Origin of the sequence: Staphylococcus saprophyticus subsp. saprophyticus ATCC 15305 = NCTC 7292 (genome assembly GCF_000010125.1) — a bacterium.
Taxonomy (GTDB): domain Bacteria; phylum Bacillota; class Bacilli; order Staphylococcales; family Staphylococcaceae; genus Staphylococcus; species Staphylococcus saprophyticus.
This window is the reverse complement of record NC_007350.1, coordinates 1,268,775-1,326,445: the sequence shown is the minus strand read 5'-3', so window position 1 is coordinate 1,326,445 and position 57,671 is coordinate 1,268,775. Positions and strand designations below refer to the sequence as shown.

At 32.3% G+C, this 57,671-nt stretch carries 57 protein-coding genes, 1 pseudogene and 1 riboswitch (2 of these 59 cut by a window edge); of the genes and pseudogenes, 9 read left to right on the top strand and 49 right to left on the bottom strand.

Going from position 1 to position 57,671, the window contains the following annotated elements; genetic code table 11:
* The 15 genes from SSP_RS06530 to cmk form a co-directional block, all read right to left on the bottom strand.
* Positions 1 to 43, bottom strand: partial view of a DUF1405 domain-containing protein gene (locus SSP_RS06530; RefSeq protein ID WP_011303073.1) — the beginning only. It extends 557 nt beyond the left edge of the window; only the first 43 of its 600 coding nucleotides appear in the window; the start codon lies at positions 41 to 43; its stop codon lies off the left edge, out of view.
* Between the two features lie 4 nt (positions 44 to 47).
* Positions 48 to 608: a YpiB family protein gene (locus SSP_RS06525; protein WP_011303072.1), complete on the bottom strand. Its 561-nt coding sequence runs from the start codon at positions 606 to 608 to the stop codon at positions 48 to 50.
* A gap of 20 nt (positions 609 to 628) precedes the next feature.
* Positions 629 to 1,876 (bottom strand): tetratricopeptide repeat protein, encoded by a 1,248-nt coding sequence (locus tag SSP_RS06520; RefSeq protein ID WP_011303071.1) that lies wholly within the window; start codon positions 1,874 to 1,876, stop codon positions 629 to 631.
* A 4-nt stretch (positions 1,877 to 1,880) separates the two neighbouring features.
* Entirely contained in the window at positions 1,881 to 3,179 is a 1,299-nt protein-coding gene (aroA, locus tag SSP_RS06515) for a 3-phosphoshikimate 1-carboxyvinyltransferase (protein ID WP_011303070.1), read from the bottom strand.
* Positions 3,180 to 3,190: 11 nt separating this feature from the next.
* Positions 3,191 to 4,258, bottom strand: coding sequence for a 3-dehydroquinate synthase (gene aroB, locus SSP_RS06510; RefSeq protein WP_002483254.1), 1,068 nt, complete (start codon positions 4,256 to 4,258; stop codon positions 3,191 to 3,193).
* Between the two features lie 39 nt (positions 4,259 to 4,297).
* The gene (gene aroC / locus SSP_RS06505; protein ID WP_011303069.1) at positions 4,298 to 5,464 is read right to left on the bottom strand and encodes a chorismate synthase; all 1,167 of its coding nucleotides are present in this window, start codon (positions 5,462 to 5,464) and stop codon (positions 4,298 to 4,300) included.
* Positions 5,465 to 5,756: 292 nt separating this feature from the next.
* Complete coding sequence (ndk, locus tag SSP_RS06500) at positions 5,757 to 6,206, bottom strand: nucleoside-diphosphate kinase (protein WP_002483252.1); 450 nt, start codon at positions 6,204 to 6,206, stop codon at positions 5,757 to 5,759.
* Positions 6,207 to 6,352: 146 nt separating this feature from the next.
* A complete protein-coding gene (locus SSP_RS06495) occupies positions 6,353 to 7,306 on the bottom strand; it encodes a polyprenyl synthetase family protein (RefSeq protein ID WP_011303068.1) in 954 nt (317 codons plus the stop codon).
* A gap of 26 nt (positions 7,307 to 7,332) precedes the next feature.
* Positions 7,333 to 8,034 (bottom strand): demethylmenaquinone methyltransferase, encoded by a 702-nt coding sequence (locus SSP_RS06490; RefSeq protein WP_011303067.1) that lies wholly within the window; start codon positions 8,032 to 8,034, stop codon positions 7,333 to 7,335.
* Position 8,035: 1 nt separating this feature from the next.
* Positions 8,036 to 8,608, bottom strand: a complete 573-nt coding sequence (locus SSP_RS06485) for a hypothetical protein (RefSeq protein ID WP_002483249.1) — start codon at positions 8,606 to 8,608, stop codon at positions 8,036 to 8,038.
* 453 nt (positions 8,609 to 9,061) lie between these two features.
* On the bottom strand, positions 9,062 to 9,334 hold the full coding sequence (locus SSP_RS06480; protein ID WP_002483248.1) for an HU family DNA-binding protein: 273 nt from the start codon (positions 9,332 to 9,334) through the stop codon (positions 9,062 to 9,064).
* 168 nt (positions 9,335 to 9,502) lie between these two features.
* Positions 9,503 to 10,501, bottom strand: coding sequence for an NAD(P)H-dependent glycerol-3-phosphate dehydrogenase (locus SSP_RS06475; protein WP_011303066.1), 999 nt, complete (start codon positions 10,499 to 10,501; stop codon positions 9,503 to 9,505).
* A gap of 17 nt (positions 10,502 to 10,518) precedes the next feature.
* Entirely contained in the window at positions 10,519 to 11,829 is a 1,311-nt protein-coding gene (der, locus tag SSP_RS06470; RefSeq protein ID WP_002483246.1) for a ribosome biogenesis GTPase Der, read from the bottom strand.
* Positions 11,830 to 12,006: 177 nt separating this feature from the next.
* Positions 12,007 to 13,188: a 30S ribosomal protein S1 gene (gene rpsA / locus SSP_RS06465; protein WP_002483245.1), complete on the bottom strand. Its 1,182-nt coding sequence runs from the start codon at positions 13,186 to 13,188 to the stop codon at positions 12,007 to 12,009.
* Between the two features lie 295 nt (positions 13,189 to 13,483).
* Positions 13,484 to 14,143, bottom strand: coding sequence for a (d)CMP kinase (gene cmk, locus SSP_RS06460; protein WP_002483244.1), 660 nt, complete (start codon positions 14,141 to 14,143; stop codon positions 13,484 to 13,486).
* 78 nt (positions 14,144 to 14,221) lie between these two features.
* On the opposite strand from cmk, the gene SSP_RS06455 reads away from it, so the two are divergent.
* A complete protein-coding gene (locus SSP_RS06455) occupies positions 14,222 to 15,196 on the top strand; it encodes an asparaginase (protein ID WP_011303065.1) in 975 nt (324 codons plus the stop codon).
* A gap of 77 nt (positions 15,197 to 15,273) precedes the next feature.
* Here SSP_RS06455 and ypdA read toward each other — a convergent pair whose 3' ends face one another.
* From ypdA to SSP_RS06435, 4 genes are all read right to left on the bottom strand, one after another.
* Positions 15,274 to 16,260, bottom strand: a complete 987-nt coding sequence (gene ypdA / locus SSP_RS06450; protein ID WP_002483242.1) for a bacillithiol disulfide reductase YpdA — start codon at positions 16,258 to 16,260, stop codon at positions 15,274 to 15,276.
* A 253-nt stretch (positions 16,261 to 16,513) separates the two neighbouring features.
* A complete protein-coding gene (gene ebpS / locus SSP_RS06445; RefSeq protein WP_051488177.1) occupies positions 16,514 to 18,145 on the bottom strand; it encodes an elastin-binding protein EbpS in 1,632 nt (543 codons plus the stop codon).
* A 146-nt stretch (positions 18,146 to 18,291) separates the two neighbouring features.
* Complete coding sequence (locus SSP_RS06440) at positions 18,292 to 19,671, bottom strand: RecQ family ATP-dependent DNA helicase (RefSeq protein ID WP_011303063.1); 1,380 nt, start codon at positions 19,669 to 19,671, stop codon at positions 18,292 to 18,294.
* On the bottom strand, positions 19,664 to 20,623 hold the full coding sequence (locus SSP_RS06435) for a helix-turn-helix domain-containing protein (protein WP_011303062.1): 960 nt from the start codon (positions 20,621 to 20,623) through the stop codon (positions 19,664 to 19,666). The genes SSP_RS06440 and SSP_RS06435 overlap by 8 nt, the downstream gene beginning before the upstream one ends.
* A gap of 109 nt (positions 20,624 to 20,732) precedes the next feature.
* On the opposite strand from SSP_RS06435, the gene SSP_RS06430 reads away from it, so the two are divergent.
* Positions 20,733 to 20,981 carry a ferredoxin gene (locus SSP_RS06430; RefSeq protein ID WP_002483238.1) on the top strand — a complete coding sequence of 83 codons (249 nt, stop codon included), beginning with the start codon at positions 20,733 to 20,735 and terminating at the stop codon, positions 20,979 to 20,981.
* A 155-nt stretch (positions 20,982 to 21,136) separates the two neighbouring features.
* Here SSP_RS06430 and SSP_RS06425 read toward each other — a convergent pair whose 3' ends face one another.
* From SSP_RS06425 to SSP_RS06400, 6 genes are all read right to left on the bottom strand, one after another.
* Positions 21,137 to 21,682 carry an ECF transporter S component gene (locus tag SSP_RS06425; RefSeq protein ID WP_037538408.1) on the bottom strand — a complete coding sequence of 182 codons (546 nt, stop codon included), beginning with the start codon at positions 21,680 to 21,682 and terminating at the stop codon, positions 21,137 to 21,139.
* A 67-nt stretch (positions 21,683 to 21,749) separates the two neighbouring features.
* Positions 21,750 to 21,885: riboswitch (FMN riboswitch) on the bottom strand.
* A 224-nt stretch (positions 21,886 to 22,109) separates the two neighbouring features.
* Positions 22,110 to 23,873 (bottom strand): ATP-binding protein, encoded by a 1,764-nt coding sequence (locus SSP_RS06420; RefSeq protein WP_041784899.1) that lies wholly within the window; start codon positions 23,871 to 23,873, stop codon positions 22,110 to 22,112.
* The gene (locus SSP_RS06415; RefSeq protein ID WP_011303060.1) at positions 23,857 to 24,582 is read right to left on the bottom strand and encodes a response regulator; all 726 of its coding nucleotides are present in this window, start codon (positions 24,580 to 24,582) and stop codon (positions 23,857 to 23,859) included. Before SSP_RS06415 ends, SSP_RS06420 begins: the two co-directional genes overlap by 17 nt.
* A 126-nt stretch (positions 24,583 to 24,708) precedes the next feature.
* Positions 24,709 to 25,446, bottom strand: coding sequence for a pseudouridine synthase (locus tag SSP_RS06410; protein WP_002483234.1), 738 nt, complete (start codon positions 25,444 to 25,446; stop codon positions 24,709 to 24,711).
* Positions 25,439 to 25,987 carry an SMC-Scp complex subunit ScpB gene (scpB, locus tag SSP_RS06405; RefSeq protein ID WP_002483233.1) on the bottom strand — a complete coding sequence of 183 codons (549 nt, stop codon included), beginning with the start codon at positions 25,985 to 25,987 and terminating at the stop codon, positions 25,439 to 25,441. Before scpB ends, SSP_RS06410 begins: the two co-directional genes overlap by 8 nt.
* Positions 25,971 to 26,705 (bottom strand): segregation and condensation protein A, encoded by a 735-nt coding sequence (locus SSP_RS06400; RefSeq protein WP_011303059.1) that lies wholly within the window; start codon positions 26,703 to 26,705, stop codon positions 25,971 to 25,973. Before SSP_RS06400 ends, scpB begins: the two co-directional genes overlap by 17 nt.
* Before the next feature lie 91 nt (positions 26,706 to 26,796).
* On the opposite strand from SSP_RS06400, the gene SSP_RS06395 reads away from it, so the two are divergent.
* A complete protein-coding gene (locus SSP_RS06395) occupies positions 26,797 to 27,303 on the top strand; it encodes a DUF309 domain-containing protein (RefSeq protein ID WP_011303058.1) in 507 nt (168 codons plus the stop codon).
* Between the two features lie 68 nt (positions 27,304 to 27,371).
* Here the strand turns inward: SSP_RS06395 and xerD are convergent, their stop codons facing one another.
* From xerD to SSP_RS06380, 3 genes are all read right to left on the bottom strand, one after another.
* Positions 27,372 to 28,259, bottom strand: coding sequence for a site-specific tyrosine recombinase XerD (gene xerD, locus SSP_RS06390; RefSeq protein WP_002483230.1), 888 nt, complete (start codon positions 28,257 to 28,259; stop codon positions 27,372 to 27,374).
* 39 nt (positions 28,260 to 28,298) lie between these two features.
* Complete coding sequence (locus tag SSP_RS06385) at positions 28,299 to 28,745, bottom strand: Fur family transcriptional regulator (protein WP_002483229.1); 447 nt, start codon at positions 28,743 to 28,745, stop codon at positions 28,299 to 28,301.
* 103 nt (positions 28,746 to 28,848) lie between these two features.
* Positions 28,849 to 29,391: an NUDIX hydrolase gene (locus tag SSP_RS06380; RefSeq protein WP_011303057.1), complete on the bottom strand. Its 543-nt coding sequence runs from the start codon at positions 29,389 to 29,391 to the stop codon at positions 28,849 to 28,851.
* Between the two features lie 159 nt (positions 29,392 to 29,550).
* On the opposite strand from SSP_RS06380, the gene SSP_RS06375 reads away from it, so the two are divergent.
* Positions 29,551 to 30,465, top strand: a complete 915-nt coding sequence (locus SSP_RS06375) for an aldo/keto reductase (protein WP_011303056.1) — start codon at positions 29,551 to 29,553, stop codon at positions 30,463 to 30,465.
* Between the two features lie 108 nt (positions 30,466 to 30,573).
* Here the strand turns inward: SSP_RS06375 and SSP_RS06370 are convergent, their stop codons facing one another.
* Complete coding sequence (locus SSP_RS06370; protein ID WP_011303055.1) at positions 30,574 to 31,332, bottom strand: SDR family NAD(P)-dependent oxidoreductase; 759 nt, start codon at positions 31,330 to 31,332, stop codon at positions 30,574 to 30,576.
* A 151-nt stretch (positions 31,333 to 31,483) separates the two neighbouring features.
* Here SSP_RS06370 and proC point away from each other — a divergent pair, with 151 nt between their 5' ends.
* Positions 31,484 to 32,299, top strand: a complete 816-nt coding sequence (gene proC, locus SSP_RS06365; protein ID WP_011303054.1) for a pyrroline-5-carboxylate reductase — start codon at positions 31,484 to 31,486, stop codon at positions 32,297 to 32,299.
* A 152-nt stretch (positions 32,300 to 32,451) separates the two neighbouring features.
* On the opposite strand, the gene rnz is transcribed toward proC, so the two are convergent.
* On the bottom strand, positions 32,452 to 33,372 hold the full coding sequence (rnz, locus tag SSP_RS06360) for a ribonuclease Z (RefSeq protein ID WP_002483224.1): 921 nt from the start codon (positions 33,370 to 33,372) through the stop codon (positions 32,452 to 32,454).
* Between the two features lie 150 nt (positions 33,373 to 33,522).
* On the opposite strand from rnz, the gene zwf reads away from it, so the two are divergent.
* Positions 33,523 to 35,007 carry a glucose-6-phosphate dehydrogenase gene (zwf, locus tag SSP_RS06355; RefSeq protein WP_011303053.1) on the top strand — a complete coding sequence of 495 codons (1,485 nt, stop codon included), beginning with the start codon at positions 33,523 to 33,525 and terminating at the stop codon, positions 35,005 to 35,007.
* A gap of 410 nt (positions 35,008 to 35,417) precedes the next feature.
* Positions 35,418 to 36,299: an AraC family transcriptional regulator gene (locus SSP_RS06350; protein WP_011303052.1), complete on the top strand. Its 882-nt coding sequence runs from the start codon at positions 35,418 to 35,420 to the stop codon at positions 36,297 to 36,299.
* An 85-nt stretch (positions 36,300 to 36,384) separates the two neighbouring features.
* Here SSP_RS06350 and SSP_RS06345 read toward each other — a convergent pair whose 3' ends face one another.
* The 4 genes from SSP_RS06345 to SSP_RS06330 form a co-directional block, all read right to left on the bottom strand.
* Entirely contained in the window at positions 36,385 to 38,049 is a 1,665-nt protein-coding gene (locus tag SSP_RS06345; protein ID WP_011303051.1) for a glycoside hydrolase family 13 protein, read from the bottom strand.
* A gap of 11 nt (positions 38,050 to 38,060) precedes the next feature.
* On the bottom strand, positions 38,061 to 39,065 hold the full coding sequence (locus tag SSP_RS06340; protein WP_011303050.1) for a LacI family DNA-binding transcriptional regulator: 1,005 nt from the start codon (positions 39,063 to 39,065) through the stop codon (positions 38,061 to 38,063).
* A gap of 228 nt (positions 39,066 to 39,293) precedes the next feature.
* Positions 39,294 to 40,703: an NADP-dependent phosphogluconate dehydrogenase gene (gene gndA, locus SSP_RS06335; protein WP_011303049.1), complete on the bottom strand. Its 1,410-nt coding sequence runs from the start codon at positions 40,701 to 40,703 to the stop codon at positions 39,294 to 39,296.
* A 68-nt stretch (positions 40,704 to 40,771) separates the two neighbouring features.
* Entirely contained in the window at positions 40,772 to 41,908 is a 1,137-nt protein-coding gene (locus SSP_RS06330; RefSeq protein WP_011303048.1) for a M20/M25/M40 family metallo-hydrolase, read from the bottom strand.
* A 187-nt stretch (positions 41,909 to 42,095) separates the two neighbouring features.
* Here SSP_RS06330 and prli42 point away from each other — a divergent pair, with 187 nt between their 5' ends.
* Positions 42,096 to 42,194: a stressosome-associated protein Prli42 gene (prli42, locus tag SSP_RS12990; protein WP_150873476.1), complete on the top strand. Its 99-nt coding sequence runs from the start codon at positions 42,096 to 42,098 to the stop codon at positions 42,192 to 42,194.
* A 227-nt stretch (positions 42,195 to 42,421) separates the two neighbouring features.
* On the opposite strand, the gene SSP_RS06325 is transcribed toward prli42, so the two are convergent.
* The 9 genes from SSP_RS06325 to ahrC all read right to left on the bottom strand — a co-directional run bounded on the left by SSP_RS06325 (position 42,422) and on the right by ahrC (position 52,962).
* Positions 42,422 to 43,411, bottom strand: a complete 990-nt coding sequence (locus tag SSP_RS06325) for an aromatic acid exporter family protein (RefSeq protein ID WP_011303047.1) — start codon at positions 43,409 to 43,411, stop codon at positions 42,422 to 42,424.
* A gap of 11 nt (positions 43,412 to 43,422) precedes the next feature.
* Positions 43,423 to 43,860, bottom strand: a complete 438-nt coding sequence (brxB, locus tag SSP_RS06320) for a bacilliredoxin BrxB (RefSeq protein WP_011303046.1) — start codon at positions 43,858 to 43,860, stop codon at positions 43,423 to 43,425.
* Positions 43,861 to 44,094: 234 nt separating this feature from the next.
* Complete coding sequence (locus SSP_RS06315) at positions 44,095 to 45,378, bottom strand: dihydrolipoamide acetyltransferase family protein (protein WP_011303045.1); 1,284 nt, start codon at positions 45,376 to 45,378, stop codon at positions 44,095 to 44,097.
* A gap of 12 nt (positions 45,379 to 45,390) precedes the next feature.
* Positions 45,391 to 46,374, bottom strand: a complete 984-nt coding sequence (locus tag SSP_RS06310) for an alpha-ketoacid dehydrogenase subunit beta (protein WP_002483214.1) — start codon at positions 46,372 to 46,374, stop codon at positions 45,391 to 45,393.
* Positions 46,367 to 47,365 carry a thiamine pyrophosphate-dependent dehydrogenase E1 component subunit alpha gene (locus SSP_RS06305; RefSeq protein WP_011303044.1) on the bottom strand — a complete coding sequence of 333 codons (999 nt, stop codon included), beginning with the start codon at positions 47,363 to 47,365 and terminating at the stop codon, positions 46,367 to 46,369. Before SSP_RS06305 ends, SSP_RS06310 begins: the two co-directional genes overlap by 8 nt.
* A 16-nt stretch (positions 47,366 to 47,381) precedes the next feature.
* Entirely contained in the window at positions 47,382 to 48,803 is a 1,422-nt protein-coding gene (lpdA, locus tag SSP_RS06300; RefSeq protein WP_011303043.1) for a dihydrolipoyl dehydrogenase, read from the bottom strand.
* A gap of 1,040 nt (positions 48,804 to 49,843) precedes the next feature.
* Entirely contained in the window at positions 49,844 to 50,662 is an 819-nt protein-coding gene (locus SSP_RS06295) for a phosphate acyltransferase (protein WP_011303042.1), read from the bottom strand.
* A gap of 143 nt (positions 50,663 to 50,805) precedes the next feature.
* Positions 50,806 to 52,488 (bottom strand): DNA repair protein RecN, encoded by a 1,683-nt coding sequence (recN, locus tag SSP_RS06290; protein ID WP_011303041.1) that lies wholly within the window; start codon positions 52,486 to 52,488, stop codon positions 50,806 to 50,808.
* Between the two features lie 21 nt (positions 52,489 to 52,509).
* Entirely contained in the window at positions 52,510 to 52,962 is a 453-nt protein-coding gene (gene ahrC / locus SSP_RS06285; protein WP_011303040.1) for a transcriptional regulator AhrC/ArgR, read from the bottom strand.
* Between the two features lie 225 nt (positions 52,963 to 53,187).
* Between ahrC and SSP_RS12780 the strand changes: the two are divergent.
* A pseudogene (locus tag SSP_RS12780) lies at positions 53,188 to 53,418 on the top strand (IS110 family transposase); the annotation flags it as partial.
* A 162-nt stretch (positions 53,419 to 53,580) separates the two neighbouring features.
* On the opposite strand, the gene SSP_RS06280 reads toward SSP_RS12780, so the two are convergent.
* The 6 genes from SSP_RS06280 to accC form a co-directional block, all read right to left on the bottom strand.
* Positions 53,581 to 54,468 carry a polyprenyl synthetase family protein gene (locus SSP_RS06280; protein WP_011303039.1) on the bottom strand — a complete coding sequence of 296 codons (888 nt, stop codon included), beginning with the start codon at positions 54,466 to 54,468 and terminating at the stop codon, positions 53,581 to 53,583.
* Positions 54,458 to 54,703 (bottom strand): exodeoxyribonuclease VII small subunit, encoded by a 246-nt coding sequence (locus tag SSP_RS06275; protein ID WP_011303038.1) that lies wholly within the window; start codon positions 54,701 to 54,703, stop codon positions 54,458 to 54,460. The genes SSP_RS06280 and SSP_RS06275 overlap by 11 nt, the downstream gene beginning before the upstream one ends.
* Positions 54,696 to 56,033, bottom strand: coding sequence for an exodeoxyribonuclease VII large subunit (gene xseA / locus SSP_RS06270; RefSeq protein ID WP_011303037.1), 1,338 nt, complete (start codon positions 56,031 to 56,033; stop codon positions 54,696 to 54,698). Before xseA ends, SSP_RS06275 begins: the two co-directional genes overlap by 8 nt.
* Positions 56,034 to 56,047: 14 nt before the next feature.
* Positions 56,048 to 56,434 (bottom strand): transcription antitermination factor NusB, encoded by a 387-nt coding sequence (gene nusB / locus SSP_RS06265; RefSeq protein ID WP_011303036.1) that lies wholly within the window; start codon positions 56,432 to 56,434, stop codon positions 56,048 to 56,050.
* 113 nt (positions 56,435 to 56,547) lie between these two features.
* Positions 56,548 to 56,910: an Asp23/Gls24 family envelope stress response protein gene (locus tag SSP_RS06260; RefSeq protein ID WP_002483204.1), complete on the bottom strand. Its 363-nt coding sequence runs from the start codon at positions 56,908 to 56,910 to the stop codon at positions 56,548 to 56,550.
* A gap of 12 nt (positions 56,911 to 56,922) precedes the next feature.
* Positions 56,923 to 57,671, bottom strand: partial view of an acetyl-CoA carboxylase biotin carboxylase subunit gene (accC, locus tag SSP_RS06255; RefSeq protein ID WP_002483203.1) — the 3' portion only. 610 nt of this gene lie beyond the right edge of the window; only the last 749 of its 1,359 coding nucleotides appear in the window; its start codon lies beyond the right edge, outside the window — the gene reads right to left on this strand; it ends in the stop codon at positions 56,923 to 56,925.

Here is a 57,671-nt window from a genome sequence, read left to right as displayed (position 1 = left end):
CCTTATGATATATCATTGCATGCCATAACGTTTTTATATTCATAGCGTCAGTCCCTCGTTGATGTATTTACATTTCTTAATTTAAACGTATTAAGGATTTGTGATAATTGATAAAACAACGCTTTATCATGTAATTGTAAACTTAAATCAATATTATCTTGTAAATGAGAAATAATAGAAGTCTCACTTTGCTTCGATAAAGGAATGCTGTATATATCTTGCATATATACAGCATAATAAGGTGAATTGAGTAATTGTGTTAACAATAAATTATCTAATTTATAATCTCTTTTTTGCGTGTCGCTAAAATATACTTTTATATCAAAAGACAAAGCATCATTTGCTATAAATTCAAAGATTTCATTGCTATTGATTAATTGTTGATTGTCTAGTGTAAATCTTATTGCAGGCTCTACCGTATTTTCTGTAGCTATTTCTAGTGTGTTATGATTTGGAATACGTGCATCTACAAAGTGTATTTGTTGCAATAAATTCGGTGATGACTTGATTAAATTCAATACCCATACACTAATTCTAGATTTAAACTGATAATGAAATAGAAGGTATTCAATAAAAGCTGCTTTAGATTGTTGTAGGGTATAAGTCATTCGAACCCACCTTTCCTAATTTAGAAAGATTGTAATCTTTCAGCTTCGTCGTGCCAAGTTTCATTACTAGGCTCTAATTCTAATAATTGGTCTAAAATCATTTTGGCTTGTTTAATTTGGCCAATTTCAATCAAATAATAATAGTAATCACTTAAAAATGCTGATTGTGTTTGTAACGTCGTATACGCTAATTCGAAAAAGTGTTGCGCTTCTTTATCTCGTTCTTCTTGGCCAAGTGCATAGGCAAGATGCCACATAAAGACAGGATCCAAGTCTTCTTCGTCAACATATTGTAGTAATCCTATGAGTGATTCGTAATCTTCTTCTTGTCTATATAAATCACTTAATATTAGTAAAGGTTCTTGGTATGCATTATCTACTTCTAATGCTTGAATAAGCAATTGGACACCTTCATTTGCATCGCCATGCTCTATTTGAATTGTTCCTGTAGAGACCATTAATTCTTTATAAAATTGTGTTAAGCGCAAACCTTCTTTACCAATTTCAATTGCATCTGCATGGTTGTGTTCATTTTCATATAATTGTTGTAAATAAAAATAAGCTTGTAAGAAATCAGGATCTTTAGATAATAAAGTCTGTACTAAATTAATTGCCTCTTGCGTAAGATCATTTTTTTCATAAGCAATTGCTTTTTTAAAATAGTCTTCAGAGTCCATCTCGTCTTCACTAATTTCATCAAACATTTTGATAGCATCGCTATAATTCCCACTTTGCAAACTACAGTCAGCTAGACGTGAAAATAAATTCACGCCATTTACTTCATATTCGCCTGTTTCAAGGACAGTTTCGTATTCAGACGTAGCTCTTAAATACTGTCCGTCATAGTATAATAATTCTGCTAATGCATAATGAATAATTGGATCATTTGGTTCAATGTCAATTGCTTCATCAAGTTTACTAATTGCAACTTCAAGCATATTTAATTGTTGATATAAATCAGCTTCTAACATTAATCTTTCAGTGGACATTTCCACTTCACTTAAATACTCTAAGGCTTCATCAGTATGGTTCTCAGACATTAACCCTTCGATGAAATAGATTAATAGTTCACTTTCATCAGGATATTTGTGGTAAAGCGTACGGAACACTTCTAAGCCCTGAGGCATTAAACCATAATTATATAACGTTTCACCAAGAATAAATAATGCATCGTCTTTAGGGGAACTTAATGCATCATTTACCCGTGTATCTAGGTTATCTAATTTTTGTAAGTTGATATCGTCTATGAGTTTGTAGATATCTTCCATACTATTATCCCTCTTTTTCTAATTGTTTTAACTTTGGTAAGAAACCTGGGAAAGAAACATTGACAGCATCAAATTGCTCGATTGGTAGTGCTTCATTTGATAACAATGACGCGATGGCTAACATCATTCCAATACGATGATCAGTGAAACTGTTAACTGTCGCCGTTTGTTCAAATGCAGATGGGTGGATGATTAAACCATCATTCGTTGGTTGCAATGTAAACCCTAACAAATTAAGCATATTTGCGGTCGTATCAATGCGGTTTGTTTCTTTAACTTTAAGTTCTTCCGCTTCTTTTACAATACTTGTACCATTCGCTTGCGTACAAAGTAAGGCTACAATTGGAATCTCATCAATCGCTCTAGGTACAAGGTCACCATCAATATGAATAGGTTTCATATTAGGTGAATATTGCACGCGAATTGATGCTGTTGGTTCTGGATTATCTGTTTGATTAAACAATGTGATATTCCCTTCCATTTGTGTCACGATATCTATGATACCTGAACGTGTAGGGTTAATGCCAACATTGTGAATTGTAATATCACTGCCCGGCGTAATCAAGCCAGCAACAATAAAGTATGCTGCGGACGATATGTCACCTGGTACGTGAAAATCAGCAGGTTTAATATGTTCGATACCAAGACTTGGCATTTCAATAATGTCATTATTTACAGCAACAGGTATATTGAAATGTTCAAACATCGTTTCTGTATGATTTCGTGTTGTATCAAATTCTTTAATTTTCGTTGGTTCATTAGCAAAAAGACTTGCAAAAAGAATTGCACTTTTAACTTGTGCGCTGGCTACTTCCATTTCATAAGTAATACCGCTGATAGAAGCAGGTTTAATAATCAGTGGCGTATAATTATCATTAATTCCAGTAATATTTGCATTCATGTATCTTAATGGTTTCATAATTCTATCCATTGGGCGTTTACCAATAGATTCGTCCCCAGATAAGACTGTTTCTATGCCGAGTCCGCATAATAATCCGGCGACTAAACGCGTCGTTGTACCAGAATTCCCAGTATATAACACTTGGTGTGGTGTTTTGAAATACTTATAGCCAGGTGAATCAATTTCGATTTTATCTTCATTGACTTCAATTTGAACGCCTAGAAGTTTAAATATTTCGACTGTACGAAGACAATCTTCACCTAGAAGCGGCTTATAAATGGTTGATTTTCCAGTTGCAAGCGAACCTAACATAATCGCTCTATGTGTCATTGATTTATCGCCAGGTACTTCGATTTCCCCAACAAGTGGTCCGTTAATTTTTACTAATTTACTATTTGACAATTTTTAGGCACCTACTTTTCAAAATGTGTTGTGAATATTTCAAAAGCTTGTGAAAGTGTGGCTTTATCTACGTGTTTGACTTGAGGATCCCCAATAGCATTTAAAAGCACCATTTGCACACCTTGTTGATCATTTTTTTTATCTTTTAACATTAATCCATACAATGAATTAAATTCAAATGATTGAATGACTTCTAACGGATAGTTTAGTGATTTTAAATACTGAATATAATGTGAAATATCATAATGTGTATTTAATATGATATTAGAAACTATAAATTGATAAATTATACCTATCATGACGGCGTGACCATGTGGGATTTTAAATTGATACTCAACAGCATGTCCAAAAGTATGCCCCAAATTTAGATATTTACGTACATTAGATTCTTTTTCATCTTGAACAATAATATTTAGCTTTGTTTCTATACCTTTATATAGAAAATATTCAATATCCTTTAACGAAGCAAGTGCTTGTTCATTTGGATACTGTGCTTCAATATTATTTACAGACGTTATATCGTTTAGTAAGGCATGTTTATAAACTTCTGCATAACCACTTAATATCTCAGTGTAAGGTAATGTTTCTAAAAAATTCAGGTCATAAATAACAGCTTTAGGTCTATAAAAAGCGCCTATTAGATTTTTACCATGTTTAGAATTAATCCCTACCTTGCCACCCACACTTGAATCATGTGCCAAAATAGTTGTTGGAACTTGAATGAAATCAACACCTCTTAATAAAGTCGCAGCAAGAAAACCTGTGAAATCACCAGTAGCACCACCACCGATCGCAATGAGACATGTATCACGCGTTAATTGTTTAGCTAATAATGATTCGATGGTCTTTTCATAAAATGATAAGGTTTTTGTCGTTTCTCCTGAAGGAATGATCAATTTATGCGCATTATTTTCAGAAGTGATAAAATCTAACAATTCGTGCCAATCATGGTTTACATGTTCATCGACAACAAGTACGACATCTTCATAGTCTTTGATAAACTGATGTAAATGGTCTATTGCTTGGTGTTCTACAATGATAGGATAATTATTAGATTTATAAGTTGTTTCTAGTTTCATGTAATCACCTCAATAATCTGTTAATTTTTTAGTTACATTTTAGTATTCTATATTTAATAAACGACGTTCTTTGATTTGTGATTGAAGCTGTTCAATATGATTACATTGAAATTCTTCGAGCAATGCTTTTGCTAATTCAAATGCGACTACGTTTTCAACAACAACACTGGCTGCAGGTACAGCACAACTATCAGAACGCTCAATAGATGCTTTAAATGATTCTTTAGTATTAATATCTACTGAATTTAATGGTTTGTATAGTGTCGGAATAGGTTTCATTACACCATTAACAACGATTGGCATTCCATTAGACATGCCGCCTTCAAAGCCGCCTAAATGGTTTGAGCCTCTATAATACCCATTTGTTGTATCGTATAATATCTCATCTTGAATTTCACTTCCAGGTTTTTCAGCTGCTTTAAACCCTTCACCAAAACTAACGCCTTTAAACGCATTGATGCTTACAACACCCTGTGCAATTCGACCGTCTAGTTTACGATCATAATGTACATAGCTACCAATTCCAACCGGTACACCTTCAATGATTGTTTGTACAACGCCACCGATTGTATCACCAGCTTTTTTAGCAGCATCGATTTTATCTCGCATCGTTTGCGCGATTTCATCATTAACGACACGCACATCATTTTTATCGATATTTGATTTGATTGTATCTAAGTCATATTCTAAATCATCTTTAACTCCACCAATTTCTACTACTCTACTATAAAAGTTAATATCTAATTGTTTTAAAAGTATTTTTGAAACGGCACCTACAGCAACACGTGCTGCTGTTTCACGTGCAGATGAGCGTTCTAATACATTTCTTAAATCTCTGTGATTGTATTTCATCCCACCGATTAAATCTGCATGACCAGGACGAGGTTTAGTGATAACACGTTTCATATTATCTTGATCTTCCTCGCTAATTGGGTCTGCGCCCATTATTTTTTTCCAATGTGTGAAGTCATCATTTGTAACAATCAGTGTAATTGGGCTTCCAAGTGTATAACCATTTCTCACACCTGAAACAATCTCAATAGCATCTTTTTCAATTTGCATACGGCGACCACGCCCATATCCACCTTGTCTTTTAAACATTTCTTCATTTATATCAGCTACATTAATTTCTAAATTAGCTGGCACACCTTCAATAATCACCGTTAGTTGAGGTCCATGTGACTCACCAGAAGTTAAATATCTCATACTTTGCCCACTCCGTTCTTTAGTACTTTAAATTAATATATGTTCTATATCTTATCATATTCAATAGTTCAAATTAATAGGAAAATTAATAATTGCTGAATATTCATAAAAATGACTTCTAATATTATTATTTTACAAGTGTAACACTTGAGTTATTTAAATTATATTAAATCCTGTACTTGATTACTATAGTCATGTAAAACGAGTGGAAAATTTGTTTTGTACATATAAAAAACTGATTAGATACAATGATCTAATCAGTTTAATTATTGGTATTTACAATTTTTAATGATTATTCGTATAACCAAGATTCTCTAGACTCTGAGTACTCACTTAACTCATCAGCCTTAAACCAAAGATTAATCTCTTTATTTGCTGACTCAACTGAATCTGAGCCATGTATAATATTTCTTCCTACTGTTAAACCAAGGTCTCCTCTAATTGTACCTGGCGTAGCTTCTGATGGGTTTGTTTTACCTATAATATGACGAGCTACATGTACTGCATCTTCACCTTCAACAACCATCGCAAATACTGGTGCAGATGTTATAAAACTAATTAAATGTTTATAGAACGGTTTGTCAGTATGTTCAGCATAATGCTCTTCAGCTAGTGATTGTGGTACAGTCATAAATTTACCACCAACTAATTTGAGACCTTTCCTTTCAATGCGAGAAATAATTTCCCCTATCAAATTTCTTTGTACTGCATCTGGTTTAATCATTAAAAATGTTCTTTCCATTGTGTGTGCTGCCCCCTGTTTGTTATGTATCAGTGTACGATTAATAAATTAATGTACACAAATATGTATTAAAAATAAAAATATGTTTTGAATCACATTCATATATTAACAGGTTATTAAAGCGCCTTCAATGTTTTTCACATAAGTTACACATTTCTTTTACCAACTTTTTTAATTAACTTTTTAAATAATGATTTTGAATCTTCGTTATCTAATTCATCAATTAAATGTAAAGCCTTATTAAGATATTTGTCGCTTACAGCTTGAGATTGCGCAATGACATCAGAGTTTCTAATTTGATCAATTAGTTTAACGAATGTTTCATGATCCGTTTCTGAATTTAATTGCTGGATTTGTTGTTTAAATGTTTCATTTTTTCTCATTTCGAAAAGCACAGGCAAAGTTAAATGACCATTCATCAAGTCACTTCCAACTGGTTTGCCTAGTTTTTTCTCAGTACTAGTAAAATCTAATATATCATCTACAATTTGGAAACTCATACCTATATAGTGGCCAATCATTTTTAGATTATGTACAGTTTTTGCGTCAGCTCCAGAGGTGATTGCACCTACTTCTGTAGACAATTGAATGAGCAATGCTGTTTTACGATTAATTCGACGTAAGTAGTTTGTTATTGTCTGATGTCCATTGAATTGATCCTGAAACTGATATAGTTCTCCCATGCATACTTCTACAATGGCGCGAGAAATAACAGCGTGTACACGATTAGCTTCAATATTGGATATATGTTCAAGTCCACGAGCGAGTAAGAAATTACCAGTGAGTATGGCTGTGTTTTGATCCCATTTTTTTGAAATCGTCAAACTGCCTCTACGTTTGTCGCTTTTATCTATAACATCATCATGGACTAAAGTAGCCATGTGAATTAATTCAAGCGTAACTGCGACACGATAAACATCTTCATTCATTTCTTTGCCGAATTGGCTACTTAAAATTACAAAAGCTGGTCTAACGCGTTTACCACCAGAAGAAAATAAATGATGTGAAGCAGCCTCGAGTACTTTATCGTGACTTTTAATTGACTGTTCTAATCGTTTTTCTATTTTTTTAATTTCACTATTTATATTTAACTTTGACACGCTAATCACCTTTGGTTGATTCATTTTTATTTATAGCCAAGGTGCATTGCTGCAACGCCACCTGTAAAGCTACGGACTTTAACATTACTAAAACCTGCTTGATTAAATAGTCTTTTCAGTTTTTCTTTATCTGGAAAATTAAATGTTGATTGTTGTAACCATTCATATTCATCTTTAGATTTTGCAAAAATTTTACCAAAAATTGGCATCACAAATTTAAAATAAAGTTTGTAACATTGTTTAAATACTGGCGTTGTAGGTTGACTTGTTTCAAGACAAACAATCATACCACCTGGTTTAAGTACACGATTTAATTCTTTCAATGTTGCTAAATAATCAGGCACATTTCTTAAACCAAAACCGATTGTTACATAATCAAATTCGTTATCTTCAAATGGCAAATTCATTGCGTCACCATGAACAAGTTGAATATTATGCATATCTTTGGTCTTGCGTTTTCCAACTTCTAACATGTTTTCACTGAAATCTACACCGATGACCTCTCCAGTGTGACCTACAGCTTTACTTAAAGAGATTGTCCAATCTGCTGTTCCACAACAAACATCTAATGCTTTAGATCCAGACTTCACATTCATTTCTTTCATTACGCGCTTTCTCCATGTTTTATGTTGCTCGAAACTTATGATGTTATTCAGTCGATCGTATTTACCAGAAATATTTTGGAAAACATCATGTACTTGTTCTTTTTTTGCTTTATTATCTGCCATATTAATTACCTCTTTTTGGATGAATTTCAGTTTTTAGTTGGTCTAAAAATGATTCTAACGTTTCTTTAGAATAATTACTTAAATATGAAGGATGATTTTCACTTAAATTTGCTATTAATTTATCGTTGATAAAAGAAGTATCAGCATTTGGAATAAATCGTTTTATTGTAATTAGTGGAAATGTATTTTCTATTTTTAATATATATGCTCCAATAGCGTTAATATCTATTGCTTCGTGGTGAATAGAAGATTTCATTTCATTTACTTCTACAATGGCTGTACTAATTTCTTTTTGATAAGTTGGATCATTTAAATTTGCTAATAATGTATAAAAATGTGCACTTAACAAGTCACCTATTAAAATAGATTTTTTAGACGATAAAGTTGTAGAAACTTCGTCTAAGTGACGCATTGCTGTATCTATTGTGAGGCAAGCTAATTTAGCTTCTTGTGGTATATCATAAGAATCAAGAATTTGTGCCAACGTTTTATTTATATAGATTGATTCATAATGATTTACACCGCGAAGTCGCTGTGTAATTTGTGTTTCTAATATGTTTAATGTCGTTTCCATGTTCACACCTCACGTTATTATCCATATACATATTAACATTATATAGAGAAAAATAAAATCAACGAAAACCATAGTTAACAATAATCGTGCATTATATATAAAAAAAGCGTAAGAACTACTTATATCATTTTGCTAAAAAAGTTTCGTCTTCTCAATTTGGAAAGAATGGCTAGTGCTTGAAATGACTGATTTAAAGCTGTTTTAATCCAATCACCAGTTGTTCACATTATAATTCAGACTAAAACGAATGTGCTTGTCTTAGTCTGAACTGTGATTTATTTCATCGTATGTATTAATTTTAGTTTCATTGTATCTTAAATCATTGTGAATATATAGTTTGTAGTTAACACAAATGATATCATAAAGTTTTTGTTTATATTGATAAGTATTTAATTAAAAGATTAATAAAAAAAGAAAAAGCCCCTTAAAAAGGGCTTCACTTTTAGTAAAGAATTATTTTACTGCGTCTTTTAAAGCTTTACCAGCTTTGAATGCTGGAACTTTGCTTGCAGGGATATCAATTTCTTTACCAGTTTGAGGGTTACGGCCTTTACGAGCAGCGCGTTCGCGTACTTCAAAGTTACCGAATCCAATTAATTGTACTTTTTCACCTTTAGAAAGTGATGATTGAATTGATTCGAATACTGCATCTACAGCTAAACCAGCTTCTTTTTTAGTTAAATCAGCTTGCTCTGCTACAGCATTGATTAAATCTGTCTTGTTCATTATGAATTCACCTCCCCTAGGGTTTATAATGATACTTAATATCATTATGGTATGACTTTAACACAACGATTACTGCTACTGCAATGATTTATGCGCAAAAAACGTTGAAATAATAGGATTTTGATAGCAAATTGTTATATATTTTATGAAAAGTGTAATTATACTCTGTTATTCTGCTTTCTTTCCTCGTCCCATCAAATCTTTAACGCTTTCATCTACGGGTCTATTTTCGAATAATACTTTGTATAGAGCGGTTGTTATTGGCATATCAACATTGACTTCTTTTGATAAATGGTAAACTGATTTTGTAGTATATACACCTTCCACAACCATATTCATTTCATTTAAAGCAGTATCAAGTGATTTTCCTTCACCTAATTTATAGCCTAATGTATAGTTTCTGGAATGTGTTGAAGTACATGTCACAATTAAATCGCCAATACCACCTAAACCAAGAAAAGTAATAGGATTTGCACCTAATTTTTCGCCTAAACGACTAATTTCAGCCAAACCTCTAGTCATCAATGCCGCTTTAGCATTATCTCCGAAGCCCATTCCTGAAATTACACCGCTTGCAACAGCGATGATATTTTTTAGAGCGCCTCCGAGTTCAACACCTACGAGATCTTCATTTGTGTAAACACGTAAATAATCATTCATAAATAAATCTTGTGTTAGTTGTCGTACAGATTCTGATTTTGAAGAAGCTGCTACTGTTGTAGGTTGTTTAATGACTACCTCTTCGGCATGACTTGGTCCTGATAGTACGCCAATTCCTGCATTATGTTTAGGTGAAATAGAATCTTCTAACATTTCAGATACGCGTTTATAAGTATCATTTTCAATACCTTTAGCAACGTGTATAAACGTTTTCTTACTAGATAATAACGAATCAATTGTTTGAGCTACTTCTCTCATCGCTTTGGTAGGTAGTGCCATTAAATAAATATCAGCAAAAGCAACAGCGGTTTCAATATCAAGTGTTGCTTCAATATCTTCATTTAACTCAGCGGTTTTTAAATATTTACTATTAATGTGTTGTTCATTAATTTCATTTATTGTGGTTTCGTTTTTCCCCCACATCAATACTTGATGTCCATTTTCGGCTAAGACATTTGCTAATGCTGTACCGAAACTTCCAGTACCAAAAACGGTAACTTTAGACATGCTATCCCCTCCGATGATTAATTTCTCTTTCTTGCTATAATATGCACTGGTGTACCTTCAAATCCAAATGCAGCCCTGATTTGATTCTCTAAATAACGTTTATAAGAAAAATGCATCAATTCTACATCGTTGACAAAAACGATAAATGTTGGTGGTTCAATTGCAACTTGTGTAGCATAAAATACGTTTAAACGACGTCCTTTGTCTGTAGGTGTCGGGTTCATTGATATAGCATCAGTAACAACTTCATTAAGTGTAGAACTTTGAACACGTTTTTTATGATTCTCACTGGCTTCTTTAATATATGGGAATAACGTTCTAAGACGTTGTTTTTCTTTAGCTGAAACAAATGCTATTTCTGCATAGTCCAAGAATTGAAACTCTTTACGTACTTCATCCTTGAATTTTTTCATTGTATTTGTTTCCTTATCTACCGTGTCCCATTTATTAACTACGATAACGATGGCTTTTCCTTCTTCATGCGCATATCCTGCAACACGTTTGTCTTGTTCTATGATACCTTGTTCAGCATCTATGACAATAAGTATGACGTTCGATCTTTCTATTGCTTTTAGTGCACGTAAAACGGAGTATTTTTCAGTATTTTCATATACTTTACCCTTTTTACGCATGCCGGCAGTATCAATTAATACATAGTCTTGATCATCATAGCTATATTCAGTATCTACAGCATCACGTGTTGTGCCTGCTACATTGGAAACAATGACGCGGTCTTCACCTAAGATAGCATTCACTAAACTTGATTTGCCCACATTTGGACGCCCTATAATTGATAATCTAATTGTATCGTCATCATATGGATCAGGTTCTTCTTCTTTAAAATGTTTAACAACTGCATCTAATAAATCACCTAGACCAAGTCCATGTGAACCGGATATTGGGTATGGATCTCCAAAGCCAAGAGAATAAAAATCATAAATTTCATTTCTCATTTCTGGATTATCGACTTTATTAACGGCTAACACGACAGGTTTTTTTGATTTATATAACATTTGTGCAACCATTTCATCACTTTGAGTTAAGCCTTCTCTTACATTAACCATGAAAATGATAACATCAGCTTCATCAATTGCAACTTCTGCTTGAGCTCTTATTTGAGTTTGAAATGGTGCATCTCCAATTTCAATACCACCCGTGTCAATGATATTAAAATCGTGCGTTAACCATTCACCTGATGAATAAATTCTATCACGAGTCACTCCTGGCGTATCTTCTACAATCGATACACGCTCGCCTACGACTCTATTAAAAATTGTCGATTTACCAACGTTTGGCCTACCAACAATTGCTACTATAGGTTTAGTCATAACTAACTTCCTCTCTTTTTTAATCTCTATAATTCTATCATACGGGTTAGATAAATAAAAAGAAATATTAAAACAATATGACTGTTATAGTTATTACATTGTAATTTTATGGCAAAAAAAGAAATCTTGCCCTAGTTATCATTAGGACAAGATTTAAAATTGGCATCATACTTTGTATTAAAACTTAAAGTCTTTTAATTTATCACCGAATACATCACCCAATGTTGGATTATCTTCGTCATCAGAACCATTATCTAAATAGGATTGTGTTGTTTCACTATCACTTTCGATAACATTTTCATTTGGTAAGGTAGCTTTTATAGATAACGAAATACGCTCATTCTCTACATCTACACCAAGCACTTTGACACTTACGACTTGGCCAGGTTCTAACGCTTCACTTGGAGAACCAATATGTGAATGACTAATTTCAGAAATATGCACTAAACCTTGTACACCAGGTTTAATTTCTACAAATGCACCAAAGTTAGCTAATCTTACGACAGTGCCTTCGATTACATCGCCTTCGTTGAATTCACCTTTAATTGATTCAAATGGGCTAGGTAACGTATCTTTAATAGATAAAGAAATGCGTTCAGAATCTTTGTCTACAGATTTAATTTTCACATTTACCGTTTCACCAATTGAAACCACATCTTCAGGAGATTTTACATGTTCATGTGATAATTCAGAAACGTGAACAAGTCCATCAACGCCACCTATATCTACGAATGCACCAAAGTTTGTAAGTCGAGCGACTTTACCTTCTATAACGTCACCTTCATTAAGTGATTCCAATAATTCATCTTTTTTCTCTGCATTTTCCAATGCCTCTACTGCTTTACGACTAAGAATGACACGATTATTTGCAGGGTCTAATTCTTCTACTTTTAATTTAAGAACTTGACCTTCAAAATCAGAGAAATCTTCAATGAAATCTGTAGAAATTAATGAAGCCGGAACAAATCCTCTTTGACCAACATCAACCACTAAACCACCTTTAACAACTTCAGTGACTTTAGCTTCAATTGTTTGGTTATTGTCTAGTTGTTCTTGTAAAAATTCATATGATTTTTCAGTTTCAAGTTGACGTTTCGAAAGGATGTAAGCACCCGTTTCATTCTCTTCGTCATATTCTACTTTAGTAACATATGCACCAATTTCATCACCAACTTTGACAGCATCACTAGGATTATCAATATGATGTGTTGAAAGTTGACTTATTGGGATAATACCGTTAAATTTTGCACCATTAACAGCAACAATTACTTGCTTTTCTTCAATTTCTTGAACTTCGCCTGTAACTTTATCCCCTTCTTTAATGTCATTAATCATTGATTCGTTAAACTCTTCAGTCATCTTGTCTGCCTCCTTATTACACTACATATTTATAACATCTTATAATCTGACAAAATTGTCAAGAAATTCCACTTTAATTAAGGAATTCAAATATTAATTGTTAAAATGCTGTAAAATAGGGCCATTTAGCTAACTAAATTTTAAATAACTTTACCTATTTTTTACAATTTCACTTTATATGCAGCTCGTATTAGTATAAAAATTCATGTAAGTTTTATACCCGATAATTGTATTATATAACCTTTTTACACAATTTGGAAAGAAAGGGCTTTATATATCTAGCTATTATTTGAGATTAACTAATTTTATGAACAAGTGCTAATATTTCTTGTGTAACAATTTCTATGCTCTTTCCTGTTGTATCAACTGTAATCGCATCATCTGCTTTTTTCAAAGGTGATATGTCACGGTTCATATCATATTGATCTCGATCAGCAATTTCTTGCTTAAGTTGTTCAACATTGGAAACAATACCGCGTTCTTCATTATCTTTTTGTCTTCGAACTGCACGTTCTTCAACTGAAGCAATCATATATACTTTCAAATCTGCATCTGGTAATACAACGGTACCAATATCTCTTCCATCCATTACGATGCCTTTTTTAGCTGCTAATTCTTGTTGTTTGTTTACAGAAAATGTTCTAACCGCTTCTTTAGATGCAACATAAGAAACATGATTGGTTACATCGTTTTCTCTTAAATAGTCAGTGACATCTTGATTATCTAAAATAACTCTTTGACCTTTGTCTTTATCATAAGTTAAAGACAATTCAGTAGTTTCTATAAGTTGATCAAAATCTTCAGGTTTGTTTTGTTGTAAGTATTTGTAAGTTATTGCGCGGTACATTGCGCCTGTATCTACATAAATCATAGATAATTTAGCTGCTAATAATTTAGCGATGGTACTTTTTCCAGCCGCAGCAGGTCCATCTAGTGCGATATTTAATAATTTCATTTTTGTAACCCTTCCTTGTTGTTTTATGAATAATATTTTATCATAAATATGTATATTATAAATAGGAGGAATGCTAGCATGAAAAATGTTCTTGTTATACATACCGGTGGAACGATAAGCATGTCACAAGATGAAGCTAACAAAGTGGTGACAAATAAAGATAATCCTATATCTAATCATCAAGATGTGATTGCGCAATATGCAAATGTGACAGAAATAACACCGTTCAATGTACCTTCACCGCATATGAATATTGAATATGTGGAAAAGTTGAAAGAAATTATTGAGGAAGCAGCTAAAAATGAATCTTATGATGGATTTGTTATTACTCACGGTACAGATACGCTAGAAGAAACAGCTTATTTACTGGATTTAACAACAGATATTTCAAAACCTATTACGATTACTGGTGCTATGCGTTCTTCAAATGAAATAGGTTCAGATGGTTTATATAATTTCATATCTGCGATTCGTGTTGCAACAAGTGACGAGTCTTCAGATATGGGTGTCATGGTAGTGTTTAATGATGAAATTCATACTGCGCGTAACGTTACGAAAACACATACATCAAATACAAATACTTTTCAAAGCCCTAATCATGGCCCACTAGGTGTTGTCACTAAAAATAGCGTTCAATTTCACCATAAACCATATGAGCATCTTATCTTAAATGAAATAGACCATACTTTAAATATTCCATTAGTTAAGGCATATATGGGAATGAATAGTGATGTGTTAACGTTTCATAGTGATAATAATGTTGATGGCATCATCATTGAAGCGCTTGGACAAGGTAATTTACCACCAACAAGTTTGGAAGGACTAGACAAATGTTTAGATAAAAACATACCTATAATTTTAGTATCTAGATCATTTAACGGTATTGTAGGACCAATTTATGCTTATGAAGGTGGCGGTGCAACCTTAACAGATAAAGGTGTTATTTTCTCAAATGGTTTAAATGGTCCTAAAGCTAGGTTAAAACTTCTAGTTGGATTAAGTAATGATTTAACATTTAAACAATTAAAACGATACTTTGAATCACAACTTTAAAATGATTAAGTATACTATTTGAATTATAAAAAGCTGAGGCAATTTTTAGTTGTCTCAGCTTTTTATATCTTAGGAATTTAAGATTCTAAAGGTGTTTGTTTTTTTGATAAGATACTTTGTGTAATAATACCGCCATGGTATTTGCCATTTTCAATAAAAATTGTATTTGCATCATTACCAGCAGCTATGACACCAGCTATATAGCAATTTTCAACATTAGTTTCATATGTTTCTTTATTATATACAGGTGCAGTACCATATTCATTTTGATTAATTTCAATGCCGATAGATTGTAAGAATTCGTAATCTGGGTGATAACCAATCATGGCAAACACATAGTCATTGGCTATCTCAAATGTTTGGCCACCCTGTTCATAGAAAACACTATCCTCAGTAATTTTAGTGACATTTGCATTAAATGCCATATCGATTTTTTCATGGCGTACAAGCGATTCGAAATTAGGAAGTATCCATGGTTTGATCGCTTTTGGATATTCATTGCCACGATAAATAACTGTGACATTTGCGCCTGCTTTTTCAAGTTCTAAAGCAGCATCGACTGCTGAGTTTTTACCACCTATGATGACAACATTTTGATCGAAGTAAGGATGCGCCTCTTTAAAATAATGCATTACTTTTGAAAGTTCTGCACCTTCGACTTCAAGTTGATTGTGATGTCCATAGTATCCTGTTGCTACAGTGAGAAATCTACATTGATAAACATCTTTCGTAGTTGTAATTGTGAAACGGTTATTGATTTTTTTTACAGTGAGGACTTCTTCGAAAGCATTGATTCGTAACTGATGGTGTTTAACTACAGCTCTATAATAAACCAGTGCTTGATTTCTATGCGGCTTGCTTTCTTCAACTATAAAAGGTATGTCCCCAATACTTAATTTGTCACTAGAAGAAAAGAATGTTTGGTGTGTAGGATAATTATAAATCGCGTCTACAACATTACCTTTTTCAATAACTAATGTATCTATTCCTTTTTTCTTTTGCTCAATGGCAGCACTTAATCCACAAGGACCGCCACCTATTATGATACTTTCAACTGTTTGCATACTTTATTCGTCCTCCTTTTACCACCCATATATTATACCAATAGTTTTAAAAATTCCAAATGAAAGAATTTGAAAACTTTATAACAATTGAATTCATAAGGTTTATGCTTGAAAGAAAATTATATTATTTAATATTTAACTCGATAAATAAACATAGATAAACCCTACGCAAATATGTGCGCAGGGTTTATCTATAATTTGATAGCTACTCTATTTAATAGTTATCCATAAAAATTATCAGTAGTAAAGAAAATTATTGTGGTATCACAAGACGTTGACCATTATGAATATCGTTGCCTTGAATATTATTTGCTTCTCTGATTTTTTCTACATTTTCTGGAGTACCTTCACCATAGTATTGGATCGCAATTCTATATAAATTTTGTCCATTTACAACGTGAGTGCGTTGTCCAGAATTACTATTTGAAGATTGATTATTTTGTTGGTTGCTATCGTTTGATGCATTTTGTGACTGGTCTGATGAACCATTTTGATTGCTATTAGCTTGACCATTTTGTTGTGATTGATCGCTTTGTTGATCTTGATTGTTTTGACTATTTTGTTCATCTTGTGTGCCTTGGTTTTGATCGCTGTTAGCTTGATCTTGTGAATCGTTGTTACCTTGGTCAGAATCAGAATTGGCATTATCAGAGCTATCACTACTATCAGAATCTGTTGTAGCTTGATTATTGTCATCATCTTTAGCTTTGTCTTTATCTTTATCTGATTTACTGTCTTTATCAGAATCAGCATCTTTAGCTTTATCAGAATCTTTATCTTTGTTGTCAGCTACTTTTTTGTCATCGTCGCTGCCTTTATCATCGTTGTTACCTGTTAACGCCATACCACCAAAGATACCTATAGCGGCTAAGATTAAAATAGCTGCTATAATTGGGAGGAGTTTACCAAGTAAACCACCTTTTTTCTTGTTGTTATCTTCAGAATCATGGTTATTGTCACCATTATTACCATTTCCGCCGTTGCCGCCGTTACCATTACCACCATTGCCAGTACTTGATTTAGAATGTGAAGCAGCGGCAGCGCCAGTACCAGCAGCTGCTGCACCGCCTGCTACAGCAGCACCTTTTTTCTTAGAACCATGTTTTTCTTCGTTTTTAACGTCAGATTTGGATTCATTTTGTTCTGGTTCATTATCATTTTTATCTTTTTTGCCTTTATGCTTGCCAGCTGCATAAGCACCAGCTCCAGCAGCGGCAGCGCCACCTGCTACAGCAGCACCTTTTTTCTTAGAATCATGATTGTTTGTATTTTCATCTTGCGTTTCTGTCGAATCATTCGTTTGATTGGATTGTTCCCAATCTTGATTTTGTTGATGCGCTTTATCGTTATGGTCTTTAGAACTTGAAGCTGCATCGTTATGTTTACTAGCAGCATAAGCACCAACGCCTGCAGCACCACTACTGGCGATAACAGCACCTTTTTTATTATTGCTATCTTTGTCAGATTGATCTTTTTCATTGTTTATATCATGACGATTTTCAGATTGCTGATTGTTTGATGATTCGTGAATCAAATTGTTATTTTGTGAAGGATCATTAGATTCTTTGTCTGCATTTGAATCTCTTGAAGAATTGTCTTCGTGTTGTAAACCATTATCACGATCACCAACTTCATTATTTTCGTTGTGATGTTCTTGGTTAGACTGCTCATCTTCTCTTTGATTTGTTGCTGTGTCTCTTCGACGTTGTCTGCGTTGAGCATTTCTAGGAGGGAATTGTTCATCTGATTTATCAGACACTTCCTCTTTTATATTGTCAACTGAATCGTTAACCGAGTCTTGAGTATTTTCTTGGTGTTCTTTTGGATCAATGGATTGACGATTTTTTTCAAAATCATCTTTAAAATTGTTGTTAGACAAATTCATCATCCTTCCTTTTTTTATTTAAGTATATACTGTTTTACCCTAAAAGATTGTAAATATGTATGACTTTTTGAAGAAAAATTACTATTAAACAAGTGTATACACCGTATTATAGCTTGATTGAAAATATGAAGTAAAGTAATTGTCTATTATTTAAATAAATTTTGTATTTTTTCATTAAAATCCATTTTTCTTTTAACTTTTTTTCTATTTAATATATTTATTGCATTAATTTCAGAATCATTATCACAGCACTGATTTGGTTTTTCGCTCAATTGTTCATTAAAAAATTCTATCATATAAGCACGTCGACATTGATCAAGATGCTTATAGCCTAACATGCGCATATATCCTAAATGTTTACGTTTGTATGAAATCTCGAATATATTACGTAATTGTTGATATGTATAATAGCTATAAAGTATTTGTAGAACTTCTGATTTTTCAGGAGGCAAAAATTGACCGAGTTCGAATATTTCAACATCCTCCATCGTTATCATATCGGTAAATAATAGTGTTTCTAATAAAAAGCGATCATCTGGTTGATAAAGACTAATGGCTTGACTTTGTCCCCCGTCACGACCAGCACGACCTATTTCTTGCATATAATTAGAAGGACTTGTAGATAAATGAAAATGGATAATTGTTCGGATGTCTTTTTTATTAATGCCCATACCAAATGCACTTGTAGCAACAATGATTGGGATTTCATTATTTAAAAATTGATGTTGTACCGTATGACGCTCTTGATAAGATAAGTCGCCATGATAAATACCAGTTAAAAAGCCATAGTTGTATATTTGTTGCGCTAATAATAGACACATTTTTTTAGATGATACATAGATAATTGTTGGACCAGCGTGTTCTAATGAAGGTAGTAGCCATTTCAACTTCTCATCATCATCAGCAAAGTTTTTATGCGATAACGAAATATTATCTCTATTCATGGTTGTCTTTACGATATGAAAAGATTTATTTAATATTTGCTCTAAATCAAATGTTAAATAGGATGGTGCTGTTGCTGTTAAAGCTAATACAGTAGCGTTATGAAAATGGTTGACGATTTTGCCAACTAAGGCGTAATGCGGTCGGAAATCATAACCCCATTCTGAGAGACAGTGTGCCTCATCTAATACGATGATTCCTAGATTTATATGTTTTATTAATTTAAAGTTATGAGGTTGTAGTAGAAATTCAGGACTTAAGAAAATAAAGCGACTTTTCGTCAATTGTTTAATGTTTTGAGCCCTTTCATGTTCATCCATTCCTGAGTGAATGCAAGCTACATGATGCTCACCATGTAGTTTAAGTTGCATGACTTGATCATCCATTAATGAGATTAATGGAGAGATGATTAGTGTTGGTTGTTGATTTATATATGTTGGCAATTGATAGCATAGGCTTTTGCCACTTCCAGTTGGTAAAATACCTAATGTATCTTTCTTTTCAAGTACATGCGTTATGATTTCTTTTTGTCCAGGTTTAAAAGTATCAAAACCAAAATGTTTTTTTAACGCTTCATTAAGCATGCAAATCACCTCTTTCAATGCCAACAATGATTAATTTAATTTCAAAATAACTAAGATCTGGAAATATAGTTTTATAATTTCTTAAACGTTCACTACGGTTTGACAAGTAATGTGGAATAAATTGTTCATAAGTTTTATGTATTAAAAATGAATGATAATCTGTTAAATAACCTTTGATAAATAATTCTAAGATATGATCTTGTATCGTATTTTGTTTAACATTTTGTTGAGCTGCTAATTTATCAAAATGCATGCCTTGTTTTATACCTTCATAAGTTAATGTTGTCTTATGTAATAAAGCAGGTAATATAATAAGCTGATTTAATAAAGGATATTGTGAATCATCTTCTATTTCATACATTAAAGTAACTAAATCTCTTATTTCCAATTCATATAAGTGTTCTTGAGATACAGATTCAATTAAACTTACTTGTTGTCTAGTGTACATGCTTTCTTCAAAACCTTGTAAATAGTAATGGAGATAAACATGATTGTTTTTTTCTGATAACGTATGAAATAAGTTTGTAAGTTCTTCGATGAATTGAGATTTTAAATCTTCATCTGTTATTTTTTTATATAGTTGTTTAACTTGTTTTTGCACAGTACGATGTTGTGTGATCGGTACAAATTCATAAATAGCATGGCCAGTATTCGAAAGTGTCTGAGTTAACAATTGAATTGCATTAAACGTGTTCACAAGACTGTCGTATGTGTGTCGAGGATGATTAATGATACTTTGATATTGCGCTGTTTCAATGTTAAAATTATTAGAATATCGCTCAAACGACGGATATTTTAAATTAGGTAAGCTATGATACAATGACAATAGTTGTTGACTACAGGCGTCAAAAAAGGTTTGATGAGACTTTTTCCCTGTGATAATATTAAATATACTTTTTTCGGTTTTGTAATTATGTGCATTTGTGTATGCAAAATGAATTATATTATACATAGACGCTCCCTCATCTTATAAATCGAAAACATTTGAAAAAACGATAAACTGTGATTACAATAATATTTGTGTAATTATTGTAGCATTTTTGTCAAAGGAGGCGAAGAAATTGGCTAAATATACAATTGTAGATATGGATACATGCATTGCATGTGGTGCTTGTGGTGCCGCTGCCCCTGATATTTATGACTATGATGACGAAGGTATTGCATATGTTATTCTAGATGATAATCAAGGTACTGCGGAAGTGCCAGAAGAACTATATGAAGATATGGAAGATGCATTAGATGGTTGTCCTACGGATTCAATTAAAATTGAAGAGGAATCATTTGATGGCGATGCATTAAAATTTGAATAATGCTATTATTGCAAAATAGTATTTATATACAACCATGTTAGTAACGTCATCACTGTGACATTTGCTAACTTTTTATTTTTTTAAAGCGATAGATAAAACGAGCCGTGATATTAATATATCATGGCTCGTTTTGTCTATGTTTCTTTTATTTAATTTTATTTAGGTAAGACATTTTTTAGTCTGTTGTATAACAAAATAAATATGATAGAGATGACAATACCTTTAATGATGTTAAAGGGAATCACACCAGATACGATGACGATTTTTACATTTTCAACAACGTCAGATAGATTCATAATCATGCCATACAGTGGGAGTAAAACGAAATAGTTCAGTATACTTAATACAATTGTCATAACTACTGTCGCAATACTTAGTCCAACAATTTGTGACTTAATTTTATCTTTATATTTCGTTACAAAATAAGCTGTTAATAAAAAGCTAGATGCTGCTAAAAAATTTGCAACTGGTCCAACTGGATCACCTATGTTAAATAAAAAGTTGAGTAAATTTTTTATGAATTCTACAATAAGACCTGCTACAGGCCCTAAAATAAATGTTGCTAATAATGCGGGAACATCACCAAAATCTAACGTTAAATAAGGTGGCAAAAATGGTATTGGAAATTTTATAAACATTAAAATGAAAGCCACCGCACTCAACATACTTATGGTAATGAGTCTTTTTGTTTGTTGATGCATATTTAATTGTCTCCTTCCATTCATCTTACATAGAATAGGAGGAATAAATTGCACAACAAATCATGTCCTCCATCTTCTCCCATCCAGACTTTACTGTCGGCTCTAGATTTTCACTAGATCAGCCATTTTATTATATATAATAAAATGGGTCGCAGGCTTTATTTACTGCCGGTTGGGAATTGCACCCTACCCCGAAGATGAATTTCTTAAATTTTATAAATTTATCATAGCTTATTAGTCAGATAAAAACAATAGAATTGCTTAAAATAACTCATTGCCGAGCCATTGTGTGTATTGCGCATGGGATAAAATGATTAAAAATTAAATTAAATTAAATTCAAGATACCAACGAAAATAATCCGCCACAAGCCATAGTAGTACCATGCTTGTGACGGATTTGTAATAGATTAGAATTATTAAAGATAAATTAGTTTGTTTTAGGTTTTGGTAGAGTGATGATAAATGTAGTCCCTTTACCAAGTGTACTTTTAACATCTATAGTACCACCATGCTCGTGTATAATCATGCGACATATGAACAACCCTAATCCTGTTCCTTGTTTACCTCTTTTACGAGCAGTGTCTACTTTATAGAATCTATCAAATACTTGTTGTAAATGTTCAGGTGCTATGCCTGATCCAGTGTCACTAATATAAAGGATGTTTTCAGTTTGCGTTTCTCCAAACTCAATCTTTATTTCGTCACCTGGTTCAGTATATCTTGAAGCATTGTCTATAAGATTGGTTAATACTTGTTCAATTCTATCAGAATCATAATACCACATCTGATTGTGAGTATTTGGACTTAAATTCATATTTAAACCTAAATCTTTAGCATGTTTTTGATACTTTTGTTGCACCTTATCAAGCAAATGATCAATGGGTTGAACAACTTTTTTTACAGTTAATCCTTCTGCGTCCATACGAGCAACATTTAATAACTCATTCACTAATCTGTTCAAGCGTTTTGTTTCATCTAACACAATTGATAGTGACTCATGAATTTCTGCAGGTTCGGTGACGATACCATCAACGATGGATTCTGTATACCCTTGCAGTAAAGATATAGGCGTGCGTAATTCATGTGATACATTTGCAATAAAGTCTTTTTTCATTTGGTCCATATTATGTTCATTAGTCATATCACGAATGATAGCTACAATACCACTGCGACCATCAGGTTGAATTTGTTCGATATAGCTTGTAATAATTACAAAATAGCGCGTGTTAATTTCATAAACTTCAAATTGCGTTTTTTTATTTTTAAATGTAAGTTCATTTTGTTCATCAAGTTTTTCTAAAGCAAAATCATCTAACATTTGCAATGTAGTATTAGCCATTTTGTTTGAAATGATAATTTCTTTTTTATCATTAAAACCTAATACGCCTTCTACCATTGAATTGATTAGACTATCGCGGATATTTTTAGATGAAGATAATGCGTCAATGTGTTGCTGTATTTCGGAACTCATTGTATTAAATGCGCGTGATAATTCCCCTATTTCATCTCGCGAATTGACTGGGACAACTTGCGCATAATCACCTTTAGATACTTTTAACGCTTGTGTTCTTAAATTTCTTAAAGGCTTTGTAATTCTAGAAGATAAGAAGAAGGCAAAGATAGTTGTTATCGCTAAAAAGATAATCGCAATAATTAAAATGATAACGGTAATGACATTGTTTGTGTCTTCAATCGTTTTTAGGTCTTGATAAATGAATACACCACTAAACTTATTTGTGTGATTATCCGCTGATGAAATGGCTTTTGTAGGATAACCGATTAATACATAAGTTCGTTGATTTCCATTCATATTTAAGGTGACATGTTCAGAAACTTGTTTACCATTATTAAATACTTGATTGTAATCATTGCTTTTTTTAATTTCTTTGACCATTTTGTTTTTCGTTTTATCTTTATCCTGTCTATCTATATGCTTATCATTCATTATGATAAGTCCAACTGGTCCTTCGATTAATTTTCTACTATGTTGAATTGCAGTTTCTCTATTATCTGCGTTTTCTAAAAGTTGACTAATTCGTTTTGCATCTTTTAATAATGAGTCTTCTGTTTCTTGCGTGAAATAAGATTGTATAAACGTTATAAGCGCTGCACTTAATAAAATTAAAACTGTAGTCACTATAAAAATAATAGTTAACCACAGTTTAATGACGACGCTATTGAGTTGATTCATTATTTGATTTGATTTCAAATTTATAACCAACACCCCATACAGTTTGTATCATATGTGCAGCGTCCTCTGATACACGATTTAATTTCTCTCTTAAACGTTTAACGTGAGTATCTACAGTTCGCAAGTCACCATAGAACTCATAATGCCATACTTCTTTTAGTAATTGTTCTCTATCAAATACTTTATTAGGTGTTTTTGCTAGGAAGATCAATAATTCATATTCTTTAGGTGTTAAATTCACTTGACTACCATCTGCCAACACTCTGTGTGCATCGTTATCAATCACTAAGTGATCAAATTCTATTAAATCACGTGCATGTGGTTCGCTTTGTTCGGCAGTTGCCACTTGTGTACGTCTTAATAATGCTTTAACACGTAGGACCACTTCTCTTGGAGAGAATGGTTTTACGATGTAGTCATCCGCACCAGATTCAAATCCTTCTACACGATTTGTTTCCTCACCTTTAGCAGTTAACATGATAATGGGTGTTTCCTTATGCTCTCTTAATTTAGACGCAACGGTAATGCCATCCATTTCAGGTAGCATCAAATCTAATAAAATGCAAGCATAGTCATGTTCCATTGCCATTCTATATGCTTCATTTCCATCATTTGCTTCATGTATTTCAAAAGATTCTCTTTCGAGATATAGTTTCAATAATCTTCTAATACGATCTTCATCGTCTACAATTAGTATTTCGTTTGACATACGTATATACCTCCCACACGACTAACTTTCTAATTCAACCATATTATATCATAGCTTTAAGGTTAAAAGTGGTTATGAAGAAAAAGTTTGTGAAAAAATTATCATAGTTGATAATTTAAATTCAGATTAATTACCGTGTTCTGCAATTTGGCGTATCATTTTAACTTCGTGTGGCGTAAGTACTCTACCTTCACCAGCATTTAAACCTTTCAAGTTTAATGGTCCAAATTCAATGCGTTGCAATTTGGTTACTTGATGTCCAAAATGTTCAAACATGCGACGCACTTGTCGATTACGTCCTTCAGTAATAGTGATTTCAACTAATGTTGTGTTTTTATCTTTATCTTGATTTTTCACTTTAATTATAGCAGGTTGAGTAACACCATCTTCTAGTTGGACACCTTGTTCAAGCGATTTCACTTCTTCACGCATGAGATAACCTTTTAATTTTACTACATATTTTTTCTTTATTTTATAACGTGGATGTGTCATAAGATTAGTGAATTCGCCGTCATTTGTCAGTAATAATAAACCAGATGTATCATAATCTAAACGGCCAACTGGATAAATTCTTGTTTTAATTTGTTTAAAGTAGTCAGTTACAACTTTACGCCCTCTGTCATCTGAAACACTGGTGATGACTTGTGCAGGTTTATAAAATAGTATATATAATTTGTCTTCTTGTTCTAATTTGATACCCTCTACTTCGATGCTATCAGAAGGTTTAACTTTAGTGCCTAATTCAGTTTCAACTGTGCCATTCACTTTTACTTTGCCTTCAGTAATTAAAGTTTCTGCTTTTCTACGTGAAGTATAGCCACTGTTGGCAATACGTTTTTGAAGTCTTTCTGTATCTTTATTCATGATTATCTCCTTTTTGATTAACTAAGTTACTAAAGAACGCTTCGATTTCTTCATCTTCTTCGTCTGTAGTAGGTAAATCGTCTAAATGTTCAATACCAAATACGTTTAAAAATAGTTCAGTGGTATAAAGTTGATGACTTCTAGAATCGGCTTCCTCTTTAGCTTCTACTAAACCGCGAGCGATTAATGTTTTAACAGCGCCGTCTGAATTAATACCTCTAATTAGTTCAATATCACTGCGTGATAAGGGCTGATTATATGCAATGATGGATAAAGATTCCATTGCAGCTTGTGATAATTTCATTTTTGATTTTTGTTCAATTAATTGTTCGATATAATCAGATGCTTCTTTCTTGGTAGTTAATACATAAGTATTACCGTAGTGTTGAATCGTTAAACCGGGTGAATCATACGCTTCAATTAATTCTGTTAATGTTGTTGGTTCAATTTCTAAAATTTCTAGTAGTTGCTGTTGATCCAAACCTTCGTCTCCGGCTGTGTATAGTAGTGCTTCTAATATGCCTTTATCTTGCAACGCCATAGTTTACTCCTCTTAAAATATTAATATCATCAAAACTTTTTGCTTGTTCAATATTTACTATACCGGATTTTGACATTTCAAGTATAGCTAAGAAATGTGTCACTACCATTTCTATCGGTTCTGTAAAATTAAATAAGCTAAAGAAGTTAAAGGACTCATGCTGCTTTAATTTATCAGTGACTTGTGAAGTTGCTTGTTGTATTGTGAATGTTTCTTTACGTATATCTACTGTTTTAGGTGTATGGAACTCAACTCTGTTTTTTACTTTTTGATAGGCAATGATTAATTCTGTTAAATCAATTGTATTATCTGGGCTCCATGTTTCATTGGATTCTAAATGGGATAAATCCGTTGGATGTTTAGAAAAATATAAAGCACGTTCGACTTTACGTTCATTTAAAAATTCAGTGTAGGCTTTATAATTTTGATATTCGATTAAACGATCCACCAATTCGTCTCGTGGATCATCATCTAAATCTTCCACTTCATTCGTTTGAGGTAGAAGCATTTTACTTTTTATCATCAATAATTCTGAAGCCATGACTAAGTATTCACTAGCAATATTAATTTCTAATTGATTCATCGTATGTATATATTGCATATACTGCTCAGTTAATGCTTTCATAGGAATATCATAAATATCAATTTCAATTTTTTGTATAAGATGCAATAATAAATCTAATGGTCCATTAAAGGCATCTAGTTTTACTTCGTACATTTTATCTACCTCATATCGCAAGTTAAGTGCGTAATTCACTAAAGTATTATAGCATGTTTAATGAAAACATTTAAATTTGGAGCGGTTTTTTATGGAAAATGCATTAAAGGAATTTTATTTTCAATTTCATACGAATCAACATTACTTTTTATGTCACGACATTTTAGAGGAAGCTTGGAAGGAAAATAAATCTTTCAGTAAGGATGACGCTGTCGTCAGTTTAATTTTATTTGCAACTGGATGTTATCACTTTCGTAGAGAAAATGATAAAGGTGCTATCAAATCTTTTAGAAAAGCATTAAAAGTTATTGAACCTTACAAAGAAGAAATCAATCTAGGTATTGATATCAAAGCATACCAAAAAGTGATTGCTGAATTAGTACATGCTATTGAAAATGGTCAAAAATTTGCACCAGTACAGTTACCAATCACTTCACAAATGCAACAAAAAATTTTAACAACGTATCCAAACTATATCATGACGGAATATGTTATTAGAGATAGTTACATTGTTAATCATCATTTAGAAAGAGATAGAACAGAAGTGAATGAGGCTCGTTTAAACGCATTATATCAAAAACAACAAGAAAGAAAATAAAAGTACTAAACCAATTGTTTGCATATAAAAACACAGGCGAGTTATTCAACGAGTCAACTTGTCTGTGTTTATGCACGTGGATGAAATTCATTATACATTTTTCTAATTTGTGATTTGGATACATGTGTATACAATTGTGTGGTAGATATATCAGAATGTCCTAACATTTCTTGAACTGCACGTAAATCTGCCCCATTTTCTAGTAAATGCGTGGCAAATGAATGTCTCAATGTATGTGGTGTTAATGATTTTGTGATATTAGCTTTGATAGCGTTTTGTTTAATCATTTTCCATATAGCTTGTCTTGATAAAGGTTTGCCATGCATATTTAGAAATAAGGTATTCGTCACTGTTTTCTTCAACAATTGAGGACGAATGGTTTCTATGTATGTCTTTAAATATTCTATTACTGTGTCACCTAAAGGTACAATACGCTCTTTATTACCTTTTCCAAATACTTTGACAAAGCCCATAATTAAATTTACATCTTCTAACTCAATTTGGATGAGCTCAGAAACACGCATGCCTGTCGCATATAATAACTCTAGCATTGTGCGATCTCGATACCCATTTATTTTAGCCAAATTGGGCGTTTCCAATAGTGCTAACACTTCATTTATTTCTAATACATCAGGTAATTTGCGATCATATTTGGGTGTCTCGATAAGTACAGTTGGATCTTTTGCAGCATACTTTTCTCTCAACGCAAATTGATGAAAACTTCTAATTGTTGAAATAAACCGTGCTAACGATTTAGCAGAAGCGCCATTATCATGTAAATACCCCAGACATTGTTGAATGGATGCTCTATCAATAAAATCAATATGACTAATCTTTTGTAACTCTAAAAAAGTATTATATTTTTTTAAATCTCTCCGATAAGCTCCTATTGTATTCGAGCTTAATCCTTTTTCTAATTGAATGAATTTCAAATATTCTTCAATAATCGTATCCAAGATACCACCTCTATCTTTAAAATGGTGTACGTAGCTGAGTTATTTACCCAATGCCTGGCAATCAGAACATACACCATGGAATGTCAAACGATGATCAGAAATTCTAAAATTAAAATCATTTTCGACACGTTCTTCAACTTGTGGCAATAAGTCTTCTTCAATTTCTTCTACTTTGCCACATTCCATACAAACAAGGTGGTGGTGAAAATGTTTTGCGCCTTCTTTACGTAAATCAAAACGAGCGACGCCATCTCCGAAATTAATTTTATCAACAACTTTTAATTCTGATAATAGCTCTAACGTACGATATACTGTTGCTAGACCTATTTCAGGTGCTTTGTCCTTCACTTTTAAATAAACATCTTCAGCACTTAAATGATCTTTTTCATTTTCAATTAAAACACGCAACGTAGCTTCTCGTTGAGGTGTCAATTTATATGAAGATTGTTGTAATTGTTGCTTCACGCGATTTAAACGTTCTTCCACGGAAGCCTCACTCCCCTACTAATAATTATAATCATTTTAATTTACATAATGATTTATATATAAAATACCAGTAATTGATAAAATACGCAAGTCAACTCGCTTCTTATTTATAATCATTATAATTAAGGAGTAAATGTTGTAATGCAATAATCGTTTTAGCATCTTCGAAATACTTATTTTTTAACATATCTTTAATGTCGTCTACATCGTAATATACTAATTCAATAAATTCATCATCATCGAGATGCATTTCTCCAACTTTTAAACTATTAGCCATATATATGGAAATTTTCTCATTTGAAAAACCCGGAGAACCGTACATTTCTGTAATTAGTTCTAACTCTTCAGCTATATAACCTGTTTCTTCTTCTAATTCACGCTTAGCTGCAGAAAGCCGTGCTTCGCCTTTTTCTAATTTGCCTGCTGGAATTTCTAATAATGGCTTTTCAGCTGGTTTACGAAATTGTTTTACTAAGATGACTTTGTTTTCAGGTGTCACCGGACAAACTGCGACTGCCCCATTATGATAAACTAATTCACGTTTAGATGTGTTGCCATCGGGTAATTCAACATCGTGGACTTCTAAATCAATAATTGCGCCTTTATAAATGGATTCTTTATGTATTGTTTTCTCATATAAATTCATTTTAATCACGTTCCTTTAATTTGATTTAAGTTACTGTTAAGATAAATACGTTAGTATATAGGGAGCAATTAAAATAAGTATTTCAAATGACTAATAAGTCGTATTTAGTAAAATTATTTTTAATCCCTATGATTTGAGTGTATCGAAAGGAGAAACGACATGCAAAAAAATGTTTTAAAAAGTGGTATTGAACTCTCAGAATTAGGATTAGGTTGTATGAGTTTAGGCACAGATATTAACCAAGCTGAACCAATTATAGAACGTGCAATAGAACATGGTATTACTTACTTTGATACAGCAGATATATATGATAAAGGTGTAAATGAAGATATTGTAGGAAAAACACTTAAAAAATATCAAGATAGAAGTGACATCGTCATTGGTACTAAAGTAGGAAATCATTTAGCTGATGATGGTTCTACGTTTTGGGACCCTTCGAAAGCTTACATTAAAGAAGCAGTAAAAGGTTCATTAAGTCGCTTAGGACTTGACCATTTAGACTTGTATCAATTACATGGTGGAACGATAGATGATCCTCTAGATGAAACGATTGCTGCATTCGATGAATTGAAACAAGAAGGCATCGTCCGAGCATATGGTATTTCTTCAATTAGACCCAATGTTATCGATTATTATTTAAAACATAGTGATATTGAAACACTCATGTCTCAATTTAATTTAATAGATAATAGACCGGAAGCGTTATTAGATGATGTACATGCTAAAAAAGTGAAAGTTTTAGCTCGTGGTCCAGTTTTTAAAGGATTGTTAACTTCTAACAGTAATCAAGCCTTAGATCGTAAGTTTTCAGAAGGTATTTTTGATTACACATATCCTGAATTAGGCGAAACTGTTGCATCTATTAAAGAAATCGAAAGCAATCTATCCAGTTTAACATTTAATTACTTAACCTCTCATGATGCGTTAGGTTCAATCATTGTAGGGGCAAGTAGTGTGAATCAACTGGATGAAAATGTTGAAAATTATAAACTGTCTAAAGATATCAGCTTAGAAAAATTGAAAGCAGCACGTGATCGCGTTAAAAATTTAGAATACACGCAACATTTAAAATAAGTTAACCAATTAAAGCGTATGAGTTATTTTAGATAGGAAAGTGAACTAAACTGTATCCTATTTAATCTTACTCATACGCTTTTAATATTATATAACCACTCATATTGATTAAGATTTGTTATTAAATAAAAAAGTGAAGTGCTTTTCAATAAATCGAGGTGCTAACTGATAGATACGTAAGAGATGATGCAACCAACTTGGTGCATTAATTTCTTCTTTTTGAGTGATTATCGCATTAACAATACGTTGTGCTAATTTATCGGAGTTTAGCATGATTTTTTTATATTTTTTTGAATATGTTAATGAAGGATCTGCTTTTTCATGGAATGGTGTTGCTATTGGTCCTGTATTAACTGTTAGTACATGGTAATTGGGTTTTTCAATACGGAGTGCATTTAGTACTTGATTAAATGCAGCTTTACTAGCACCGTAATGGGCAGCAGAAGCTTGTGTCAAAAATGCAGACTGACTTCCAATGCCTACGATTGTAGGCATGCGACTGAAATGTGGTTGTAATGTAGTTAATAATGAATTAAAGCTAATTACATTTAACATATATGTTTCTTGCATTTCTTCTATTGTGTGTTGATTAATTGATTTGAAATAACCTAACCCAGAACTATAGATGATACCATCGATGGATTGTCCTTTAAAATGGTTGCTAAGTTGGACGATTTGCGATGTGGACTGTAAATCACATTGGATAATCTTTAAATGTGAGGAGCCATATTTTAATTGAAGCGGCTTTAGCTTATTAACGTCACGTACCAGTGCAGTCACATAGACCTGTTTTTGTAATAGAATGTGTAAGATAGATTTACCTAATCCACTTGATGCGCCTGTTAAGACATAATGTCTACCTATCATATGTATCCCTACCCTTTGTTAATATATGGATAGTATATATGAAGTCATTACGTTATGCCATTTATTATGGAAATATTAGGCATATTGTGAAACTATGTTACTATAGATACATAAATGAAACATAAAAACTCAGAGGAAGTGAAATGTTCACATGAAACTAGTATTTTATGGTGCTGGTAATATGGCACATGCAATTTTTACAGGTATCGTTAATTCTAAAGTTATAGATTCCAATGATATTTATTTAACAAATCGTTCTAATGAAGTTGCACTTAAAGAATATGCTGAAAAGTTAGGTGTCAATTATAGTTATGATGATGAAGCGTTATTAAAAGCGGCAGATTATGTATTTTTAGGAACTAAACCTTATGATTTCGAATCATTAGCAGAAAGAATTAAACCATTTATAACAGACAAAAATAAATTTATCTCTATCATGGCTGGTTTACCCATTAGTTATATAAGAGAAAAATTGGAAGCGGACAATCCAATTGCACGTATTATGCCAAATACCAATGCACATGTAGGTCATTCAGTTACTGGAATTAGTTTTTCAAGTAATTTTGGTCCAAATTCTAAAGACGAAGTCGATGAATTAATTAATGCCTTTGGTTCAGCAATAGAGGTTCCAGAGGATAATTTACATCAAGTGACAGCCATTACAGGAAGTGGTCCAGCATTTTTATACCATGTATTCGAGCAATATGTTACAGCTGGTACACGCTTAGGTTTGGAAAAAGCACAAGTCGAAGAATCGATTCGAAACTTAATTATTGGAACAAGTAAAATGATTGAACGTTCTGAATTAAGCATGGAACAACTTAGAAAAAACATCACATCTAAAGGTGGCACTACTCAAGCAGGATTAAATGCCCTTTCACAACATGACTTAGAAAGTGTTTTTGAGGATTGTTTGAGAGCTGCAGTGGATCGTAGCGTTGAACTTTCAAGCCAGGATGAAGATTAAGGACTGACATTTTACAACAATAATAAATAGAAACATGTTTTTTCATAAAATTATAAACACCCTTTAAAGTAGAAGTTCTAAAAATTTCACTTTAAAGGGTATTTTATATATGGGATTTTAATTTCCACTATATTCATTATTATAAGCAAGTTTTAAAAAGACCACGAATCAAAATCTTTCACAAATTTAAATGGAGGTGTAGTGGGAAGTGATTTGAGTGATTTACTAATCGTTTCAACTTCTTCAATTGTGTAACGATTACTCATGTGTGTAATCAAGCTATAATCTACGTGGGCATTTTCTATTAGTGTAAATACATCCTCAATATGGCTATGATGATAATTGTTTGCTAATGATTTATCACCTTCTATATAAGTACTTTCATGAACCATAACATTAGCATGATCGGCGATGATTTCTTCATTTTGACACGGCATTGTATCACCAAATATAGCGATAACAGGTCCTTTCACAGCATCCCCTTTAAAATCTTTGGAATTATAAATAATGCCATTATATTCAAATGTTTCATTATTTTTTACATCTTGATATTTAGGCCCAGGCTCTAACCCAATTTCTTTAAGCGCCGATACATCTATTTTTCCAGATGTATAAGGTGCTTCGATACGATATCCGAAAGAAGGTATACCGTGATTTAACATATGCGCTTCTACATTAAAACCATTATTTTGATAGGATAAGTGGTTTTCGATTTCTATATATGTAATTGGATAATTTAATTTAGATTCAGATAAACGTAAAGTCGTTTCTATATATGCTTTAATTCCTTTAGGTCCAATGAGTGTTAGTGGCTTACCTTCACCACCTTGAAACGACCTACTCGTTAATAATCCTGGTAACCCAAAAATATGGTCTCCATGCATATGCGTTATAAAAATGTGATCTACCTTTCCTAATTTAATAGAATGATGCAATATTTGGTGTTGTGTACCTTCACCGACATCAAATAGCCAGATATTATTAGAATATGGTTCCAAGTTTAATGCAATTGCTTGTGTATTTCGTTCTTTTGTTGGTAGACCAGCACTCGTACCAAAAAATGTGATTTCCATGCATATGCCTCCTCTTCTTGTTCACATTTTATCATAGAAAAGAATAAAAAATATATTAAAATTTTCTTCTCTCAAGCAAAAAGGTATGAACTAAACAGATTATTGTTCTATAATATAAAGAGATTTATAAAAAGAATTGAGGTTTTGATCTTGAATACTAAAAATAAAGACATTCCATGCTTAATAACAATATTCGGAGCAACGGGTGATTTAAGTCACAGAAAATTATTCCCATCATTGTTCCATCTATATCAACAAGAAAATTTAAATGAACAAGTTGCTATAATTGGTATAGGTCGAAGAGAGTTAACAAATGATGATTTTCGTAGTCAAGTGAAATCATCTATTCAAGAACATGTTAAAGACACGAAGCATCTTGATAAATTTATGGAACATGTATTTTATCATAAACACGATGTAAGTGACGAAGCAAGCTATCAATCATTACTAGAAGTTAGTAATAAACTAGACACTGAATTTAATTTAAATGGTAATAGATTGTTCTATTTAGCTATGGCGCCAAAATTCTTTGGTGTAATTTCTGATTATTTAAAATCATCTGGATTAACAGAAACGACTGGTTTCAAACGTTTAGTCATCGAAAAACCATTTGGCTCTGATTTAGCCTCTGCTGAAGATTTAAATGAACAATTACGTCGTTCATTTAAAGAAGAAGAAATTTATCGTATTGATCATTACTTAGGTAAAGATATGGTACAAAATATCGAAGTGCTACGTTTTGCTAACGCAATGTTCGAACCACTATGGAATAACAAATATATTTCCAATATCCAAGTAACATCTTCTGAAGTATTAGGTGTAGAAGATAGAGGTGGTTATTATGAATCAAGTGGTGCATTAAAAGATATGGTACAAAACCATATGCTACAAATGGTTGCCCTACTTGCTATGGAAGCGCCTATCAGTTTACACAGTGAAGATATTAGAGCAGAAAAAGTAAAAGCGCTTAAATCATTACGAAAATTAGAACCAGAAGAAGTGAGACAGAACTTTGTCCGTGGTCAATATGATGAAGGTGTAATCCAAGGTCAAAAAGTACCAAAATATAGAGGTGAAGATCGTGTTGCTGAAAATTCTACTACCCCTACTTTCGTAGCAGGTAAATTAACGATCGATAACTTTAGATGGGCAGGCGTACCTTTTTATATTAGAACTGGTAAACGTATGAAGAGTAAAACAATACAAGTTGTTGTTGAATTTAAAGAAGTGCCAATGAACTTGTATTATGAAACTGATAAAAAATTAGACTCAAACTTACTTGTAATCAATATTCAGCCTAATGAAGGTGTGTCATTACACTTAAATGCTAAGAAAAATGTACAAGGCATAGAGACAGAACCTGTTCAATTATCATATGCAATGAGTGCACAAGATAAAATGAACACAGTCGATGCATATGAAAACTTATTGTTTGATTGCTTAAATGGTGATGCTACAAACTTTACACATTGGGAAGAATTAAAATCGACATGGAAGTTTGTAGATGCAATTCAAGAAGAATGGAATCAAAATGAACCAGAGTTTCCTAATTATGAGTCAGGTTCTAATGGTCCGCTTGATAGTGATTTATTATTAAGTAGAGATGGTTTCAAATGGTGGGACGATATTCATTAAATAATATATTGCTAATCATACGAGCATCAACATTTGTAACTTTACAATGTTGATGCTTTTTTGTTAACTATTTTTTATGTTATGATTTAAGCTATTGAGTAAAAAAAGTGAATGCCAAATAACTTATTTACATTTTACCCTATTTAATATTTTTAAGATGTAAGCGGAATGAAAATGATGTAGAATATACTTAATCAGTTAAAAACATATTATATTATGTAGTCATTTTTTAAGAGTAGTAAAACACGGGATCATATGTTTTTTGTGTTATTCAGTTGATACATCGGCTGATAAATATAGAGGGTTACTTCGTGAGAAAAGTGATTCGTTGTGAATTTGATTCGTGCTCTATCAGTAGATAGTTTATGTTTTTTTATTTGAATGGAAAATCTAGTTTAGGAGTGAAAGTTTTGGACGTTATCAAGCAAATACAACAGGCAATTGTTTATATAGAAGATCATTTATTAGTGCCTTTTCATTTGCAAGCACTCAGTGATTACGTTGGTCTTTCACCATATCACCTCGATCAATCGTTTAAAATGATTGTTGGTCAATCTCCGACAGAATATGCTAGGTCTCGTAGAATGACATTAGCAGCGAATGAAATTATAAGTGGATCTAGTCGATTAATGGATATTGCTAAAAAATATCATTACAGTGACACAAATGCTTTTGCAAATGATTTTAGTGACTTTCACGGGGTTTCACCTATTCAAGTCAACACAAAACGTGAAGAGCTAAAGATGCAACCACGTTTATATATTAAATTAACAACAACAGAAAAACCGCCCAATGCATATCGTTTAGAGGATGCAGCGGGCATAGCTTTAGTTGGTTATGCACAATTTATCGATTCAGAACATTTAGAGAATCCTTTTAAGGTACCAGATTTTCTTGAGGACTTAATGGAAGATGGAAAAATCAAGGAGCTACAACGTTACAATGATATTAGCCCACATGAATTGTTTGTAGTAAATTGTCCGCTAGATGAAGGTATGGAAATATTTGTTGGTGTGCCTAGTGAAAGGTATCCGTCTCATTTAGAAAGTAGATATCTTCCAGAAAGGCAATATGCAAAATTTAATCTACAAGGTGAGTTAGACTATGTTGTGAATGAGGCATGGTATTATATAGAAACAAGCTTACAAATGACTTTACCTTATGAACACAATAGTCTTTACGTTGAAGTATATCCATTTGATATCTCATTTGATGATCCATTTTGTAAAATTCAATTATGGATGCCTGTAGATCAAGAACAATACTTAGATTATGATGAAACAAACCGATAAAATATAAATAGATAGACCCACCACTCATTATTGTGGTGGGTCTATCTATTGGCTAAGCTGAGACGTTTGTAGGCTCAGTTTATTTTTATTTGTTTGTTAAATCAAGGACAAATGCTTCAAAAGGTCGTAATGCATTCATGTTAATAGCGCGGTCTTTATAGTTATGAAGTAAAATATGATTGCTATGATTGGACATATAATCAGGCATATTTAAAGATGTTATTTGATCAGTAAGATTACCGACAATTAAGATCTGCTTATCATCTAATGTTCTTGTATATGCGAATACTTGTTCATTATTTGTATCAACAAGATCAAATTTACCATATGTGTAGACATCATCAGATTTTTTCAATTGAATCATTGCTTTATAAAAATTGAGTATTGAATTTGGATTATCTTGTTGTTCAGCAACATTGATTTGTTGATAATTAGGATTTACTGGGAACCACGGTTGATGATCTGAAAATCCAGCATTTTTATTTTGGTTCCATTGCATAGGCGTTCTTGAATTATCTCTATTTTCCATTTTATGTTTTTCTAATAATGCAGACGTATCACCATTTTGCGCTTTTACAATATTGTATTCATTAACTACGGCGACATCATTAAAAGTCTCGATGCTTTCAAATGGATAATTTGTCATACCTATTTCCTGTCCTTGATAAATAAATGGGGTGCCTTGTTGTAAGAAATAAACAATTGCATGGCTTGTTGCAGATTCATACCAATACGTTTTGTCATCTCCCCATGTAGATACACGTCTAGGTTGATCATGATTTTCTATAAATAACGCATTCCAACCTACATTTTCTAGTTTCTTTTGCCATCTATTTAATATAGTTTTGTATGATTTTACATCAAATTTTACGTCACCGGTGTTCCATAAACCTAAATGTTCGAATTGGAATATCATGTTAAATTTGCCTTTATCTTCCCCTACCCAATCCTCTGCATTATCTGGATTAACACCATTGGCTTCGCCTACAGTCATAATATTATACTGACTTAGTGATTTATCTTTCATTTCCTGTAACCATGTTTGAATGCCAGGTTGATTCATATCAACATCAAATGCCGGTGCATATGTTTTACCTTCAGGTACGGATAAATCTCCAGCCTCGAATGATTTTTTTATATGTGTAATTGCATCTACTCTAAAACCATCAATTCCTTTTTCAAACCACCAATTCATCATATCAAATATTTCATTACGAACTGCTGGATTATCCCAGTTTAAATCAGGTTGTTTTTTACTAAACAAATGGAAATAATATTCTTGAGTTTGCTCATCAAATTCCCAAGTTGAACCATTAAATATGCTTTCCCAATTATTTGGTTCAGAACCATCTGATTTTGGCTTTTTCCAGATGTACCAATCTCGCTTGGGGTTGTCTTTGCTTGATTTTGATTCAATGAACCAAGGATGTTCATCTGAAGTATGATTAACAACAAGATCAAGGATTAATTTCATGCCACGTTTATGTACACCTTCTAGTAATTGATTAAAATCATGCATCGTACCAAATTCATCCATAATATCTTTATAATCACTAATATCATATCCGTTATCATCATTTGGTGATTTATACATTGGGCTTAACCAAATAACATCGATACCTAAGTCCTTTAAATAATCCAACTTTTCTATAACACCCGGTAAGTCACCGATACCATCGTTGTTTGAGTCATTAAAGCTTCTTGGATAAACTTGATATGCGACAGCTTCTTTCCACCATTGTTTATTCATAATGTTTCCTCCTAAAATTTTTTGGTTGAGCAACGATTAATGATATGCGTTGGTATGATTTTATTCATATATTCAATGTGGCTATCTTTTACTAATTTAATAATACTTTCACCTGCAGCTTTACCTAGTAATTGAGGTTGAATATCTACAGCAGTTTGTGGTGGTGCTGCGTATGCTGATATATATGAGTCATTAAAAGTTGCAGTTTGTATGTCTTCAGGAATAGTAATATTCAATTCATATAGTGCACTTAAAACGAGTTGATTAAGCATAGTGTCGGAAGTAATAATGATAGTTGGTAAAGCGTTTTCAGTAACAAGCGCCTTTAAGTGATTTATAATTTGTTGGCGACTCAAATCTGTAAACATTATACTCGGTTTTAAATTAGCAACCTTCAATGTTTGTTTATAACCTTTAATGCGATCTTTCACTACCTCATAATCACCCATCTCCGCTAAAAATAGAAACGTTTTATGTCCTAAATCTATTAAATAGCGCGTTAATAATTGTGATGCCAAAATATTATCATTATCTATATGTACTACATTTTCATTGTTAATTGGTTTACCTATAACAACATAGGGTATGGCATGTTGTTTTAATAAATTAGCAATCTCGTCGTTTTCTTTTGAATAAAGCAATATAAATCCTTCAACTGCATGAGACTGAATCAAATGTTTTACTTCAGCTATGATTTCACTAGTTTGCTCACCTGTTGTAGATATGGTTGCATAATCATGGTATTTACATTCAATATAAACACCAGACAATACTTCTATAATAAATGGATTTTGTCTTGTTGCTTTGTCACCTTGCTTTTGAATAATACCAATTGTTTTTGATTTTTTTGTTATGAGCGTTCTTGCAGCATGGTTTGGCTGGTAATTAAAATCAGCCATTATTTTTTTCACTTTTTCCTGTGTGGCTACACTTATGCGACTATTACCACTAATCACACGGGAAACAGTAGAAGGAGACACGTTTGCTGCATTTGCAATATCCTTTATAGTTACCAATATAACGACATCCTTTAATTAACTAATAAAGCGCTTTCTCTTTCTAAAATAAATAATAAAGAAAATATAAACCAAAGTCAAAAGATTTGTGCAAACGTTTGCGCGAAAATATTTTTTCTTTCTCTAAAATCCACTAGCATATAAAAAAAGAGCCAAGACATTATTATTTAAACAATAATGTCTTGGACTCCTCTATGATACAAATACAATTAGAATTTTAAAATCGTATTATTCTTCAATCCATTGTGTATGGAAGACACCTTCACGGTCTTTACGTTCATAAGTATGTGCTCCAAAATAATCACGTTGTGCTTGAATTAAGTTAGCTGGTAAGTTTTCTGAACGATAACTGTCATAATAGTTAATACTTGCAGAGAAACCAGGTGTTGGAACACCATTTTGTACACCAGTTGCAACAACATCACGTAATGCGTCTTGATAATTAGTTACAATATCTTTGAAATATGGATCTAATAATAAGTTTTGTAACTCAGTATCATTATCATAAGCTTCTTTAATTTTTTGTAAGAATTGCGCACGAATAATACAACCTTCACGCCAAATCATGGCTAATTCGCCTAATTTGAGGTTCCATTCGTTATCTTCACTTGCTTTTCTCATTTGAGCAAAGCCTTGTGCATATGAACAAATTTTACTCATATATAGTGCTTTACGAATTTTTTCTAAGAATTCATCTTTATTACCTTCGAATTTAGCGTTAGGTCCATTTAATTGTTTTGAAGCATTTACACGTTCTTCTTTAATTGATGAAATGAAACGCGCAAATACTGATTCAGTAATAATTGTTAATGGAATACCTAATTCTAAAGCGTTAATTGAAGTCCATTTACCAGTACCTTTTTGACCAGCTGTATCTAGTATTTTTTCAACTAAAGCATCATCAGCGTTATCATCTAATTTTGTAAAGATATCACCAGTGATTTCAATTAGATAACTTGATAATTCGCCAGCGTTCCAATCTTTAAATGTTTGAGAAATTTCTTCATGGGACATACCAAGTAAATCTTTCATCATTGCATAACTTTCAGCAATTAATTGCATGTCTGCATATTCAATACCATTGTGGACCATTTTGACGTAGTGTCCAGCGCCATTTGGTCCAATGTAAGCTACACAAGCTGCACCATCATCAGCTTTAGCAGAGATAGATTCTAATATGTCACTTACTTTATCAAAAGCAGCCTCTTGACCACCAGGCATTAATGAAGGACCAGTTAACGCGCCAACTTCTCCGCCTGATACACCCATGCCGATAAAGTTAACGCCACTTTCAGCAAGTGCTTTATTTCGTCTGATTGTATCTTGATAGTTTGTATTACCACCATCAATTAATATATCATCATTGTCTAATAATGGTAATAAGCTATCAATTGTTGCATCTGTTGCTGGACCAGCTTTAACCATTAATAAAATTTTACGTGGTTTTTCTAGAGAATTAACAAATTCTTCTATAGAGTATGTTGGATGTATGTTTTTTCCTTCAGATTCCTTAACCATTTCATCAGTTTTTTCTGAAGAACGATTAAATACTGAAACACTATATCCACGAGATTCAATATTCCAAGCAAGGTTTTTACCCATTACGGCTAAACCTACTACACCAATTTGTTGTGTCATTTAACTAACCTCTCTTATTTAAGTTTTCTAGTATATTGTATCACAAAGCGATAATAATAATCACTTAATCAGTTCGTAGATTGTTGAGTAATTATTTCTACAATTTTAAGTAATTGTTTTGTTAATAAATTTAAAGAATTTATTGGCATGCGTTCTTCAGTTGTGTGAATGTTTTCATAACCTACGCCTAAAATAACAGTAGGAATTCCCAATTGATTAATGATATTACCATCTGATCCTCCACCTGCCAGCACAGTGTTAGGTTTTAAGCCTAATGCAGTTGCACTTGCCTTTGCTACTTGAGTTACTGTAGCTTCGTCATGAATTTTAAAACCAGGATAGCTCTTAATGATTTCAACTTCAGAAGTACATCCATATTTTTCTGCCGTTTCTTCAAACACTGTTTTCATATGCTGTACTTGAGATTCAATACTTTTATCTGAATGAGAGCGTGCTTCAGCTTTAAGTGTAACTTTATCTGCAACAATATTTGTAGCAGAGCCACCTTCAAATCGTCCAATATTTGCAGTAGTATAGTCGTCTATTTGTCCTAATTTCATTTCACTTACTGCTTTAGCTGCTATATTAATCGCGCTTACGCCTTTACTTGGGGTACTCGCATGTGCGCTCTTTCCATAGATTGTAGCATTTACTTTCATTTGAGTGGGCGCATGTGTCACAGTTGTACCTACGCCAACACTGGCATCAATAGCATATCCATAATTGGCATCTAATAAGGTTTGATCTAATGTTTTTGCACCCTCAAGTCCTGATTCTTCACTAACAGTAATAACGAATTGGATTTGACCATGAGGTATGTTTTGTTCTTTTAAAACGTTTATACATTCTAAAATAGCAGCTAACCCTGCTTTATCATCAGCACCTAAAATTGTAGTTCCATCAGAATATATGTATCCATCATCTTTAATTTGAGGTTTTACATTTAAACCGGGGACAACAGTATCCATATGACTAGTAAAATAAATTTTATCTATATGATCTAAATTTGATGTAGCAGGTAAAGTGCAAATCAAATTGTTAGCACCTAAATTTTCATTTTTACTAGCATTATCTTCTTGAACTAATAATCCTAATGATTCAAATTGTGATTTGAGATGTGATTGAATCATTTGTTCATTACCACTCTCAGAATTTATTTGGACTAATTCTAAGAATGTGTCTAAAAGTCGTTGTTCGTTAATCATCTATAATTCCCCATTCTAATATTTATATGTCTTATAGTTCAGTTTAACGAATTATATAGAGCAGTAAAACTAATATGATTCAACGTATGTAGATGCTATGTGATATAATATGTATATAAATATATATTGATGCGTATTTAATTATGTGCATGATATTGATGAAATTAGATAAGTTGGAGGAATAATTTTGAATAATAATAAAGTATTAAGAGTTATTATCGTAGTTATGTTAATAGCTGTCGTTCTTGCATTAATCTTGACGAGCGTCGTGCCATTAGTAAATTAATCGTTAATGTATTAATAAATGTGTGTAAGTAATATAATTTAATAATCGCATTTAAAATGACTGAAACATGAGTATGATCTTTACTCAAATCTCATTTGAATTATATGAGCGTAGTAATTTGCTATTAGAAAAGCATATTAAAAATATCATCAATTTAGTTACTTATACCTCAAATCAATGAAACAGGCCGAGACAAATTGTTGTCCCGGTCTGTTTCATTGATTTGTTTAAATGGTAACTTTTTGATCGCTATGTAACCTTAATGAACCGAATTGTGATTTAACAGCCAAATAGGCTTCTAATTCATTTAATAATTGTAATAAACTTGCTCTCGTTCTAAATGATTCGTGTGTTGTGGGTAACTCTGCCTCATTCAGTTCTAATCTTATTTCATATAAAGAATGTAAACGTAATGCAGTATAGTCATTGCTATTTACATTCGTAGCTACTTCGGCAAATAAATTAGAAATCTTAGTTAACATACAGTCCTTTGTTTCAATATTTTCTATAATTAAAGCCATACGATGCAATAATTCTAATTGTTCTTCTCTCATATCAAAATAATGATAATAAGAGTTTTCGTTTCTAACAAAATGGTTTTTAACATCTCTAAACGCAATAGATTTTGCTTTACGAATCGTGAATTTTAATTGTTTGAAAGAAATATCAATCGATATATTAGTTTTTTGACATGTTTCGCTAAATGTTTCAAAAATTGCTGTGAACTGTTGTTCAATTTGTTGTTTATAATGCTTTAAATTGCTATCTAAACTAGGCATAATACTATTCATTAAAAAAGCTATTCCTAATCCGACAACGAGCAATAAAATTTCATTTATAAATAAATGTAAATCGATTGTTTGAGCATTGAACACATGTAATAAAATAACACAACTTGTTACCACGCCTTCTTGAACTTTAAATACCACAGTTAGTGGTATAAAAAACAATACGATGATGCCTAATACGATTGCATGTTGCCCTAAAAGGCTGAAAGCAATAGAGCCAAATATTAAAATCATAAAGCAAGATACAAAGCGTGATACAATGGCTTGTAGTGAATGTACTTTCGTATGCTTAATGCATAAAACAACTAAAATAGCGCTTGAAGCAAAATTATCAAGGCCAATTAATTTGGCAATAATGATACCAAGCGCCATTCCAACAGCAGTTTTAATTGTTCTAAATCCAATTCTATAGGGATTTAAACTAATCATTTTTTACGCCTCTATTTTTCGACACAATAATTATCGAATAAATTTTGTAATTGTGTGATGACGTTCATTACGTCATGACCTTCTATTTGATGTCTTTCTATCATTTCAGTTACTTTACCATCTTTAATCAATGCGAATGAAGGACTTGATGGTGCATAACCTTCAAAGTAATCTCTAGCACGTTGAGTTGCTTCCTTATCTTGACCCGCAAATACTGTTACTAAACGATCAGGTAATTTATCATAATGTAAAGCATGTGTTGCTGCTGGTCTAGCAATACCGCCTGCGCAACCACATACAGAATTGACCATTACTAAAGAAGTGCCTTCTTGTTTTAATACACTATCCACTTCATCTGCACTAGTTAATTGTTCATAACCAGCTTCTTCAATTTCATTTCTAGCTTGATTAACAACGTCTGTCATATATAAATCAAAATTTAAGTCCATAATCAACTTCACCCTTCATTTCTAGATTAATACTTTTATTCTACTAATATATATAGAATACTTCAACAGGTGTGCGTTATATTGTATCATTTCCTAATATTTAAATAATCATTTTAAATCAAATCTGTTCATTTAATTAATGATATAAAAAAAGCACAATCACATGATATATAACATTAAGTTTGATATCACATGATTATACTCTTATCTAACATTGGTCAATTATTTTATATATTAATAAATGCTCGTATGTTCTATTGAATATTGTTCAATACGTGTTTTAACGAAATTCATAAATCTACCAGCTTGTAAGCCATCTAAGATACGGTGATCAATTGAAATACATAAATTGACCATATTACGAATAGCTATCATATCATCAATAACAACTGGTTTTTTAATAACTGATTCAATTTGTAGTATCGCCGCTTGAGGGTGATTGATGATACCCATTGATGAAACTGAACCAAATGTTCCAGTATTATTTACAGTGAATGTTCCACCTTGCATATCTTCTGAGCGTAATTTTTTATTTCTAGCTTTTTGTGCTAACTCATTTATTTCTCTAGCAATACCTTTAATTGATTTTTCATCAGCATTTTTAATCACTGGCACATATAATTTATCTTCATCTGCCACAGCAATCGAGATATTCACATCTTTATGCATAACGATTTCTGAATCTTGCCAACTACTATTAAGTAATGGATATGCTTTTAATCCTTCAGCCACAGCTTTAACGAAGAATGCGAAAAATGTTAAGTTGTAACCTTCACTTTCTTTAAAACTTTGCTTATGATAATTTCGCGTTTTTACTAAGTTAGTGGCATCTGCTTCTACCATCATCCATGCATGTGGTATTTCATTTACACTATTGACCATATTTTGCGCGATTTGTTTACGAACGCCATTTACAGGTATAGATGAACCAGGTGATGGTTCATTATATACTGCTTGTTTAGAAACTTTAGGCGAATCTTTAGGTGAAATGATATTAGAAGACGTTTTACTTGTACCTTCTTTGATTGCTTTTTCAATATCTTTTTTAGTTACACGACCTTCGAAACCAGTACCAACAACTTGCGATAAATCGATATCATTTTCAGAAGCTAATTTAAATACAACTGGAGAATAACGACCATTATTTTTAGCTTCACTACTTTGAGCATTAGCAGATTGATTTGTTAATTCACTATCCTGATGATCTTTTTCAATATCTTCATTTGATGTATTATCTTGTGTTTCTGATTCTGTCTCATTTTCAGTGGCAGTTTCAAGTGTTTGGTCGTCTGCATCTAATATGCAAATGACTTCGTCAACAGCAACAGTAGTACCTTCATTTACGATTATTTCACGAATTGTGCCGGCGTATGATGAAGGTACTTCTGCAGTTACTTTATCAGTAATAACTTCGCATAGTGGATCATATTCTTCAACTTTATCGCCTACTGAAACTAACCACTGTTCTATTGTGCCTTCATGCACACTTTCACCGAGTTTAGGCATTTTTATTTCCATTATAGTGCCTCCTTAGAATTCTGCGAGTTCACGCATTTTAATTTTTATCTTATCTGGATTAATCATAAACTCATCTTCAAGTGGTGGTGCGAATGGCATAGAAGGAACATCAGGTCCAGCAAGTCTCATAATTGGTGCGTCTAAATCGAATAAACAATTTTCTGCAATAATGGCAGCAACTTCAGAAATGACACTACCTTCAAGATTATCTTCAGTAACTAACAACACTTTACCAGTTAATTTGGCTCTTTCAATAATCGTTTCTTTATCTAATGGATACACTGTACGTAAATCAACTACTTCAACATTGATATCATCTTCAGCAAGCATATCAGCTGCTTGAATACAATAATTCACACAAAGTCCATAAGTGAATACTGTAATATCATCACCTTCACGTTTAACATCAGCTTTACCAATTGGCACCGTATAATAAGATTCAGGGACTTCCTCTTTTAATAACCGATAAGCTTTTTTGTGTTCGAAATATAACACTGGGTCATTAGACTCTATTGATGACAGTAAAAGCCCTTTTGCATCGTAAGGTGTAGAAGGAATTACGATTGTTAGACCAGGTGTGTTAGCAAAAATAGATTCGACACTTTGTGAATGATAAAGCGCACCGTGTATGCCACCACCAAATGGAGAGCGAATCGTAATCGGACAATGCCAATCATTATTTGAACGGTATCTCATTTTTGCAGCTTCACTCATAATTTGATTTGTGGCTGGTAAAATATATTCAGCGAATTGAATCTCTGCAACTGGTCGTTTACCTAACATCGCCGCGCCAATACTAGTACCAACAATATTAGATTCTGCAAGTGGTGTATCTAAAACACGTGCTTCACCATATTTTTGTTGTAAACCTAAAGTAACACCAAATACACCGCCTTTTTTACCAACATCTTCACCTAAGACGAATACGTCATCATCCTTAGCCATGGCTTGATCTAATCCTTGTTGAATTGCTTCTAAATAGCTTAATTTAGGCATTGATTGAGCTCCCTTCTTCGTAAACGTGAGTGTAAGTTTCTTCTGGAGATGGATAAGGTGCTTTTTCAGCCTCTTTTGTTGCTTGGTTTACGATTTCTTTATGTTCCGTTTCGATTTTTTCTAACCATGCTTCATCGATAATACCTTCTTCAAGCAGAAATGTTTTAAATTTGAGGTTACAGTCTAAAGATTTTAAACCATCTCGTTCTTCTTGAGTACGATACTTGTCATCATCATCTGATGAGTGCGCAGTCATTCTAGTACACATAGCTTCAATAAGTGTTGAACCTTCACCATTCAATGCACGTTCACGCGCTTCTTTCATCACTTTGTACATTGCAATGGGATCATTACCGTCAACATGTTCCCCGTGCATACCATAACCAATGGCACGGTCAGATAATTTTTCAGCACCATATTGCAAAGAATCAGGAACAGATATGGCATATTTATTATTTTCTATTACACAAATAAAAGGAAGATTGTGGACACCAGCAAAGTTAAGGCCTTCATGAAAATCACCTTGGTTCGAACTACCTTCACCAACCGTTGCCATTGCAATATTTGGTTTTTTATCCATTTTTAAAGCTAACGCTGCACCTACAGCATGTACAATTTGTGTCCCAACAGGTGAACTCTGTGATAATATACCTTTTTCTCTTTTCCCAAAATGAGAAGGCATTTGTTTACCACCAGAGTTTATATCATCACGTTTACCAAATGCAGCCAACATTGAGTCTAATGCTGTCATACCCATATAAGTTACAAATGCTAAGTCTCTGTAATAAGGTGAAGATATATCACCTTCACGCATAGCATATGCCATCCCAATTTGAGTAGCTTCTTGTCCTTGACAACTAATGACAAATGGAATCTTCCCTGCGCGATTTAATAACCACATGCGCTCATCTATTTTACGACCTAAGTCCATCCATTTATACATCGTTTGTAAGTCGGACGCTTCAAGTCCAACCGATTTATAATCAAACATCTTATTTCCTCCTTAATTAAACGTGAATCGATCTGTTTTCAACTTTTAAGCCTAGTTCCATTAACACTTCTGAAAGTGATGGATGGGCATGTGTTGTTAATCCAAGTTCTAAAGTTGATCCATTCATAAATTGCAACAATGACACTTCGTTAATTAATTCTGTTACGTGAGGCCCAATCATATTTAAGCCAAGTACAGTATCATTATCTTGATCGATTACGATTTCACAAAAGCCATTTTGATTTGTAACATTTTCAATAACTGCCTTACCAATCGCTTTAAACGGCACTTTAAAAGCTTTTGCATTTAAGTTATTCGCTTTTGCTTGTTCTAGATTTTGTCCCATACTCGCTACTTCAGGTTGTGTGTACACACATTTTGGCATCTTATTATAATCCAATGGTAAAGGTGATTTATCAAACATATGTTCAATTGCTGTAGTACCTTCTTTAGAACCTACATGAGCAAGTTGTAACTTTCCAATGCAATCACCTGCTGCATATATATGTTTGTCCTCTGTTTGTTGGAATTCATTGACGATAATATGATTGCTATTAGACAATTTTATTTTTGTGTTATTTAAGCCAATATCTTCGGTATTTGGTTTGCGACCAATTGCCACTAAAGCTTTTTCAAAATGAGTGACTTCTTCATTTAATTTAATATCAATACTTGTTGCTTCAATTGTAATTTGCGATTCAGTAAGTTGTGTATTTTCATAAAACGAAACACCGCGTTGTGTTAATTCTTTCTTTAATGTATTGGCAATTGATTTACTTTCAGTAGGTAAAATACGTTCTCCTGCTTCGATGACTGTTATGTCTACTCCCAAATCAGTCATTAAAGACGCAAATTCTAAACCTATAACACCCCCGCCAATAATGGCTAGTGATTTAGGTAACGCTTCTAATTTTAAGATGTCATCACTAGATAAGACAATTTTATGATCAAACGGCAAAAATGGTAAGTCCATTGGTTGTGATCCAGTAGCGATAAGTACATTGTTATTAGGTATTAATTCTGATTCACCATTTTCAAATTCTACAGATACTGTACCACTTTGAGGTGAAAATATAGAAGGGCCTAATATACGGCCAACGCCATTAAACACATCAATTTTATTATGTTCCATCAAATGTGTTACACCATTAAACATCTGATTGACGATATCATTTTTTCTTGATTGCATCTGAGAAAAGTTAACTCTAAAGTTATCCACATCCACACCATAATCAGTAGCATTGGATATTGTCCTCATAACTTCTGCGGATTTTAATAATGCTTTTGTCGGTATGCATCCTTTATGTAAACAAGTTCCACCTAAAAGCGATTGCTCTACAAGTGCCACTTTTTTTCCTAGCTGTGATGCTCTAATTGCAGATACATAACCTGCAGTGCCTCCACCTAGTATCACTAAATCATATTTTTCTTCTGACATTTTTTTGCTCCTAACTATAAACCTCAGCAATTTCAGCTATTGTTAATACTATTCATGTACCTATTGCCATAGTTGCCTTTGCGCTGTAACCTGGATAAATAGGTTCTATTGTAATCCAAGAAACTAAGATTTTAAATTTTTCTAAACCCTGTTCTTTAAATTTTAATGCTTCATGTAAACCATTCGACTCATTTCAGCTTAATACGCCTATGTAACTCCATGTAATGATTTTCACCTTTTGACTCACTCATATATCGAAAATATATTAATTATATGGCTTAGATACTTATTCAGTTGATTAGTAGTATTCAATCAATTGTTTAGAACACACTAATGAAACCACCTTTTTACTTAAAAAGTGATTCATTTCTTTAAGTGTAAAATTGTAATTGTATCATCTGGTTTTTGAACATTCCCGCTACATACATTTAAAAGTCATGTACTAGATAATTAATCATCGTTATCGAATATATTTTCAATTTTTTATGAACCAACTGTAATACAATTTCAAAAAAGTATGTCAATAATAGTGATATCAAGATTAAATCTTTAAATAAACATTACCTTTTAATCAAGCAAACACTTTTGAAATTAATACGTGAAAATGTCGGCATTCTTTTCCCTAAGATGTCTTCCTATCGTTATAATCATTAATGCCTCAATTACTATAAGCGCATCGGTAAAAAACATCATTAATGAACATCTAAAACCATAAACAATAATACCACTCAGTTTCGCTACATGTACACCATATTTAAAAATTTTAGGCGAATGATCAACTTGCGTTAAATAGAATGTCAGGACGTCCCATATCATAAACACAACTGTAATTTAATTTTTAATGTTATACGGAATACCTTGGTTCATTTAAAGTGAAAATATTGATTAATGCTACATGAATTCAAGTTTTAAGTTTTCAAAACTACGGTAATATTAACCAATTTATGATATCCATTTATATTTTACATCAATTAAAGGCATTATAAAATTAATAACCTATCCCGAAAAATATAATATGACACTTCAATAGAAAAATTACGTTAGTTTAACACTTTTAGCGCTAAAAGTAAGGAGTCTAATTTATTTTGCTTTGTATCTGAACGAGATGTTAATACGATTGGAAATTTTGCCCCTAATATTAAACTTGCAACGCGTGCTTCTCCGAAATAAGTAAATGATTTATACAATGCATTACCAACATCAATATGTGAAACGAGTAATGCGTCGGCGTCCCCTGCAACCGACGATTTAATATTTTTCTTAATCACGTTTTGCATACTAATTGCATTTTCAAATACAAAAGGACCATCAACGAATAAAAATTCCGATTGTTTCCGACTGAAAATTTGCTTTAATTTCACAGCATCCAAAGAAGATTGTATTTTTTTAATTGGTTTTTCTACAGACGAAAGCAAGGCAATTTTAAATTTTTCATAACCTAGTGACATTGCAAATTTTGATAAATTATTAATTATTTGTTTCTTCTCTTCAATTGTAGGACTAATATTAAAAGCTGAATCGCTCAGCATAAGCGTTTTGTGATAATTAGGGATGTGAAAACATGCTACGTGATTTAAAAAACCATGATAATCAACAAAATTTTTATTGCCTAATACAAATGTTAATAAAGTTGAAGACACAATATTTCCCTTCATTAATAAAGACGCTTTACCAGTAGCTAAATCATGTGCACACTGTTGAAATAATTTGTTCTCATCCTCAAATGTTAGGATATGAATTCTATTTAATCTTTGTACTTCGACGTCAAATGATCGGATAATTTCGGTAGGGTCTTGCGTATCATAGAGATAAACATCAATATCTGTTAGCAATAATGCATCTATAACTACAGATAACATTTTTTCATCGTTGGCAAATAAAATGGCAACATCACCTTTAACACTTTTTTAGGCTCAATTAAATGTTGATATTGCATGAAAATCAACACCTTTCTTATTTTATAAAATTAATTTTTATAATAAATTAAGAAATTACATTTTGCTTATTCACGTAAACGTTGGTTTTGCTCAATCATTTCTTTCGCATTTTGACGTGTGAGTTCTGTAACGCTTGCGCCAGATATCATCCTTGCTATTTCCGTTACACGTTCATCGCCAGATAATTGTTGTACATGTGTAGTTGTACGGTCATCTGTAGTGTCTTTGCTTATAAATAGATGGTGGTCACTCATCGTTGCTACTTGTGGTAAATGTGAAATACATATAACTTGAATATAAGTAGCTAAGTCTTTCATTTTTTCTGCCATTTTTTGTGCAGCTTTACCAGAAACGCCAGAATCAACCTCATCAAATAATATTGCTGTTTGACCTCTTGCTTTGACAAAAATGGTTTTAAGCGCCAACATAATTCTAGATAATTCGCCTCCAGATGCGATTTTGTTTAAACTTTTAAGTGGCTCACCTTTATTAGGACTAATTAAAAATTCAACAAATTCAATACCTTCACGGTTTGGAACATCTAGTGGTTTGAATGAAATTTCTAGGTTAGCATCTTTCATTTGTAAGTTTTGAATTTCTTCTACAATATGATTTCTTAATGTTTGTGCAACACTACGTCGCTCTTTAGATAATTGTTCACCTAATTTAATTACTTTATCGTATAAAGTATCAATTTCTTGTCTTAATTGAGAGGTACTTTCTTCATAATTCTCAATTTTATCAATTTCATTAGCCAGTTTACTTTGGTAAGTAATAAGTTCACTAATATCCTTGCCATATTTTCTTTTCAAATCATTGAGTACATTCATTCTAGACTCTAGTTCATTTAAATATTGTTCATCAAACTCTGTATTCGTTAATTCATCATATAACTGATGTTTAGCGTCTTCTAAGGTGTAATAAAATTGATCCACCTCTTCTTTCAATGAATCATATTTTTCAGGTAAAATATGACTAATTGATTGTAATTGATTACTTAATTCATATAATCGATCTGTTATTGCATGTTCATCAGTTAATGTGAGGTGTGCATTATTTAATGCTAAGTTTAGGTTTTCAGAATTTTGTATACGTTTAATATCAGTTTCGAGTTGCTTAACTTCACCTTCAACCAAATTTGCTTCTTGTAATTCTTCATGTTGAAATTTCAACAAATCTAAACGTTGTAATAAAGCCTGGTCCGCAGACTCTAAATCTTCTAGTTCTTTCTTTTTGGCTTTGTACTGGTCAAAAGTAGCCACATACGAATTTAGTAATTTCTTATATTTGTCTTCAGCATAATTATCAAGAAGTTGCAGATGATATTTTTGTTTTAATAGTGTCTGTGTTTCGTGCTGACCGTGAATATCTAGTAATTCTTGCATAATCTTACGTAAATCTTGTAGAGTTACGATTTGATTATTAACTCTGCACATACTCTTGCCAGTACTGAAAATTTCTCTTTTTACTAGAAGAAAATCTTCGTCGATATCAATATCTAGAGCTTCTAATATAGAAATTGCTTCTTTGCTCTCATCAATATCAAAAATACCTTCAATAATAGCTTTTTTTTCACCATGTCGTACATAGTTAGATGAAGCACGCATGCCAATTAATTGACCAATTGCATCAATTATAATTGATTTACCAGCACCTGTTTCACCACTTAGGACAGTTAATCCATCACCAAAATGAACTTCGAGTTCATCAATAATTGCAAATTGTTTTATAGATAGCGTTTGGAGCATCCTTTTAACACTTCCTTATACTTATAATAAATTAAAGATGCGTGTTTTAATCTTCTCGCTTGCAGCATCATCTCGACATATAATTAAACAAGTATCGTCACCACAAATTGTACCTAATACATCTTCCCAATCGATTTGGTCTAATATTGCACCAATAGATTGCGCATTACCTGGTAGTGTTTTTAATACTAATAAATTACCGGTTCCATCAATATTTACAAATGAGTCAATTAAATAACGACCCAATTTTTCTAAAGGATGATATTTTCTATCATTTGGTAAACTATAAACATATTGCCCCGCTGGCGTGGGAACTTTTATAAGTTGTAGTTCTTTAATGTCTCTAGAAACGGTCGCTTGGGTAACATTTAATTCATATTCATTTAATCGCTTTACTAATTCATCTTGTGTTTCAATTTTTTCATTTGAAATTATTTCTCTTATTTTTATATGTCTTACCGATTTTTTAGCCATATATAGCACCTCTATAAACGAATATTTATACATTGATTTTACCACAAGCCATAGCATTCGACTACTAAAGACGGTTTGTAATTTTACTTACTTAAATGGATATTCCGTTGTAATTATAGTCTTGACAATACTTTTTCAGTGATTCTAAATATGAAGCATTTCAATCATGACTTATATCATATTATGCGTATGCTGAATATTTATTGAATAGTACAAAACTAAATAAAACAAGGAAATAAAAAAACGGAGACCGTTATTTTTCGTTGTGATGAATATAATTCGGAGTCAGCGACATTACGATAATCACATTATTGATTATTACTATAAATTAAAAAGCAGCCTCATGAGAAAACTCATAAGACTGCCATGGTAGCTTGTATGAATCGCTTGTTAAAAACAATTCATTATTTAGTTACCAATAATAAGCAATATGACTATCAAATGTCCCCACATTAAAATAATCATAATTACAAATATAGATTAACACCTTATTTAAAAATATTAAATCATAAGGTTTATTTAGTATACTTAATTTACTATATAACCAGTTGACTAATCGTAGGAAAGAGTCTGAAACATCCATTTTTGTCCCAGACTCTTAAATAAATACATTTGATTTTATGATTCACGATTATTAAAAAGTTCTATAATATAAACTAAATTGTCAGTATTATATTGTTTTGGTAATTGATTTAAACATTTGTAAGCTTTGTCTGTATGATGTTTCAATTTGTCTTCAGCCCCTTGTTGGCCTAAAAGTGAAACATAGGTACTTTTATCATTTTCAATATCACTACCGACAGCTTTACCAAGTTTTGCTTCATCACCATAAATATCTAATAAATCATCTTTGATTTGGAACATTAATCCCAAATGTTCACTATATGATTCTAAAGCATTGGAAACTTCATTTTCTGGTTCAGCAATATCGACTGCTGCCATGACTGCAAATTTTAATAGTGCACCTGTTTTTGCATTATGAATTTTCTCTAAAGTGTCTAGATCAATATTTGTTTCTGCACCTTCGCTTTGCATATCAAGCGTTTGACCACCTACCATACCCAGATGGCCACTAGCAAAGGATAAACGTTTGATTAATTTAACTTTAGCAACATCATTAAGTGAATCATCGTTTACAATCATATCAAATGCTTTAGTTAGTAATGCATCACCTGCTAGTATTGCTTTCCACTCTCCAAATACTTTATGGTTTGTTAATTTACCTCTACGATAATCATCATTATCCATTGGTGGTAAATCATCATGTATTAATGAATATGTGTGTATCATTTCTAGTGCAAGTGCTGATGAAAATCCTTTTTTATACTGATCTGTTAACATTTCTAAAGTTAACAGTAATAATACAGGTCTTATGCGTTTACCACCTGCTTCTAGTGAATAACGCATACTTTCTTCTAGATTAGTATTTAGTTTTGAATTTGGAATTGTTTCAGATAACAATTGATTAACTTCTTCAGTTAAATGTTCCATTTTTTTATTCATCATCACTATCTACCTTCTCAGTATCGTCATTATTGTCAGTATTTTCATCAGACATCAATTCATTTACTCTTTTCTCAGCATCTTTTAATGTTTCATCACAAGTAGCCGATAATTTCATACCACGTTGATATAGGTTTAAAGATTCTTCTAAAGAAACATTTTCATTGTCTAATTTTTGAACGATTGTTTCTAGTTCTTTCATCATTTCTTCAAAACTTTGTGTATTACTATTACTCATCATTACACCTTACTTTCTTTACTTGTGCATCAACAACGCCATCTTTCATTGTTAACACAATATTATCATTTTCAGCCAAGTCTTTCGTACTGGTAATAACTTTATCATCCTTATTTACGATTGTATAACCACGCAACATAGTATTAGTAGGACTTAAATTATTAAGATTTTCTAGTTTTCTAGCAAGATTGTTTTTTTGATTATCAAGTAAATTATGCATGACTTTACTTAATTCAACACGTTTTTGATTATTTGTTAATTGGTCTCTTTTAATACGTTGTTTAAACGTTTTTAAATTGAAATTGTTAAAGAGTAACTGTAATTGTTGTTGCTGATTTTTAATTTTCAAATTCAAAGACAACTTAAGTTGTTTCTCAAGATCATCACGTTTTTGTATTTGTTGATCATAAAGTAGTGAAGGCGTTTGGAATTTATAATAAGATGCAACATGTTCCAAATGTTTTCGTTTTTGCTGCATATATTGTTTGATAAATCGAGTCAATGATAAATTAGCTTGCTGTAAATATTGACGTAATTCATATTGGTCCGGCGTAGCCATTACTGCTGCTTGAGTTGGTGTTGCTGCTCTTACATCTGCCACAAAATCACTTAATGTAAAATCAGTTTCATGTCCTACTGCGGAAATAATCGGTGTTTGACAATTATAGATGGCTTTAACGACATCTTCTTCATTGAAATTCCATAAATCCTCGATAGAGCCTCCGCCACGACCGATAATAATTGTATCAACATTCAAAGCATCAGCTTGATTAATTTTTTCAATAATGTCGCTTTTAGCTTGTTCTCCTTGAACAAGTGTATTGATCTGAACTTGTTCTGCTAACGGATACCTACTATTAATAGTCGTATGAATATCTCGTATTGCAGCGCCAGTTCCGGCTGTTAGCACAGCTATTTTTTGGGGGAATTTAGGTATCACTTTCTTATGATTTTGATCAAAAAAGCCTTCTTTAGTTAATTTCTTTTTTAACTGCTCTAATTTTTGATAAAGATTACCTATTCCATCCATATGCATTTTATTAACATATATTTGATAATTACCACGACGTTCATAGACAGAAACACGTGCTTCTAATAGCACTTCGTCCCCTTCTTTAGGTTCAAAATCAATTTTTGATGCATTTCCTTTAAACATCATTGCACTGATGACACTGTTTTTATCTTTTACATTAAAATACAGATGTCCACTACTATGCTTTTTAAAATTAGATAATTCGCCTTTAATCAATACGGATTGTAAATGAGGATCTTGATCAAATTTATATTTAATATATTTAGTTAACGAAGTTACACTTAAATATTCTGACATGTTATATCACTCTTCTATTCAATATTGCTCAATACACCGTTTATAAATTTGTAATGATCATCATCACTGAATTGTTTTGCTAATTCAACAGCTTCATTGATAATTACTTTTTGTGGTGTTGAACTATGTAACATTTCAAATGTAGACATTCTTAAGATAATTCGATCAGATTTTAACAATCGTGCTAAAGTCCAGTCCTTTAAATGAGGTTGGATTTTTTCATCTAGCACAACTTCGTGATCTTTAACGCCAGTTACTAACCAACTGATGAATTCGAATTCTAAATCTGGATTATCATCTTTAATAAAACTGATTGCTTCTTCAATTGTTAAATCGCTATTTTTCATTTCAAGTTGAAATAGAGTTTGAAAGGCTTGCGTTCTGGATTCTTTTCGACTCATTATAAACTCCTTCAAGCATAGTATTATAGTAAACCATTAACGAAAAGAGATGCTTAAAATAGAAGCAATCGCTTTTCGCAAAATGAATTTAAAGTAAATTTGCTTTTATAATTTTAATTTATTGGTTCTATATGTGTAATATGAATATTGATTTGACTAGGTTCAATTGTTGTCATCGTCGTTAACGAATTATAAATAGCTTGTTGAATTTTTTTAGCAGTTTCCGATATATTGATACCATACGCTAATGAACAATATACATCGATATAGATGCCTTCATCATTTGTATCTACTTTAACACCGCGACTAAGCTGTTTTTTGCTAATGTTTTCAATGCTGCCTTTTTTTAATTCTTTAAAATGCCCTTGTATACCTTTTACTTCTGAAGTGGCAATACTAGCTATGACTGTTAATACCTCGGGTGCTATTTCTATTTTACCTAATTGGGAATGTGAGGTTTCTGAAACTTTGACCATGTCAATTACCTCCTATTTAGATTGATCATCCATAATATTATGTGTTTCTAAAAACTTCGTATTAAATACGCCGCTTCTAAAAATATCATTATTTAGTAAACGAATATGGAATGGGATTGTTGTATCAATGCCAAGAACAAGATACTCACCTAGTGCGCGTAAACCTGTCATAATTGCTTCTTCTCGTGTTGGTTCATGAACAATGAGTTTCGCTACCATAGAATCATAATAAGGTGGAATCGTATAATTAGTATAACAAGCTGATTCAATTCTCACACCAAAACCGCCTGGAGCTAAATATTGAGTGATTTGACCTGGAGAAGGCATGAAATTTTTATATGGATTTTCAGCATTGATTCTGAATTCCATTGCATGTCCCTCGATTTTAATATCTTTTTGTTTGAAAGGAAGTTTTTCACCCATTGCAACCTTCAATTGTAGTTTAACTAAGTCTACACCCGTAACCATCTCTGTAACTGGATGTTCAACTTGAATTCGCGTGTTCATTTCCATAAAATAAAAGTCATTCGTATCTAAGTCATAAATGAATTCTATCGTCCCAGCATTTTCATAATTTACGGCTTTTGCTGCTCTGACTGCTGCATTTCCCATTTCTTGGCGTTTTTCTTCGGTAAGTATCGGTGAAGGAGCTTCCTCAACTAATTTTTGCATTCTTCGTTGAATTGTACAGTCACGCTCACCTAAATGTACAACATTACCAAAGCTATCACCCATAATTTGTATTTCAATATGACGGAAAT

Excerpts from the sequence above, each read along its gene's own strand:
- SSP_RS06525 (WP_011303072.1), bottom strand. The coding sequence starts at position 608 with ATGACTTATACCCTACAACAATCTAAAGCAGCTTTTATTGAATACCTT.
- SSP_RS06520 (WP_011303071.1), bottom strand. The coding sequence starts at position 1,876 with ATGGAAGATATCTACAAACTCATAGACGATATCAACTTACAAAAATTA.
- aroB (WP_002483254.1), bottom strand. The coding sequence starts at position 4,258 with ATGAAACTAGAAACAACTTATAAATCTAATAATTATCCTATCATTGTA.
- aroC (WP_011303069.1), bottom strand. The coding sequence starts at position 5,464 with ATGAGATATTTAACTTCTGGTGAGTCACATGGACCTCAACTAACGGTG.
- ndk (WP_002483252.1), bottom strand. The coding sequence starts at position 6,206 with ATGGAAAGAACATTTTTAATGATTAAACCAGATGCAGTACAAAGAAAT.
- SSP_RS06490 (WP_011303067.1), bottom strand. The coding sequence starts at position 8,034 with ATGGCAGATAATAAAGCAAAAAAAGAACAAGTACATGATGTTTTCCAA.
- SSP_RS06485 (WP_002483249.1), bottom strand. The coding sequence starts at position 8,608 with ATGGAAACGACATTAAACATATTAGAAACACAAATTACACAGCGACTT.
- SSP_RS06480 (WP_002483248.1), bottom strand. The coding sequence starts at position 9,334 with ATGAACAAGACAGATTTAATCAATGCTGTAGCAGAGCAAGCTGATTTA.
- SSP_RS06475 (WP_011303066.1), bottom strand. The coding sequence starts at position 10,501 with ATGTCTAAAGTTACCGTTTTTGGTACTGGAAGTTTCGGTACAGCATTA.
- der (WP_002483246.1), bottom strand. The coding sequence starts at position 11,829 with ATGACTAAACCTATAGTAGCAATTGTTGGTAGGCCAAACGTTGGTAAA.
- rpsA (WP_002483245.1), bottom strand. The coding sequence starts at position 13,188 with ATGACTGAAGAGTTTAACGAATCAATGATTAATGACATTAAAGAAGGG.
- cmk (WP_002483244.1), bottom strand. The coding sequence starts at position 14,143 with ATGAAATTATTAAATATCGCACTAGATGGACCTGCTGCGGCTGGAAAA.
- SSP_RS06455 (WP_011303065.1), top strand. The coding sequence starts at position 14,222 with ATGAAAAATGTTCTTGTTATACATACCGGTGGAACGATAAGCATGTCA.
- ypdA (WP_002483242.1), bottom strand. The coding sequence starts at position 16,260 with ATGCAAACAGTTGAAAGTATCATAATAGGTGGCGGTCCTTGTGGATTA.
- ebpS (WP_051488177.1), bottom strand. The coding sequence starts at position 18,145 with ATGAATTTGTCTAACAACAATTTTAAAGATGATTTTGAAAAAAATCGT.
- SSP_RS06440 (WP_011303063.1), bottom strand. The coding sequence starts at position 19,671 with ATGCTTAATGAAGCGTTAAAAAAACATTTTGGTTTTGATACTTTTAAA.
- SSP_RS06435 (WP_011303062.1), bottom strand. The coding sequence starts at position 20,623 with ATGTATAATATAATTCATTTTGCATACACAAATGCACATAATTACAAA.
- SSP_RS06425 (WP_037538408.1), bottom strand. The coding sequence starts at position 21,682 with ATGCATCAACAAACAAAAAGACTCATTACCATAAGTATGTTGAGTGCG.
- SSP_RS06420 (WP_041784899.1), bottom strand. The coding sequence starts at position 23,873 with ATGAATCAACTCAATAGCGTCGTCATTAAACTGTGGTTAACTATTATT.
- SSP_RS06415 (WP_011303060.1), bottom strand. The coding sequence starts at position 24,582 with ATGTCAAACGAAATACTAATTGTAGACGATGAAGATCGTATTAGAAGA.
- SSP_RS06410 (WP_002483234.1), bottom strand. The coding sequence starts at position 25,446 with ATGAATAAAGATACAGAAAGACTTCAAAAACGTATTGCCAACAGTGGC.
- scpB (WP_002483233.1), bottom strand. The coding sequence starts at position 25,987 with ATGGCGTTGCAAGATAAAGGCATATTAGAAGCACTACTATACACAGCC.
- SSP_RS06400 (WP_011303059.1), bottom strand. The coding sequence starts at position 26,705 with ATGTACGAAGTAAAACTAGATGCCTTTAATGGACCATTAGATTTATTA.
- SSP_RS06395 (WP_011303058.1), top strand. The coding sequence starts at position 26,797 with ATGGAAAATGCATTAAAGGAATTTTATTTTCAATTTCATACGAATCAA.
- SSP_RS06380 (WP_011303057.1), bottom strand. The coding sequence starts at position 29,391 with ATGAATTTATATGAGAAAACAATACATAAAGAATCCATTTATAAAGGC.
- SSP_RS06375 (WP_011303056.1), top strand. The coding sequence starts at position 29,551 with ATGCAAAAAAATGTTTTAAAAAGTGGTATTGAACTCTCAGAATTAGGA.
- SSP_RS06370 (WP_011303055.1), bottom strand. The coding sequence starts at position 31,332 with ATGATAGGTAGACATTATGTCTTAACAGGCGCATCAAGTGGATTAGGT.
- proC (WP_011303054.1), top strand. The coding sequence starts at position 31,484 with ATGAAACTAGTATTTTATGGTGCTGGTAATATGGCACATGCAATTTTT.
- rnz (WP_002483224.1), bottom strand. The coding sequence starts at position 33,372 with ATGGAAATCACATTTTTTGGTACGAGTGCTGGTCTACCAACAAAAGAA.
- SSP_RS06345 (WP_011303051.1), bottom strand. The coding sequence starts at position 38,049 with ATGAATAAACAATGGTGGAAAGAAGCTGTCGCATATCAAGTTTATCCA.
- gndA (WP_011303049.1), bottom strand. The coding sequence starts at position 40,703 with ATGACACAACAAATTGGTGTAGTAGGTTTAGCCGTAATGGGTAAAAAC.
- SSP_RS06330 (WP_011303048.1), bottom strand. The coding sequence starts at position 41,908 with ATGATTAACGAACAACGACTTTTAGACACATTCTTAGAATTAGTCCAA.
- SSP_RS06325 (WP_011303047.1), bottom strand. The coding sequence starts at position 43,411 with ATGATTAGTTTAAATCCCTATAGAATTGGATTTAGAACAATTAAAACT.
- brxB (WP_011303046.1), bottom strand. The coding sequence starts at position 43,860 with ATGGACTTAAATTTTGATTTATATATGACAGACGTTGTTAATCAAGCT.
- SSP_RS06315 (WP_011303045.1), bottom strand. The coding sequence starts at position 45,378 with ATGGAAATAAAAATGCCTAAACTCGGTGAAAGTGTGCATGAAGGCACA.
- SSP_RS06310 (WP_002483214.1), bottom strand. The coding sequence starts at position 46,374 with ATGCCTAAATTAAGCTATTTAGAAGCAATTCAACAAGGATTAGATCAA.
- SSP_RS06305 (WP_011303044.1), bottom strand. The coding sequence starts at position 47,365 with ATGTTTGATTATAAATCGGTTGGACTTGAAGCGTCCGACTTACAAACG.
- lpdA (WP_011303043.1), bottom strand. The coding sequence starts at position 48,803 with ATGTCAGAAGAAAAATATGATTTAGTGATACTAGGTGGAGGCACTGCA.
- SSP_RS06295 (WP_011303042.1), bottom strand. The coding sequence starts at position 50,662 with ATGTTATCTGTAGTTATAGATGCATTATTGCTAACAGATATTGATGTT.
- recN (WP_011303041.1), bottom strand. The coding sequence starts at position 52,488 with ATGCTCCAAACGCTATCTATAAAACAATTTGCAATTATTGATGAACTC.
- ahrC (WP_011303040.1), bottom strand. The coding sequence starts at position 52,962 with ATGGCTAAAAAATCGGTAAGACATATAAAAATAAGAGAAATAATTTCA.
- SSP_RS06280 (WP_011303039.1), bottom strand. The coding sequence starts at position 54,468 with ATGATGAATAAAAAAATGGAACATTTAACTGAAGAAGTTAATCAATTG.
- SSP_RS06275 (WP_011303038.1), bottom strand. The coding sequence starts at position 54,703 with ATGAGTAATAGTAATACACAAAGTTTTGAAGAAATGATGAAAGAACTA.
- xseA (WP_011303037.1), bottom strand. The coding sequence starts at position 56,033 with ATGTCAGAATATTTAAGTGTAACTTCGTTAACTAAATATATTAAATAT.
- nusB (WP_011303036.1), bottom strand. The coding sequence starts at position 56,434 with ATGAGTCGAAAAGAATCCAGAACGCAAGCCTTTCAAACTCTATTTCAA.
- SSP_RS06260 (WP_002483204.1), bottom strand. The coding sequence starts at position 56,910 with ATGGTCAAAGTTTCAGAAACCTCACATTCCCAATTAGGTAAAATAGAA.